We start from the raw sequence: 55,353 nt of genomic DNA on the forward strand, positions 1-55,353 counted from the left end.
CTCAACCAGGCGAAACAGCTGGGCGACATCCTGGTGGTGGCACTGAACAGTGATGATTCGGTGCGCCGGCTCAAGGGCCCCGGCAGGCCCATCAACACCATGGCGGACCGTGCAGCCGTGGTGGCGGCCCTGAGCTGCGTGGACTATGTGACAGTGTTCGATACCCCCACGGCCACCCCGCTGATCCGCCGGCTCCGGCCCGAAGTCTATGCCAAGGGCGGGGACTACACGCCGGAAATGCTGGAGGAGACCCCGGCGGTGGAAGAGTACGGCGGCCGGATCGCCATCCTTGATTACGTGGCTGAACGGTCCACCACCGCCGTGGTGAAACGGATCCGCGACGGTGAAGGCGCAGTGCCTAGCAACTAAGGTTGAAGCATGACTGAAGCGTGGCACGGGTAATGGCAAAACGCGGAAGGTCAGGGGGCCGGAACAGCATCCGTGCGGTTGCAGGCGTGGTGGAGGTGCCTGCGGGCTCCCGCCAGAGTGGTCCGGTGGAGGGTGTCTACTACATCGATACCGGTGACTGCGAGCTGGTGGCGGACCAGGACAACTCCACGGGCTGGCTCCTGAAGATCAACGGGGTCATGAGCTCGCACATCGACCTCGCCGATCCCCTGTTTTTGGACTTCGAGTACATGCGGTGGATGGCGGCGCTCATTGAATCCCGCTGGCCGCCGTCGGACGCATCGTCGGCAAAGCTGCGCGGGCTGCACCTGGGCGGCGGCGCCTGCTCCATGGCCCGCTACTTCGCCGCAGCCTACCCGGACGCCCGCCAGGTGGTGGTGGAACTGGACGGCAAGCTCGCGGAGCATGTCCGCAACTGGTTCGACCTTCCCAAGGCGCCTTTGCTCCGGATCCGGGTAGGGGAGGCCCGCGCCGTGACGGAGACCCTGACGGCCGGCACCCGGGACTTCATCATCCGCGACGTCTTCGCCGGCGCCCACACCCCGCGCCCGCTGACCACCGCCGAATTCAATGCGCACGTCAAACGGGTCCTGGCCCCGGGCGGCCTGTACGTGGCCAACTCCGGCGATGCCCCCGACCTCCGGAATGCGCGGGAGGACGCGGCCACCATTGCGGCAGCCTTCCGGCACACGGTGATCATTGCCGACCCCGCCATGCTGAAGGGCCGGCGCTACGGAAACATGGTGATGGCCGGCAGCGACTCGCCCATCGTGGACGACCCACAGCTGCGGCGCAGGCTCCTGGGCGGAGCCGTCCCGGCCCACCTCTGGGACGACGCCCAGGTCCGGGCGTTCGCCGCCGGAGCGGCAGTCCGCCACGACCCGCCGGCGCCCCCGGAAGCCTAAGCCCGGCCCAGGAGCGCTTCGCGGTAATCCGCCATCCGTTCCCGGAGGGCCTGCACCACCGCGGCAACCGCGGGCCGGCGCAGCGAATCCGGGCGCAGGACCAGCCAGTAGGGGAGCAGTTCGCCGATCTCGTCGGGCAGCAGCCGGACCAGGTCATCGTGCAGGTCCGCCATGAAGCACGGCAGGAACCCGACCCCCGCCCCGGCCCGGGTTGCCTCCACGTGCACGAACACGTTGGTGGAGGTGAGGCCGTCGCGCATGGCCGGAACCAGCCGCCGCGGCGCGTCAAGGTCATCCACCTGCAGCATTGAATCCACGAAATACACCAGCGGGTGCCCGTTGAGTTCAGCCACGGTGGCCGGTGTCCCGTGCTCCGCCAGGTAGGCGCGGGACGCGTACATTCCCAGCCGGTATTCACCCAGCCGGATGGCCTCCGCCCGGTGCACCTGCGGCTCGCCTACCACCACCTCGATGTCCAGGCCGGACCGCTGCTGCAGGGCACGGCGCGTCATGGTCACCACTTCCACGCTGAGGCCCGGATGGTCCCGGCGCAGGCGCGCCACCGCTGGGGCTGCAATGTAGGCGCTGAAGCCATCGGTGGCGGTCATGCGTACGACGCCGGTAATCGGGTCGGGTGCCTGGCCTGCCGGTCCCAGCGTGCCCAGCACCGCTTCCACCTGTTCCGCTGCCCGCACGGCCCGTTCGCCGAGCTCCGTCAGTTCCCAGCCGCCTGCTGCCCGGGACAATACCCGGCCGCCGAGCGCTTTCTCAAGGGCGGCGATCCTGCGGGACACCGTGGTGTGGTTCAAGCCCAGGGCCTGGGCCGCCGTCGTGAACCTGGCCGAGCGGGACACTGCCAGGAGGACCAGCAGGTCATCGGGGTTCGCATTCATATCTGCAATTGTGCACACGTTTCGTGCCGCTTTGGGCATTGAAGCGCCTGGTTTGTGCAGCAATACTCATCTGAGTCACTTGTGCTGGAGATCACAGCGCGTGTCAATGTGGACACTAGGAGAAACCATGAGCGTAGAGCAGCGCCCCGCCAACGAGGCCGGGCATGCACCCAAAGGATCAGGACTGAAGAAGATCGTCGCGGCCTCCATGGTGGGGACGGTGGTGGAGTGGTACGAGTTCTTCCTCTACGCCACCGCCGCCACCCTGGTCTTCGGCAAGTACTTCTTCCCCGCCACCGGAAACGAGCTCGACGGGATCATCCAGGCCTTCCTCACCTACGCCGTGGGCTTCATTGCACGCCCGCTGGGCGGCATCGTGTTCGGCCAGATCGGTGACAAGCTGGGCCGCAAGCCCACGCTGCAGCTCACCATCGTGATCATCGGCGTCTCCACGTTCCTGATGGGCTGCCTCCCCGGCTTCGCCGACATCGGGTACCTGGCCCCCGCACTGCTGGTGGCCCTGCGGTTCATCCAGGGCTTCGCGCTGGGCGGCGAATGGGGCGGAGCAGTCCTCCTCGTGGCAGAACACAGCCCCAACAAGACCCGCGCCTTCTGGTCCAGCTGGCCCCAGGCCGCCGTCCCGGTGGGCAACCTGCTGGCCACCCTGGTGCTGTACATCATGTCCACCACCCTCAGCAGCGAGGCCTTCCTTGGCTGGGGCTGGCGCGTGGCCTTCTGGCTCTCGGCCGTGATCGTCTTCGTGGGCTACTACATCCGTACCCACGTCAGTGAATCCCCCATCTTCCTCGAAGCCAAGGAACTGGTGGAAAAGGAACAGGCCGTCAGCTACGGCGTGTTCGAGGTGGTCCGCAAGTACCCCAAGGGCATCTTCCAGGCCATGGGCCTCCGGTTCGCGGAGAACATCATGTACTACCTGGTGGTCAGCTTCGCGATTGTCTACCTCAAGAGCGTGCACAAGTACGACACGTCATCACTGCTGCTGGCACTGCTGATCGCGCACGTCATCCACTTCGCCATCATCCCGCAGTACGGCCGCCTGGCGGACCGGATCGGCCGCAAGCCGGTCTACCTCGCCGGAGCCATCCTGGGTGCCACCTGGCCGTTCTTCGCCTTCCCCATGTTCGACACCCGGAACGCCGTGGTGATTGTCCTTGCCGTGACCATCGGACTGTGCCTGCACGGCCTTATGTACGCCGGCCAGCCGGCCATCATGGCCGAGATGTTCCCCACCCGCATGCGGTACTCCGGAGCCTCCCTGGGTTCCCAGGTCACGTCCATCTTCGCCGGCTCCCTGGCGCCGCTGCTGGCCACCCAGTGGCTCAAGGACACCGGCTCATGGGTGCCCACCGCCATCTACCTGGTGGTGGCCTGCGCCATCACAACCGTGGCCGTCCTGAGCCTGAAGGAAACCAAGGGCATTGCCCTGGAAGACGTGGACAAGGAAGACGCCGCCCGCGAGGGACTGCTCAGCCCCACGCATGGCTGACCTGGCCACCATTGGACCGATGGAACCCGCTGGACTGCGTAGGCGCACAAAAGGAGAACTGCAATGGAGGACACGTTGAATGGACGCAAGGCGCTGGTCACCGGCGGTGCCAGCGGAATCGGGGCGGCGTGCGTGCGCGCACTTGCCGCGCGGGGAGCGAAAGTGGTGGTGGCCGACGTCGACGCCGCCGCGGCGGCGACGCTCGCCGATGAGGTGGGCGGCACCGCGTGGGGCGTGGACCTGCTGGACGTTGACGCCCTGGCCACCCTCAGCCTGGACTGCGACATCCTGGTGAACAATGCCGGTATCCAGCGCATCAGCCCCATCGAGGACTTTGAGCCGGCAGATTTCCGCCGGCTCATCACCCTCATGCTGGAGGCGCCCTTCCTGCTGATCCGGGCGGCGCTGCCACACATGTACGCGAACAACTTCGGCCGCATCATCAACCTCTCGTCGGTGCACGGGATCCGGGCCTCCCCGTTCAAGAGCGCCTACGTTTCCGCCAAGCATGGCCTGGAAGGGCTGAGCAAGGTGACGGCGCTGGAAGGCGGGGCTCACGGGGTCACGTCCAACTGCATCAACCCCGGCTACGTGCGCACGCCCCTGGTGGAGTCGCAGATCGCCGACCAGGCCAAGGTTCACGGCATCCCCGAATCCGAGGTCCTGGCCAAGGTGATGCTCACCGAGGCGGCCATCAAGCGCCTGGTGGAGCCGGAAGAAGTGGCGTCCCTGGTGGCCTGGCTGGCTTCCGCGGACGCCGGAATGGTCACCGGCGCCAGCTACACCATGGATGGGGGCTGGTCCGCGCGGTAGCACCCGTCCGGCCCCGCGCCTCCTATTCCAGGGGTTTGACCAGCCGGTGGTCGAAGAAGAAGACGCCGTAGGTCGTCTTCACCCCCACCGAACGCCGGTCCCGCCACACGACGACCCCTTCGCGCCTGCCGCTGAAGGGGTCGTCGCCTATGACGGTGTCACCCACCCGGTAAGGGGACCGCGGACTGAAGGCCTCCAGCATCAGTCCCAGGACCTGTCCCAGCGCTTCACCCACGCTGACGGGCTGGCCCAGGCGGGAAAAATCCTGTGCGTAGTCGTCCCTGGCCATGTGACCAACTCCTCCAGGCGGCAGCCTGCCGCCCGCTAACGGTGCTGGTTGGCCGAACGCTCCCAGCGGAGGATGGTCCTCCCATTCCGGCCGCCACCGTACGCCCACGCTAGGCGCTAATCACATCAGCAACATCAGTAACAGGTACTCAAGTTCTGAGGGGGGCATTACCTGCCCAGGCCGGCTCCGTTGATGATGTCCTCGGCGTTGTCGAATGCCCACGCAACCAAAGGCACCAGGAGAGCGCTCAATTCGTAGCCCCGCTCCGTGAGGCTGTAATCCACGCGGGGCGGAATGACCGGCTGGGCGTTCCTGCTGACCAGGCCATCACGCTCCAGGGTCTTCAATGTCTGGGCCAGCATCTTCTCGCTGATTCCCTCGGCCCGCCGCCGCAATTCACTCCAGCGCTGCTCACCCTCGGACAGGGAAAGCAGGATCAGGACTCCCCATTTGCTGGTGATGTGGTCCAGCAGGGTCCGGCTGGGGCACCCGGCGGGGAACACGCCGTCGGCAAAGGCCTGCGGGAGGGGCGACGCGTGAGGTGCTGTTTCCATGCCTTCAGCTTACCCAAAGCCTGGTACCTAACTCTTGGGTTAGTACCTTACTTCAAAGTGCGTACTCTCTGTTGGGAAGTTCTGCCGACTGGCCATGGTTGTGCCCTCTGACAGAGAAAAACCCCCGAAAGGAACCACCGTGAGCATTGTTGTTACAGGCGCCACCGGACAGTTGGGCCGCCACGTTCTTGAAGCCCTCCTGGAGAGGGGCGTACCCGCCGCGGATATCGTGGCCGCCGGCCGGTCGGTGGAGAAGCTCGCAGACCTTTCCGCGCGCGGGGTACGCGTGCAGCACATGGACTATGCCGACCCTGGTTCCGTGGCCGAAGCACTCAAGGGCGCCCGGCGGGTGCTGCTGATTTCCGGCAGCGAAGTGGGCCGGCGGGTGGAACAGCACCGCACCGTGATCAACGCCGCAAAGGCCGAAGGCGTGGAGCTGCTGGCCTACACCAGCATCGCCAATGCGGACACCACGGGCATGCTGCTGGCGGATGAGCACAAGGCCACGGAGGCGCTGCTGCGCGAATCCGGCGTCCCCTTCGTCCTGCTGCGCAACGGCTGGTACCTGGAGAACTACACGGAACAGCTGCCGGGCACCCTGGCCCAGGGAGCGCACGCGGGCAGTGCCGGAGCGGGCAAGGTCAGCGGGGCCGCACGGGCCGACTACGCCCACGCCGCAGCAGCGGTCCTGGTGGCCGATGGCCAGGCCGGCAAGGTCTACGAGCTGGGCGGCGACGAGGCCTTCAGCATGGCGGACCTGGCGTCCGAGATCACCGCAGCCACCGGAAAACCCGTCCGCTACAACAACCTGCCCACCGAGGATTACGTTGGCCTGCTCACCGGTGTGGGTGTTCCCGAGGCTTTTGCCGGGATCCTGGCTGATTCGGACCTGGGCATTGCGCGCGGCGATCTCCTGGTCAGCACCGGCGACCTGCGCAGGCTGATCGGGCGCCCGACGACGTCCCTCGGCCAGGCGGTACGGGCCGCCGCTGCTGCGGGCTAGGGGAGCGCAGGCCTGACGGGGCAGTGGGCTGACAGGGCAGTGGCCTGACAGGCGCCGGTCTTACAGAGCAGAACATGGAAGTGCCCGGTCCGTTCGGGGACCGGGCACTTCTTGCTTCAGTACTGCTGCCAGGGCAGGTGCAGTCCTAGGTTTTGGATCCGGTTAGGGCCAGCGTTCCGCCGAGGCCGATCATCATTGCCCCGCCGACCGCCTCCACCGCGGGGACGCGCCGCGGTGAGCGGACGAACCACAGCCGCGCCCACCCCGCCGCGATCGCCCACACGCTGTCCGAGACCAACGCGATCAGCAGGAAGACAGCACCCAGCAGTGCAAGCTGGAACGGAATGTTGCCGGCAGGGTAGTCCACGAACTGGGGCAGGATCGCCACGAAGAACACCACCGACTTCGGGTTCGTGGCGCCCACCACCGCCCCCTGGCGCACCAACGTCCACGGAGTGGAGGCCGGCGGCGGCGCAAGCCGCCGGGAACCGTGCCCCCGGCGGACAATGGTCCGGATCCCCAGGAAAACCAGGTAAGCGGCACCTGCCAGCTTCACGATGCTGAAAAGAAGCACGGACTCGGCCACCACCACACCCACGCCAAGGGCCACGGCGATGACCTGGACCAACTGGCCCGTGGCATTTCCCAGGACGGTGAGGACGCCGCCGCGCCACCCCAGCGCGAGGGAACGTCCAATGACGAACAGCACGCTGGGGCCCGGGACGGCGATCAGGATTACGGACGCCAGGGCGAATGCCACCAGGTTGGACATTGGAACCATGGCTGATTGTAGCTCCGGTACGGGCGTCCGCAGCCGGCTGTTTCCGGCTTAGCTGCCCGTGCCTGCCCCGACCACCGGCAGCGGCGAGGTCTCGTCCTCAAGGTGGGCCCGGCGTCGGCCGTCACCCTTGATCCACAGGCGGTAGGCCATCACCAGCAGTCCCAGCCATGCCGCGCCCACGTACAGGGCGATCCGGGTGTCCTCGAACGCGCCCAGGATGGCGATCACCAGCACCATGAAAGCGATGGTCAGGACGGAGGCGGCGGGCCACCACGGCGACGGGAATTCCGACGCCGGCAGGCCCCCGCGGGCGATTTCCCGCTTCATTGCAACATGGGACGCGAGGATCATCACCCAGACCCAAACGGTGGCGAAGGTGGCAATCGAGGCAATCACCAGGAACACGTCCTCAGGAATAACGGCATTGAGGACCACTCCCACCAGGAGGATTCCCGCCATCATGACCACGGTCATCCACGGGACGCCGTGCCGGGAGACCTTGCCGAAGGCGGCCGGCGCGTGGCCCTGGCTGGAAAGCCCGAAGAGGATGCGTCCGGCGCCGAAGATATCGCTGTTGATGGCTGAAAGCGCGGCCGTGATCACCACGGCGTTCAGGATGTGCGGTGCTGCCGGGATGCCCAGGCCGCTGAAGATCTGCACGAACGGGCTGCCACTGGTGCCCACCTGGTCCCACGGGAAGAGGCTCATCAGGACTCCGAGCGTGAGGACGTAGAACAGCAGCACGCGCACGGGCACAGTGTTCACGGCCTTTGGGATGACCTTTTTGGGGTCAGCCGCCTCGCCGGCCGTGATGCCCAGGGTCTCGATGCCGCCGAACGCGAACATCACCACGGCGAACGATGCCAGGAGGCCTTCGAAGCCGTTGGGGAACAATCCGCCATGGTCAACGAGGTTGCCCAGTCCCGGAGCCACGGCAGTGCCGTCGCCCTGGAAGCCGAACACGATCAGTGCAGCACCGCCCGCGATCATGGCGATGATGGCCGCCACCTTGATCAGCGAGAACCAGAACTCAAGTTCGCCGAAGACCTTAACGCTGAGCAGGTTCAGCGCGGCGAGGAAGCAGATGACGGCCAGGATCCAGATCCAGCGGTCCACCTGCGGGAACCAGAAGCCCATATAGATGCTGAAGGCCGTGACGTCGGCGATCGCCACGATGGCCATCTCGAAAACGTACGTCCAGCCGGTCACGAAGCCGGCGAGGGGGCCGAGGTACCGGCTCGCGTACTGGCTGAAGGAACCCGATACCGGGTGCCGCACGGCCATTTCGCCCAAGGCGCGCATCACCATGAACACGGCTGCGCCGCCGATGATGTAGGCCAGCAGAACTGCCGGCCCGGCTTTCTGGATGGCGGAGGCTGAGCCATAGAAGAGGCCGGTGCCGATCGCCGAGCCCAGCGCCATGAAGCGGATGTGCCGGACGTTCAGCCCGCGGTTGAGGACATGCCCCACGCCGGCAGTTGGCTTGTGCGTTTCCGCCGCGGTTTCGGTCCGGGTTGGGGTTGGAGCTGGTTGCATGCAAATACCTTCTCGTCATTGGGAGGGGAGCCGCTAACCAGCAGACCATTTTCGCAGGCACCGTGATGAGGCTCACGGCGGGTTGCTGTCTTTCATTTCAGACTGTTCGCGGCGCTCTTTCGCTGCGGATATCATTTGGCGCTGCGCATCTTCCTTTTCGCGCCGGATATTCAGGGCGCGAAAAGGGATATGCGTGTCGATAAGGCGTACGACGGAGCGAATGTCCGGTATTCCAGACACGGTGAGTCCGAACGGGGTTCCAGTGCCACCTCAAGGGGCGCAAGCTTAAGTACGGGATACCGGACAGAGCTAGCCAGAAAGACCCTTCCAGCCGATGAGCACTGCACTAAGCGCCGAAACAGGGGGCGCCGGGAACCAGGCGCCCCGGGCATCCGTCAAGGCAACGTCAAAAGTTCCTGCCGCAGAAAACACCCTGCGCATCCTCAAGCTGTTGGCTTCGCGGCGTGGCCCCATGGCGGCGTCGCAGATCGCGTCCAGCCTGGACCTGCCCCGCTCCAGCGTCTACCACCTGCTGGGGGTGATGGAGGCCAATGGCTTCGTCCTCCATTTGCACGAGGAACAGCGCTACGGGCTGGGCATCAGCGCTTTCGAGCTCAGCTCCGCGTACTCGCGCCAGGAGCCGCTGTCCCGGTTGGGCCGCCCACTGCTTGCCTCGCTGGTGGACGCGATTGGCGAGAGCGCCCACCTCGCCGTCCTGCACGGCCGCGACGTCCTGTACATCGTGGAGGAGCGGGCCAAGAACCGCCCGTCCCTGGTCACCGACGTCGGTGTCAGGCTTCCCAGCCACCTCACTGCCAGCGGCCGGGCCATCCTTGCCGCCCTGCCCAAATCCCAGGTGCGCGCCCTGTACCCCAACGCTGCTGCCTTCACTGCGCGGCACGAGGTGGAGGGGGCCATCATGAAGTACTCCGCCCTGTCCTCGCACCTGGACCAGGTCCGCCAGCGGGGCTACGCCACCGAACACGGCGAGGTGACCCCTGGCTTCGGCTCCATTGCCGCCGCGGTCACCGACCATTTGGGGTGGCCTACCGCGGCCGTCGCGGTCACCTTCCTGGAGGACAAACTGCCTGCTGACGAGTGGCCGGTACTGGCGGCCCGGGTGCAGAAAGTAGCCGACGAACTCTCGGTCCGCATCCACGGCCGCCCGGTCAAATGAGCGCAGCCAAACAACTGACGGCGCTGGTCTGAAATACCGGACAGCACCCCGCTAAAACCGCTGTGAAGCCCGTCCTCAAAGGGCTTTAGTTGATACAGAACTTCTTCGAAACCTCAGACACTAAGAAAAGGAGCCCATCATGGCACCCGCCGATTTCACCACCGGGGCCCGCCCGGTCAAAGCAGCCCGCGGCACCGAGCTCACCGCCAAGTCCTGGCAGACCGAAGCGCCGCTGCGCATGCTGATGAACAACCTGGATCCCGAGGTCGCCGAGCGCCCGGACGACCTGGTGGTCTACGGCGGCACTGGCCGCGCCGTCCGCTCCTGGGCAGCGTTCGATGCCATCACCCGCACCCTGGAGACCATGGAAAAGGACGAGACCCTGCTGGTCCAGTCCGGAAAGCCGGTGGGCGTCTTCCGTACCAACGAGTGGGCCCCGCGCGTGCTGCTGGCCAACTCCAACCTCGTCGGCGACTGGGCAACCTGGCCCGAATTCCGCCGGCTCGAGGCCGAGGGCCTCATGATGTACGGCCAGATGACGGCCGGTTCATGGATCTACATCGGCACCCAGGGCATCCTGCAGGGCACCTTCGAGACCTTTGCCGCGATCGCCCGCAAACTCACAGGGGACGAAAACGGCACGCTCGCCGGCACGCTGACCCTCACCGGCGGCTGCGGCGGCATGGGCGGCGCCCAGCCGCTCGCCGTCACCCTGAACGAGGGCGCCTGCCTGATTGTCGACGTCGACGAAACCCGCCTGCGCAGGCGGGCCGGCAAACGCTACCTGGACGAGGTGGAAACCGACCTCGACGCCGCCATCGCCAAGGTGCTCAAGGCCAAGGAGGAACGCCGCGGCTGGTCCGTGGGCTACGTGGGCAACGCCGCCGAAGTCTTCCCCGAGATCCTGCGCCGCCACAAGGCCGGCGAACTCACCGTGGACATCGTCACCGACCAGACCTCCGCCCACGATCCCCTGTCCTACCTGCCCGAAGGCATTTCCGTGGACGAGTGGCACCGCGAGGCAGAGGCTGATCCTGAAGGGTTCACCAAGAAGGCCCAGGCATCCATGGCCCGGCACGTCCAGGCCATGGTGGAATTCCAGGACGCCGGCGCCGAGGTGTTCGACTACGGCAACTCCATCCGCGACGAAGCCCGCAAGGGTGGTTACGCCCGGGCCTTCGAGTTCCCCGGCTTCGTCCCCGCCTACATCCGGCCCCTGTTCTGCGAAGGGCTTGGCCCGTTCCGCTGGGTCGCCCTGTCCGGTGACCCGGAAGACATCCGGGTGACGGACGAAGCCATCAAGGAGCTCTTCCCGGAGAACAAGCACCTGCACCGCTGGATTGACGCCGCCCAGGAACGGGTCGAGTTCGAGGGCCTGCCGGCGCGCATCTGCTGGCTCGGCTACGGTGAACGCGCCAAGGCCGGCCTGCTCTTCAACCAGCTCGTCAAGGACGGCAAGGTCAAGGCTCCCATCGTGATCGGGCGCGACCACCTGGATTCGGGCTCCGTCGCCTCCCCGTACCGCGAAACGGAGGCCATGGCGGACGGCTCCGATGCCATCGCCGACTGGCCAATGCTGAACGCCCTGCTCAACACTGCCTCCGGCGCCACCTGGGTGTCCCTGCACCACGGCGGCGGTGTGGGCATCGGCCGCTCCATCCACGCCGGGCAGGTTTCCGTCGCCGACGGCACCGACCTCGCCGCGCAGAAACTCGAGCGCCTCCTCACCAACGACCCCGGCATGGGCGTCATCCGCCACGCCGACGCCGGCTACGAACGCGCCCTCGACGTCGCCAGGGAACGCGGCGTCCGCATCCCCATGAATGAAGGCAAGTAGAAAATGACTGTTACGACACACGAACCGCTGACCGTCACCCTCGGGTCCGTCGGCGTCACGCCCGGGGATCTGCTCGCCGTCGCACGCCACGGCGCGAAGGTGACCATCGCGCCGGACGCCCTGGAAACCGTCGCCAAGGTGCGCGCCCACATCGATGACCTCGCCGCCAGCGACGTCCCCGCCTACGGCATCTCCACCGGGTTCGGTGCCCTGGCCAACCGCCACATCCCGAATGAACTGCGCACCCAGCTGCAGAAGTCCCTCATCCGGAGCCACGCTGCGGGCATGGGGCCGGCCGTGGAGCGGGAAGTGGTCCGCGGCATCATGTTCCTGCGCGCCAAGACCCTCGCCTCCGGCCGCACCGGCGTCCGCCCCGTGGTCCTGCAGACCATGGTGGACGTCCTCAACGCCGGCATCACCCCCGTGGTCCGCGAGTTCGGCTCGCTGGGCTGCTCCGGTGACCTGGCGCCACTGTCCCACTGCGCCCTGGTCCTGATGGGCGAAGGGGAAGCGGAAGGGCCCGACGGCGTGACTTACGGCGGGCGGGGAGAGCGGCCTGTCGCTGAGCTGCTGGCAGAACACGGCATCGAGCCCGTCACCCTCGCCGAAAAGGAGGGCCTGGCCCTGGTCAACGGCACCGAGGGCATGCTGGGCATGCTCCTGATGGCCATCGCCGATCTTCGCCAATTGCTGTCGACGGCGGACATCACCGCCGCCCTCAGCGTCGAGGCGCTGCTGGGCACCGACCAGGTATTCCTGCCCGAACTGCACGCCGCGCTGCGGCCCCACCCGGGCCAGGCGGCAAGCGCGGACAACATGCTCCGCGTGCTGTCGGACTCTCCCATCGTGGCGTCGCACCGGGTGGGGGACTCCCGGGTGCAGGACGCCTACTCGCTGCGCTGCGCCCCCCAGGTTGCCGGTGCCGTCCGGGACACCGTTGACCACGCCGAATTGGTGGCCACCCGGGAGCTGGCGGCAGCCATCGACAACCCCGTGGTCCTTCCCGACGGGCGTGTGAGCTCCAACGGCAACTTCCACGGCGCGCCTGTGGCATACGTCCTGGACTACCTGGCCATCGCCGTCGCCGACCTCAGCTCCATCGCTGAACGCCGGACCGACCGCATGCTGGATCCTGCCCGGTCGCATGGCCTGCCCGCCTTCCTCGCCGCTGACCCCGGCGTGGACTCCGGGCTGATGATCGCCCAGTACACCCAGGCCGGCCTGGTTTCGGACAACAAGCGGCTTGCCGTTCCGGCCTCCGTGGACTCGATTCCGAGCTCCGCCATGCAGGAGGACCATGTCTCCATGGGCTGGCATGCGGCACGCAAGCTGCGCAAGGCGGTGGAAAACCTCCGCCGCGTCCTGGCCATCGAACTGGTGACCTCGGCGCGGGCGCTGGACATCCGCTCGCAGCTCTCGGGCGGGGTCCTGACGCCGGGGCCCGCGGGTACCGCTGTCGTGGCCGCGCTCCGCGGGGTGGTGGAGGGGCCGGGGACGGACCGGTTCCTGTCGCCGGAACTGGAAGCGGCTGACCGCCTGGTCGCCTCAGGTGACGTGCTCCGGGCAGCCGAATCCGCCGTCGGGCCGCTCGCCTGATACCGAAGAATCTTCAGCGCCTACTGACCGTCCGTCCGAAAGGTGGAATTTCCGGCGCCACGGCCCACCGTGGCGCCGGGAGTGTAGTAGAACTGAAGATGTAGTGAAAGTCACATCAAAGAAGCTGTGGCAGCAGAACGATACAAAGGGGTAGAAGTTCAAATGAAAGCACGTGGGGCAGTCCTGTCCAGGCGCAATGCCCATTCCGCCGCGGTATCCAACTGGAAGGCCCTCAAGGCCGGGGACCGCGTCGAGATCATCAAGCATGCGCATGTGGTGGCAGCCGGGGAGGTGGAAGAGGTGTCCCAAAGCGGCAACGTCCTTTGGCTGGTTCCGGCCGGTCCGTCAGGCCCCGCGGAGAAGCAGCTTTTCCTGAAGTCCGACGGCGTGGAGGTCCGCCGCGGCTAGCAGTCCCGCAAGCAGCAATAAAAAATCCCCGCACTGCCGTATGGCGTGCGGGGATTTTTTGTAGGCGTGGTCAGACCGCGAAGGACTCGTACGTTTCGCCGAAAGGTACTGATGCGTCCAGGGCTACCGTGTAGCTTCCCGGGTGCAGCCTGGTGACGCGGATGCCGCACTCGGCATCCTTCGCTGCCACCCCAATCAGTTCGGCCACCGCCTCTTCCAGTCCTGCGTGGACCTCGCTGGCGCTGGAGAACTCCAGGCTGATGGACCGCAAAGCAGGTCCTTCGGTGGGCTTGGCGGCGGTGGGGATCCGCTCCAATGTGGCTGTAGTCATGTACTGCACTTTCTGTGTTTCGTGCCAAGATGGCTCAACCATTCTACCGACTGCTCCGGTTAGATGTCAGATGACTGTCCTTTCGGGCGCTGGATGTGCAGTCACAATGGCGTCCGTTCGCGGGATCGCAGCGAATCAACGACCATGGATCTCGGGGCCCGGGGGCCCTGGAAGCACCCGATCGATACGGCTTGAGGAGAATTCGGTATGAAGATCATGCGCCTGGGCGAAAGCGGCAGCGAGCAGCCTGCGGTCCTGGTTTCCCCGGCGGACGGCATCGACCGGTATTTCAGCCTGTTGCCCCTTACCGCCGACGTGGACGGGGAGTTCCTTGCCGGGGGCGGACTGGACAGGGTGCGGGATGCACTGGAGGCCGGGGAACTGCCGGTTTTGGCGGGCGCCGCTGCGCTTCGGGTTGGTTCCCCCGTGGCCCGGCCCGGTTCGGTGGTGGGCATCGGGATGAACTACGCCGCCCATGCCGCCGAATCGGGTGCCGAACCGCCAACGGTTCCCGTCGTCTTCCTCAAGCCCAGCAACACCGTCACCGGACCCTGCGACCCCGCCCCGCTTCCGCCGCACTCCACCCAATATGACTGGGAAGTGGAACTGGGCATCGTGATCGGCAGCGAAGCCAGCTACCTCGGGTCCGTCGAAGAGGCGTCCAAGTGCATTGCCGGCTATGTGACCGCCAACGACTTCTCCGAGCGGGAATACCAGTTGCCGGGAGCGGCGGGGCAATGGACCAAGGGGAAATCCCTTCCCGGGTCCACGCCCCTGGGCCCCTGGCTGGTTCCGGCGGGGGAGATCGACGGCGGCAACCTGCGGCTGCGCAGTTGGGTGAATGGTGAGCCGCGCCAGGATTCGTCGTCGGCGGAGCTCATCTTTGATGCGCCCACACTGGTCCACCACTGCAGCCAGTACATGCGGCTTGAACCGGGTGACGTGATCCTGACCGGGACGCCGCAGGGTGTGGCCCTCAGCGGCCGTTTCCCCTACCTCCAGCCGGGCGACGTGGTGGAGGTAGAGGTGGACGGCCTGGGCCGCCAGCGCCAGGAGTTGTTCCGGGCACGGGCGGCCGTCAGAGCCTAGGGTTACTGGCCCGCTTTTACCGCCAGGACCGGGCAGTCCGCCTCCAGCAGGATGCGCTGGGATGTGCTGCCCATGATCAGCTTGCCCACCGGGGTGCGGCGGCGCAGGCCGATCACGATCAGTTCGGCGTTGTGCTCCTCCGCGGCGTCCAGCACCTCGGCCGCGGCATCATGGCCGCGGACGGGCCGCTTGATCAGGTACTCGATGCCCTGGCCGGCCAGCCGCTTCTCGATGTCCTGGATGTCGCCGTCCTGCGCAAAGCGGTTGTCCACCGGTGCTTCGCCCTTTGAGGAGTTGATCAGCACCAGGGTGCTGTTGCTCTTCCTGGCCTCGGTGATGGCCTGGGTGAGGGCGGCTTCGCCCTCGGGGGTGGGGACGTATCCCACAACGACGGTCATGGAGTCTCCTTTTCTGCTCGATGCGGGTAGTGGGATCTGGCGACGGGGCGGGCCTGCTCAGTCGCTGTAGTCAGCTGCGCCCGAATTGGCGGGAACCAGCGGCCTGCGGTCCGGACGGCTGCGCCGGTACAGCTTGTAGGCAAAGGGCCAGAGCAGGATGAGGCCAATGATGACATAGATCCCGACGGCGATCGGCTCGCTGAAGAGCCCTGCCGGGTCACCCGCGCTCAGCTGCAGGGTCTTGCGGAGCTGCCCTTCGATCCGCGGACCCAGGATCACGCCGAGGATCAGCGGCAGGACGGGAAGCCCGAAGCGCCGCATCATGAAGCCCAGTGCGCCCAGGACCAGCAGGATCACCAGGTCGAACGCCTGCAGGTTCACCGAGTAGGCGCCCAGCGTGGCGAAGAACAGGATGCCGGCATACAGGTAGGGGCGGGGCAGCTGCAGGAGTTTCGCCCACATCGGTGCCAGCGGGAGGTTAATCAGCAGGAGCAGCAGGTTGCCAATGAAGAGGCTGGCGATCAGCGCCCACACAAGGGGCCCTTGGCTTTCGAAAAGCTGCGGGCCCGGCTGGATGCCGTAGCTGGTGAAGGCGGCGAGCATGACGGCGGCGGTGGCGTTGGTGGGCAGGCCCAGTGCCAGCATGGGGGTCAGGGTGCCGGCGGCCGCCGCGTTGTTGGCTGCTTCCGGACCGGCAACGCCCTCGATGGCACCCTTGCCGAACTCTTCGGGGTGTTTGCTGAGGCGCTTTTCCGTGACATAGGAGAGGAAGGTTGGGATCTCGGCGCCGCCTGCCGGCAGTGCGCCGAACGGGAAGCCAAAGGCGGTCCCCCGCAGCCAGGGCTTCCAGGAGCGCTTCCAGTCGGACTTGCCCATCCAGGGCTGGCCCACGGGAATGGCATGCAGGGGGGTACGGCGCAGGTGCGCGGCCACCCAGAGGGCCTCTCCCACGGCGAAGATGGCCACGGCCACCACCACGATGTCCAGGCCGTCCGCCAGGAGCGGCTGGCCGAAGGTGAGGCGGCGCTGGCCGGTCACGGAGTCCATGCCCACAAGACCAATGGCCAGGCCCAGGCCCAGGGAAGCAAAGCCGCGCAAGCGCGACGAACCGAGTACGGCCGTGACCGCCAACAGCGCCAAGACCATGATGGCGAAGTAGCTGGGTGCACCAAGGCTCACTGCGAACTTCACCACGATCGGCGCGCAGACGGCCAGCAGCGCCGTGCCGATGGTGCCGGCGACGAACGAGCCGATGGCCGCCGTCGCAAGCGCCTGCGCCGCCCTGCCCGCCTTGGCCATCTTGTTGCCCTCGATGGCGGTGACCACGGAGGACGATTCGCCGGGAGTGTTGAGGAGGATCGAGGTGGTGGAACCGCCGTACATGCCGCCGTAGTAGATGCCGGCGAACATGATGAAGGCGCTGGTGGGTTCCAGGGCATAGGTGACGGGGAGCAGCAGGGCAACGGTCATGGCCGGGCCCAGGCCGGGGAGGACACCGACGGCGGTGCCCAGGACGACGCCGATGACGGCGTACAGGAAATTCATGGGGGTCAGGGCGGTGGCGAAGCCGTCCATCAGGGAGGACCAGACGTCCATTTAGAGGATTCCTTCCAGGAGGCCGGCCGGCAGCGCGATGCCCAGGCCGAGGTAGAAGCCGTAGAAGGTCAACAGGGACAGGGCCACGGAGATCGCGCCGTCCCGGACGTAGCGGCGGCTGCCGAGGGCCAGGACGCTGCCCCAGAACAGGACGGTTCCGGAGATCACCCAGCCGGCCCAGTCGATCAGCAGGATGTTCAGGATGAAGGCGCCGGCCAGCGGCAGGACGGTCTTCCAGTCGGCGGGGTGCGTGAGGTCGACGTCCTCGCCGCCCTCAGCCTCGCCCTTGCCGCCGCGCAGGACGTTGACGGCCAGCAGCACGGCGCAGACCACCAGCATTCCGGCCACGATGAACGGAACGGTTTTGGGACCCACCGGGTCGGACTTCGAATACGGGGTTACCAGGCCGTTGGCATCCAGGAAGACCAGGACGCCGGCCGCCCCGAGCAGGAGTGCAACTCCCAGCTCGGAGCGGCCTTTGAGGCCTGTGGTCAGGGAGGTCACGCCAACCCAAGCTTGGTGAGGACGTCCGCCACCCGCTTGTCCTGCTCGGTGAGGAAGGTCTTGAACTGGTCACCGGTGATGAAGGCATCGGTCCAGCTGTGGGTCTTCAGCGCTTCCTTCCAGCCGGCCGTGCCGTGCATCTTTTCCAGGGCTGCGATCAGGGATGCCTTGTCCTTGTCGCTGATTCCCGGAGGGGCCACGACGCCGCGCCAGTTGGTGAACACCAGGTCGATGTTGGATTCCTTGAGCGTGGGTGCGTCCACGCCGTCCAGGCGCTTCTCGCCGCTGGTGGCCAGGACCCGGACCTCGCCGGATTCGATCTGCTTCAGGTACTCGCCGGCGCCGGAAGCGGCGAAGCCCAGCTTGTTGCCCAGGATTGCGGGCAGGAGGTCGCCGCCGCCGTCGTAGGCAACGTAGTTGACCTTGGTGGCGTCGATGCCCACGGCCCCGGCCAGCTGCATGGGCAGCAGGTGGTCCGGGCCGCCGGGGGAGGAGCCGCCGCCCACGGCGATGGAACCGGGATCGGCTTTCCAGGCCTTCACCAGGTCATCGATGGTCTTGTACGGGGAGTCCTTGCTGACCATGATGGCGCCGGGCTCTTCGATCAGCCGGGCCAGCGGGGTGGTGTCGGTCAGCTTGGACTCGGACTTGTTGGTGTAGCTGGCGCCGACAACGCCCAGGCCCATGAGCATGGCAAGATCGCCGTTGCCCTTCTCGTTGACCACGCGGGCCAGGCCCACCGTGCCGCCGGCCCCTGCGAGGTTGAAGACCTCGGTGTTGGTGGAGATCTTCTCGTCGTCGAGGACCTTCGCGGCGGCGCGGGCGGTGGTGTCGTAACCGCCGCCGGGGGTGTTGGGGACCATGATCTGCAGGCCGGTGATGGGTCCGGCGGCGGCGCCGGAGCTTTCCGAACCGGTGGAGCTCTTGCTGGTGGCACCGCAACCGGTGGCCATCAGGGCGATGCCGGCGGCAACGGCGGCAATTCGCAATGCGCGGATCTGGCGCATGTGTTCCTCTTCTCTCGAACAAATCTGACCGGCATCGGCTGCCTTGCGGTTCCGATGCCTTGTGGTTCCGATGCTAGGGGCGGCCGTGACGCCGATCACTCTTGTGTACGCAGAGAAAGTTGTGTTCATTGCGTTCACGTTTCCAAACCCCCACAACGGCCCGGCCGCGGGCTTTGGGATATAGTTCCCGGTACCAACCCCGGCCCTGGGCCCGCGCTGCTGCGCGCATAAGGGGCCAGCCAAACCCGCCGGACAACTCCCGGCCCAACCAGCAACTCCAGGAAGACCATTGTGACTCGACGACGAGGAATGTCCCTCGCGGGGCAGTACCTTCTGCTGCAGTTGCTCATTGTCCTGGCCGTCCTGGTGGGCGTGGTGGCCATCTCCCTGGCCCAGTCCGCGGCCGCCTTCGAACGGATCGAAGGCAGGCGTGCCCTGTCGGCCGCGGAAGCCCTGGGCGGCAACCCCGTGGTGCGCGAACTCCTCCCGGACGCCGAACCGCGCGGCGGGGCCGTCTTGCCGTCGGTGGCGGAATCCGTCCGGATCGTCTCGGGCTCCTCCCGGGTCGCGCTCGCGAAACTGGACCGCACCGTGGTGGCGTCCTCGGACCCCAGCCTGCTGGGCGAGCCGCTGGAGCTCGGCGCCAGCCGGGTGATGGAAGGCAGGGCCTGGACCGGAGTGGTGGGCGGCACGCCGGCCCCGCTCCTCTCCGCCCACGTCCCGGTCCTGGACGATACCGGCCGCATGATCGGGATCGCCTCCATCAGCCGCAACTATCCCACCGTGCTCGAGCGGCTGGGCGACGCCGTCCCCAACCTCCTCACGTACCTGGGCGTCGCCAGCGTCCTGGGCATTGCCGGCTCCTTGCTGCTCTCGCGGCGGGTCAAACGGCAGACTCTCGGCATGGAACCCAGCGAAATCACCAGCCTGGTGGAGAACCGCGAAGCCATGCTGCACGGCCTCAAGGAGGGTGTGGTTGCGCTGGACCTGCACGATCGGATCACGGTGGCCAACCACAGCGCCCGCGCCCTGCTCGGACTCCCGCCCGACTGCGTGGGCAAACGCGTGGCGGGCCTCGCCGTCGAACCCGCCCTCAAGGAAGTCCTCACCCGGGACCAGCCCGGGCCGGACCAGCTGGTGCTGGTGGGGGACCGGCTGGTGGTGATGAACCGGGTGCCCATCCAGTCCCGCGGCCGGGTCATCGGCTCGGTCACAACCCTTCGCGACCGCACGGAACTCTCCGAACTGGAGCAGGAACTCGGCACCACCCGCACTGCCACGGACACCCTGCGGGCCCAGGCGCACGAGTTCGCCAACCAGCTGCACGTCATTTCCGGCCTGATCCAGATCGGCGAGTACGACTCCGTGGTCCAGTTCGTCAACGGTGCCACCGTGGACCGGACCCGGCTCAATGACGAAGTGACCGGCCGGATCAAGGATCCCGCGCTCGCTGCCCTGCTGATCGCCAAGTCCAGCCTCGCCACCGAACGGGGCGTGGCCCTGCAGCTGCACCCCGACTCCGTGCTGGACCCCGTTGATGACGAGTTGTCCCGGGACCTCACCACCGTGGTGGGGAACCTGGTGGACAACGCGTTCGACGCCGTCACCGGGCTTCCGCAGGGAGCCGTCACGGTGCGGGTGGAGGGCAAGGCAGGGAAAGGCGTCGTGGTGACGGTGCGGGACAATGGTCCCGGCGTTCCCGGCAGCTCCACGGACCACATCTTCCGCCAGGGCTTCACTACCAAGGAACCGGGCCCGGCCGGCAGCCGCGGTTTCGGGCTGGCGCTGTCCCGGGTGGTGTGCCGCCGCAGTGGCGGGGACCTGGCGGTGGCCAACGATAATGGGGCTGTCTTTACCGCCGTGCTGAAACGAGGGAGTACCCAGCCATGATCAAGGTCCTGATCGTCGATGACGACTTCATGGTGGCCAAGGTGCATGCCGGCTTCATCCAGCGCACGCCGGGCTTCGCCGTGGTGGGTGCGGCACACACCGGGGCCCAGGCCGTGGCGGAAACCGAACGGCTCCAGCCGGACCTGGTGCTGCTGGACATCCACCTTCCGGACATCAACGGCCTTGACCTGATGCAGCGCCTGCGAGCGGTGGCACCGGAGCTGGACGTGCTGGTCATCAGTGCCGCACGGGAGGTGGAGACCGTGCGGAAGGCGCTCCGGGGCGGCATTGTCCATTACCTGATCAAGCCTTTTTCGCAGACGGACCTGCAGGAGCGGCTGGAGCACTACCGCAATGCCTACCAAGGCCTTGACGCGTCCAAGGACGTGGCCGAGCAGTCGGACGTCAACCGGGTGTTCGGCCTGGACCGCGCCGAACGTCCGCTCCCCAAGGGCTGCAGCATCGAGACCCTGAAGCTGGTGGAGGCGGCATTGAACGCTGCCGCCGGTGACGTGTCAGCCGCAGAAGTGGCCCAGGAACTGGGCACTTCCCGCGTCAGCGCCCGCCGCTACCTGGAATACCTGCACGACGAAGGCACCCTTGAGGTGCGGCTCAAGTACGGCGTGGGACGGCCGGAGCGCCGGTACGTCCTGAAGGGAGCCTGATTCCGGGCTGCGGCGTCTTTCAGCGCAGCAGCGTGTCCACCAGCCGCGCTGCGGTTTTGGCGGTCCGGCCGTCGATATCGAAGGCCGGGTTCAGCTCCGCAACGTCCAGGTGCAGGAGCTTCCCGCTCCGCGCCACCTGCCGGCACACGGCGGCAATAACAGGCAGCGGCACGCCATAGGCCGCGGGCGCGCTCACCCCGGGCGCCACGGCCGCGGGCAGCACATCCAGGTCGATGGTCAGGTACAGCACGTCGATGTCCGCCAGGAAGGCGTCCACGAAGTCCCGCACCCTCTCTGCGTCGCAGTCCTCGTCCAGCACGTACCGAACGCCCAGCGTCCGGGCGGTGTCGAACAGGACCCGGGTGTTGTTCGGCTCCGAGATGCCCACGACGGCGTAGCGGAATTCCCGCCCGGCGTCCGCTTCCGCATGGGCCATCTGCAGGAACGGGGTCCCGGAACTGGGCACCGGCTCGTCGCGGAGGTCGAAGTGGGCGTCAAGGTTCAGGACACCAAGCCGCTGCCCGTTGCGGACCGCCGACGAGGCGCTGACGCCGAGGTAGCTCGCGTAGGCGGTTTCGTGGCCGCCGCCCAGGACAACGGTCTGGTGGCCGGCGTCCAGCAGGGCCGCCACTGCGCGGCCAAGCCGTTCCTGCCCGGCTTCCAGGTCTTCCCCCGGCACCGCCACGTCGCCGAGGTCAGCCACCGTCCGGTCGAGGTGGAAAGCGAGCGGGCCCAGCGCCTTCCGCAAGGCTGCGGGGGCGGCGGACGCTCCGGTGCGCCCCTTGTTCCGGCGCACGCCCTCGTCGCTGGCGAAGCCCAGCAGGGCCACGGGCCTGCCGGTCGCCGTACCCCCCGTACCCGCCCTACCCATCCCGTCCCCCGCACCCGCCGTGGTGCTGTCCATCGCGTCAACTGCCTGCCACCATCGGCGGTGGCCGGGACCGTCGCCGTCGAACCTCCCGGTCCAGGGCTGGGGCGGGACATCGACGGCGGGGAGCTGGAGGGACATGACTCAAGCTCACCGCATGCGGGGCACGAAAACCAGCAACGCCGCCGTCGTCCTGTCCGGGATCCAAGAACCCCCTAACTCCAGGACCCGGCTTCCAGGTACCCGGACTTCTTACTGCGCCGGGGATATGCCGGGTGCAGGGGTTATGGTGAGAGCAGTCCGCCCCATCGAAGCGTGGCGTGTCCGCTTCCGGATCCACGCAACCATTCCAGGCTGGAGAGCCTTCCCCATGTTCGAAGCCCCAGACATCCTCTTTGCCGCGGCAGGCATCGCCGTCTTCATCGCCGCGGTCCTGCCCAAGCTGCTGCGCGACATGCCGCTGTCCATGCCCATGGTTTTCCTTGGTGCCGGGATGGGGGCGTTCGCGCTGATTCCATCGCTGCCGGACCCCAACCCGGTGGAGCACGGCGATTTTGTCATGCACCTTGCGGAGGTCTGCGTGATCATTTCGCTGATGGGCGCCGGACTGGCCCTGGACCGGCCGGTGGGACGCAAGCGCTGGTCCACCACGTGGCGGCTCCTGGGCATCGCCATGCCGTTGTGCATCCTGGGGTTGACGCTGCTGGGCATGTGGTTCCTGGGCCTGGGGCTGGGCGCGGCCCTGCTGGTGGCCGCCAGCCTCGCCCCCACGGACCCGGTCCTCGCGTCCGAAGTCCAGGTGGGCGAGCCCGCGGACCAGGATGGCCATACCGACAAGGAGGATGAGGTCCGGTTCGGACTCACCTCGGAAGCCGGGCTGAACGACGGGCTGGCTTTCCCGTTCGTGTACCTGGCCATTGCCATCAGCGTCGCCGGGGCAAGCCCAACTGCCTGGTTTGGCGAATGGTTCGGGCTGGACGTGCTGTGGCGGCTGGCCATCGGGCTGCTGGTGGGCTTCCTCACCGGCAAGCTGCTGGCAAGGGTCTTCTTCTCCGCCCATGCGGAGAGCTTCAGGCTGTCCAACCACTCCGAGGGGTTCGTGGCCCTGGCGGCGACGTTCCTGGCCTATGGGCTGACGCAGATGGTGGCGGGCTACGGATTCATCGCGGTCTTCGTCTGCGCCGTGACCATCCGCGCAGCTGAACGCACCCACGGCTACCACCGGGTGCTGCACTCCTACGTGGAGCAGCTGGAACGGCTCCTGACGGTGGTGATCCTGGTCCTGCTCGGCGGTGCAATCGCCCGTGGGCTGCTTGAAGGGATTGGCCTGGTGGAAGTGCTGGTGGCGTTGGCATTCCTGCTGGTGGTCCGGCCGCTTGCCGGCTGGCTGGGCCTGCTGGGCGGCAAGACCGGGCCGCGGGAACGCGTGGCGCTCTCCTTCTTTGGCATCCGCGGCATCGGGTCGCTGTACTACCTGGCCTTTGCGCTGGGCGAAGGCCACTTCACGGACCAGGCACACTGGCTCTGGTCCTTCATCGGGCTGGTGGTGGCGCTGTCCATCGTGATCCATGGCGCCACCACCTCGCCCCTCATGAACCGGCTGGACCGGCTGCGCGAAAGGAAGGCGCTGGCGGTGTCCGGCGACGAGGGACTCGCGCCGAACACCCCTGTGTAGCTACATGCCCAGTGCGGCCTCGATGGGCCCGATGGCGAAGAACAGTGCGAACGCCGCGGCCACGGCCCACATCAGCGGGTGGATGTCCTTGACCCGTCCCTGGACGGTGCGGATCAGGACGTACGCGATGAAGCCTGCGCCCAGGCCGTTGGCGATGGAGTAGGTGAACGGCATCAGGGTGAACGTCAGGAACGCCGGGATGGCGATGCCCCAGTCCTGCCAGTCGATCTTGCCCACCTGGGACACCATCATGAAGCCCACCACTACCAGCGCCGGGGCTACTGCCTCGAACGGCACCAGGTTGATCAGCGGGGTGAAGAACATGGCCACCAGGAACAGCAGGCCGGTGACCACCGAGGCGATACCGGTGCGGGCGCCTTCGCCGATGCCGGCGCCGGCCTCGACATAGATCTGGTTGGAGGAGACGGAAGCGCCGCCGCCGATGATGGCGCCGAGTGCGTCCACCTGGAGCACGCGGTCGACGTCGGGAATGTTGCCGTGCTCGTCCACCGTTCCGGCCTCGTTGGCCAGGCCCACCATGGTGCCCATGGCGTCGAAGAAGATGCTGAGCAGGATTACGAAGGCCAGCAGGGTGGCGGCCACGAAGCCGAGGTGTTCGAAGGCGCCGAAGGGATTGGCCTTGCCGATCAGGGACAGGTCAGGGGCGGCCCAGCCGGAGAACGCCGGCGCCACCAGGGACCAGCCCTGGGGGTTGAAGTTCTTGCCGTCGAAGCTGGGTCCGATGTGCAGGGTTGTCTCAAGGATCACGGACAGCACGGTGGAGGTGATGATGCCGATCAGGATGGCGCCCTTGATCTTGCGCACCACAAGGGCGATGGTCAGGATCAGGCCGAAAACGAACACGGCCGTGGGCCAGCCCAGCAGCTTGCCTTCGAAGCCAAGGCCAACGGGCACCGTGGTGCCTGCAACGTCCGGAATGCGCCGCACGAATCCGGCGTTGACCAGCCCGATCAGGGCGATGAACAGGCCGATGCCCACCACGATTGCCGTCTTGAGGCCGTCCGGCACGGCCTTGAAGACGGCGGTCCGGAAGCCGGTGAGGACCAGGATCAGCATGGTGACGCCGGAGAGGACCACCAGGCCCATCATGTCCGGCCAGCTGAGTTCCGGGTTTGTGGCCACGGTGACGGCCACGAAGGCATTCACGCCGAGGCCGGTGGCCAGCGCGAAGGGGTGCCGGCCCCAGGCGCCCATCAGGATGGTCAGGATGCCTGCCACGAACGCGGTCACGGCGGCCACGGCGGTGAAGCCCAGTGTGGTGCCGTTCGAGTCCGGACCGGACAGGATCAGCGGGTTCAGCACCACGATGTAGCTCATGGCGAAGAAGGTGGCGAACCCGCCGCGGATCTCGCGGGAAAGGTTGGAACCGCGCTCGGTGACCCTGAAATACCGGTCCAGGGCAGAGCCTTGCTTAAGCATTAGTCCTCCGGGGAAGTGTGTGGGGATACCTGCATCCTAAGGGGGCGGCAGGGAATGGGCCGGCAAATGCGCCTAGTCTGTAAGGAAGCCAACACAAGGAGCAGCCCAAACATGCGCCACGTCCGCCGCCGACTGCTGGGCTTTGTGCCCGGTTTCTTCGTCCTCTCCGTTGTCCTCGCCGCCGCGATGCTGGGCCTGGCGGGCCCGGCCAGCGCCCATGATGCCGCAGAGTCCACCAGCCCGGCCCAGGGTGCGGCGCTGCCGGCGCCGCCCGGCGAGGTTTCGGTGACCTTCAGCAACAAGCCGCTGGGCATCGGCTCGTCGTTCTCGGTCAAGGACGCCGGCGGTACCGAATGGGCTGAGGGGTCCGTGCAGATCGTGGACAACGTGGCCACCCAAAAGCTTCGGCCAGGCGGCCCCGCGGGGAAGTACACCGTGGCATGGCGCGTGGTCAGTTCGGACTCGCACCCCATTGAGGGCACATTCACTTTCACCGCGGCCACAGGCGACCCGTCCGCAACGGCGGGCCCGGCCAGTCCGACGGCGGCGGGTGCAGTTCCGGGAATGGGTACAGCACAGCCCGGGGTTACGGAGGAGCCGTCCGTGCCTGCCAATGCCGGCGAGCCCTTCCAGTGGAGCATCGTGATTTTTGCGGCCGTTGCCGTGGGGCTGCTGGTGGCCCTCGGCGTCCTGGCCCGGCGCCGGCTCACAGGCGACGGGGATGACGGGGACGGCATGGATGCCGGGGAGGACGGCCGGGGGTAGCCCGGCCCGGGGGTGCCGGCCGGCTCCGGCCTGGCGGCGGGCAGGGCTGTCAGCAGGTCAGCACCGCAAAGCTGCCCGTTGCCGGGAAGGCGCCGCCGGACGGGTGGCCACTGCCCGGATTGACCTTGGCGGAGATGGCCTGGCCCACCGTCTTGGCCTGGCGCAGTACTTCCTTGGGCGACGGCGTGATCAGCTCACCCACTCCCACCAGGTAGATGCCAATGGCCCGCATGGCCGCTGCCACGTTCCGGCCTACGGCGATCCCGAAGTCGTTGAGCATGCGCCGCAGCTGGCTGTGGGCGCACCTGGTCAGGACGATGTGGTCGGCCACCAGGACGCCGGTGGGGGTGTGCACCTGCCATTGCGGAGCGGCGCCGTGCCCGGGTCCCTGGAGCATGGTCAGCTGGACCGCGCGGGTTGTGTTCCGGACGTCCACGCTGTGGCTTGTGGCGTAATTGCGCAAATGGCGCAGGATCTCGTTGCGTTCCCGGAGGGTGTCGCTGTCCGCCGCATCGCAGCGCTGCAGCGATGACGTGTTTGCGGGTTGCCCGGCGCCGAGGATGTCCAGCCCGTCCACCACAATGGAGGCCACGCGGTGGCGGCGCAGTTCTGCGGCCACGGCAAGCCCGGACAGGCCCGTGCCAATGATGACAGTGGTGGTCTGTTCGGTCTGGGCATCCCCAGGCATGCTTGACACTACAGTTTCCCTCCTTCGAAGCTTTCGGCAGGTGCCGGCGTCCTCGCCGGCCCGCGTCCCGTTACCCCCAAGTACGGCCGCAGCGCATGGCCCGGGACAGTGCGCGCAGGAAGTTGCGGTTGGCGTCCCGGACCAACAATGTCCTGAAGACTACAGAACAAATGCGGCCGTGGATAGCCCAACGAGGAAAACGTTTCTGATGACATGAAGGCGCTTTCCCAGCCGCTCGGGATGGCCTGTGGATAACCCGGCCTACCCGCCCCTGAACAGGCTTGCTAAGCCTTGGGGGACGGAGAATAGTGGGAATCGGGAACGGGCCTTTTCCTGCCGGTGCCGCTGGGGGCCGGGATGCACGGGGAGTGGTCCGTTTTCTGGCAGAATAGCCGCAACATCAGGCGTATCGCGAGGAGGCGGCCCCCATGGGCTCACGAGAGTTGCACCCGGACCAGGCCCGGGACGGTGGTGGTGCGTCACCCGCTCCCCACGGCATCGTGGTGGGCGTGGACGGTTCGGACCATGGCCAGTGCGCCTTGGTGTGGGCCGCGCGGGAAGCCCAGCGCCGCCGTCGTCCGCTCCATATCGTCACCGCCTATTCCGTGCCGATCTTCGCCGCGTCCGGACTGGACGGAGGCTATGCCACGGTGGACGATTCCGTCATCCGTGAAGGTGCCGAGGCCATCGCCAAGCAGGCTGTTGAAAAGGTTTCCGCTTACGACATTGATGTCAGTTCCTCCGTAGAGAACGGCGACGCAGCAGGAGTCCTGCTGGAAATCTCCGAAACCGCGGAACTCCTGGTGGTGGGCACCCGCGGCCGCGGCGGCTTCGTGGGCCGCCTCCTGGGATCGGTCAGCAGTGCCCTGCCTGCCCATGCAAAATGCCCCACCGTGACGGTCCCCTTGTTCTGTTCGGACCGGCTCGGTGAAACCACCGAGGACCGCCGCGTCAAGGCGGAGCAGGCCAAGTCTGGCCACCGGCTGGTGGAGAACGTGGTGGTGGTCGGCGTCGATGGCTCCGAGCAGGCACGCGTTGCCGTCCTCGAAGCAGCCGACCAGGCCGAACGGCTGGGTGCCTCGCTCCGCGTGATCTGTGCCGTCCCCCAGTACAGCGGTTCCCTGGCCTGGGTTCCCGCACCCATGGACCGGAAGGCATTGTTTGACGATATCCGGGTCACCCTGGAGGCCGGCATGGCGTGGCTCCGCAGCCACTACCCGCACCTGCGGGCTGGCTACGAGCTGAAGGACGGTTCGCCGGTGGACGTGCTCGTGGAGGAAAGCCGGCACGTGGAACTGGTGGTGGTGGGTACCCGCGGCCGCGGGGGCTTCACCGGAATGCTTCTGGGCTCAACGTCCGATGGTGTCCTGCACCATGCAAAGGGCCCGGTCATGGTGGTCCCGGACCGGGAAGACCCCCGCCTGGCGGACCGTGCGCGGTTCGGTCCGATCCTCGGCGACGCCGCCTAGCCGGCACCGGACAAACAGCAAGGCATCCCCGGAATACCGCCGCTCGGATAAGGCATCTGGGACATGGAGCAGCCAGGGCTGTCAAAAGTCGGCACCAGCACGGACGCCGGGCTGGTGCTGGACCTGCGCCGGCTCGACGCCGGAATGCTGGGCTTGGCGGGTGGCAAGGCAGCCAACCTTGGAGAGCTGTTGTCCGCAGGGTTGCCGGTCCCGGAGGGTTTCTGCCTCACTACCGCTGCATACCGGCAGGCAACCGGCGCCCCCGACTCCCTGCCTCCCGCGCTGGCCGGGGTTTATGCCACCCTGGGGGACGCCGCCCGGTCCGGCGTTACGGAACCGCATGACGTGGCAGGGCTGGCTGAAACAGCCCGTGCCGCGATCCTGGCACTTCCGCTTCCGGCGGCGGTTTCCCGCGAGGTGGAACAGGCGTACGCGGCCCTGGGACCCGATGTTCCGGTAGCGGTCAGGTCCTCGGCCACCGCAGAAGACCTGCCATTCGCCAGCTTCGCCGGGCAGCAGGACACCTACCTCAACGTCGTCGGAGTGCCTGCCCTGCTTGAGGCCGTCCGCAACTGCTGGGCGTCGCTGTGGACGGACCGGGCAACCGCATACCGGGCAAGCCTGGGGATCGATCCGGCCGGCGTTGCGCTCGCGGTGGTGGTCCAGCGGATGGTGGACGCGGACGCCGCCGGCGTCATGTTCACGGCGAACCCCCTGACCGGCCGCAGGCGGCAGATCGTTATCGATGCCAGTCCCGGCCTGGGCGAGGCCGTCGTCTCAGGCGCCGTCAATCCGGACCACTTCGTGGTGGACGCCCTGACCGGAAGGGTCCTGGAACGGAAACTGGGAGATAAGGGCGTGGCGGTACGCCCCCTTCCCGGTGGCGGGACGCAGACCCTGAAGGTTCCCGCAACCAGCAATGCAGCCTGCCTGACGGACAGCCAACTGGCTGGACTGGCGCGCCTTGGCCTGGAGGCCGAGGATCATTTCGGCGCCCCGCAGGACACCGAGTGGGCCATCGACCGTACCGGGGCCCTGTGGCTCACCCAGTCCAGGCCGATCACCACCCTCTACCCCGTCCCGGAGAGCAACGGTGCCGCGGGCAGGGTCCCCCAGGGCAGCCCCGCCGCAAGCGGTACCAGGGCGTATCTCTGTTTCAGCCTGGCCCAGGGGCTTACCCGCCCGCTGACGCCCATGGGCCTTGCGGCGCTGCGGCTCGTCGCCTCCTCCATCGCCCAGGCTGCAGGCTTCCCTGTTCCGGACCCCCGTGGCGGACCGTCGCCCTATGCCGAGGCCGGGCAGCGGATCTACGTCGACTTCACCACTCCCATCCGCAGCACCGTGGGCCGGCGCCTTGTACCCCGCGTCTTCGACATCATGGAGGCCCGGACAGCAACGGTCATGCGGCAACTGTTCGACGATCCCGCCTTTTCGGTGACCACGAGGACGCCTTTCGGGCTGCTGCATCACATCGTTCCCGTCGCAGCCCGCGCCAAGGTTCCTGCCACGCTTCTCCGGGCGCTGGTCCGGCCCCGGGCAGCGCTCCGGCGGCTGGACCGCTTCACGCGCGACTTCGAGGCATCCCTGGGCTCCGAAGACGGTGCCGGCGCGCCGGCACGCCTTGACCACGCCGAATCCCTCCTTGGGCAGCGCCTGTTCCCGATTGTTCCGGCAATTCTTCCCCTTCCCGCCCTGGGGTTCGCCATGCTCGGCGTTGCGGGAAGACTGCTGGGTGGCAATGCCTGGGCTGAGCTGCAGCCCGTGATCCGTGGCCTGCCCAACAACATCACCACCGAAATGGACCTGGAGCTGTGGCACCTTGCCAAGGAAATCCGGGAAGACGTTCAATCACGAACCGAACTCATGGCCGGCGATCCCACCGTCCTGGCAGCCGCGTTCCAGGCCGGACAGCTGCCCGCACGCCTCGATGCGGGCCTCACCCGGTTCCTGGACGAGTACGGCCACCGGGCAGTGGGCGAAATCGACGTTGGCCTGCCGCGATGGTCCGAAGAGCCGGCACACATCCTGGGCATCCTCGCCAATTACCTCAGGCTCGAGGACCCGGCCCTGGCGCCTGACGCACAGTTCAGCAAGGCCGTGGAGGACGCGGAAACGCAGGTGGACCGGCTCGTTGCCCGCGCCGCCGCCCGCGGCAGGATCCGGGGAAGGCTGGTGCGTGCCGCGCTGCACAGGGCACGGCTGTTCGCCGGCCTGCGCGAGCTGCCAAAGTACCAGCTGGTGACCGGCCTCGGGGAAGTCCGCCGGCAACTGCTGCTGGTGGGCGGGGAGCTGGCCCGGGCGGCCGTCATCGAACAGCAGGACGACGTGTTCTTCCTGGACCTGGTTGAAACCAGGCAGGCCTTGTCCGTGGACGCCGACGGCGGAGCGCCCGTCCAGGACTTTCGCGCACTCGTGGCCGGCCGCCGCGAGGATTACGCCCAGGAGCTCAGGCGCCGGCATATTCCCCGGGTTCTGCTCTCGGATGGAACCGAACCCGAAGCGGTGCGCACCGCCGTCGGCGTCACCATGGAAGGAATGCTGACAGGCAGCGCAGCCTCGGCAGGAACAGTGACCGCTGCCGCGCGCGTCATCCTGGATCCCGTGGGAGCCCGGCTTGAGCCGGGCGAAATCCTGGTTGCCCCTTCCACGGACCCCGGCTGGACGCCGCTGTTCCTCACTGCGGGCGGGCTGGTGATGGAAATGGGCGGAGCCAATTCCCACGGCGCAGTTGTGGCCAGGGAGTACGGGATACCTGCGGTGGTCGGAGTCGCGGACGCTACCGGGCTGATCAGGACCGGCCAACAAATAACGGTCGACGGCGGTGCGGGCACCGTAGTGCCGGAACGGCCCGGCCGGCAGCAGGATGGGGGCGCTGCGGGTGACACCGATCCACCTGCACCGGCGTAGTCTTTACCTATGGGCTCCAACACGCTGGATTCCAGCGGACCGTCGCAACGAAACAGCACAATGAACCGCCGGGCATGGCTGCGGTGGCTGCCCGCCGTCGCGGCTCCGCTGGCGATCGCTGCGGGCGCCTTGGCCGGCTCCCTTCCGGCCGGTGCCAGCAAACCACTTCCGGCCAAGACGCCGGCGCAGGTCCTGGAGTTGGCGGCAAGCCACCAGGTGCACACGTTCTCAGGGACAGTGGAGCAGTCCGCCGACCTGGGGCTTCCGGAGCTGCCCGCCACCGGGAAGCCATCCGGTCCCGCGGCCGCGGGGAGTGCCGCATCCGTGATTGAGCTGCTGTCCGGCAAGCACACCGCGCGCGTCTACCTGGACGGCAAGGACAACGCCCGCGTGCAGGTGATGGACCAACTGGCTGAACGTGACGCGGTCCGCCACGGCAGCGACGTCTGGTTCTATTCGTCGAAGGACAACACAGCCGCACACTTGACCCTGCCGGAGCATGCCCAGGATCCATCCCGGGCGAAGGACCATCAGTGGGCAGGTGGGATGCCGACGCCAGGCGACCTGGCACAACGCTTCCTGTCCAAGGTTGAACCGACCACGGCCGTTTCGGTGGGGCCGGACGTTTCCGTCGCAGGACGGGCTGCCTACAACCTGCTGATTGAGCCGCGCACCGACGCGACCCTGGTGGGTAAGGTGGCCATCGCCGTCGACGGTGAAAACGGCATGCCCCTGTCCGTGCAGGTGACCGCACGCGGAGCGGACACCCCGGCGTTCCGTTCCGGGTTCACCAGCCTTTCGCTGGAGGCTCCTGACCAGTCCGTCTTCACCTTTACCCCGCCTCCGGGCAGCACGGTCAAGGAACTTCCCGTTCCGGACAAGCGCCATGAGCCTGCAGACATGCACAGCCCCGACGGCATGCATCCCGGTGCCACTAAGGACGTTTCCGTAACCGGCGCCGGATGGGAGACCGTGGTGGGCACGGCGCGTGGGTCTGCTGCCGCTGCCGAGTCGCTGCTGCAGGACCCGCTGCTGTCCCAGGCCGCCGTTGCCGTCCCCGGCGGCCGGCTGCTCTCCACCGCCCTGCTCAACGTCCTGGTCACGGACGACGGCCGGATCTTCGCAGGAATGGTGCCACCGGAGCGGCTGCAGGCCGCAGCAGCAGCAGCCCAATAAGTGTTGGGTGGACGGGGGAGTGTTGGCCGGACGGGGGCCGGCACGGTGAGCGCGGGGTTGGCGATCGAGACCCGGGGACTCAGCAAGCACTTTGGCCGGCAGGCCGCCGTCGACAGCGTGGACCTGGCCGTCCCGCACGGGAGTGTCTTCGGCTTCCTGGGGCCCAACGGCTCCGGCAAGACCACCACCATCCGGATGCTGCTCGGCCTGGCGGCCGCATCCGCGGGGACGGTTCACCTGCTGGGCCAGGAGATGCCCGGCAAGCTCCATGATGTGTTGCCGCGCGTGGGCGCCCTGGTGGAAGGCCCCGCCTTCTACCCTTTTCTGTCCGGCGCCGCCAACCTGCACCGGCTCGACGCCGCGGGCCCGCACACCGTGCCCGCCACACGCAAAGCGAGGGTGCAGCGGGCGCTGGAGCGCGTGGGCCTGGAGCACGCCGCCGGCAAACGGGTGCACGCGTACTCCCTGGGCATGAAGCAGCGGCTGGGCATCGCCAACGCCTTGCTGTCGCCACGGGACCTGCTGGTACTGGACGAACCCACCAACGGGCTGGACCCGCAGGGGACGCGGGAAGTCCGGAACCTGGTGCGGTCGCTGGCGCATGAGGGCACCACCGTTTTCGTGTCCAGCCACCTGCTGGCCGAGGTGGACCAGATGTGCACCCACGCTGCCGTCATGAGCGCAGGAAAGCTCGTGGCACAGGGGCCCCTGGCTGAGCTGCGGCAGGCTGGCAGCACCCGGCTCCGGCTGGTAACGCCCGACGGCGGTGCGGCCCGGCAGGTCCTGGCGCGGCTGGGGCTGGTACCGGAACCTGGACACGCTGAACCCCGACCCGCTGAACCCCGACAAGCTGAACCCCGACCCGCTGAACCCCGACCCACTGAACCCCGACAAGCTGAACCCGGACCCGCTGAACCCCGACCCGCTCAACCCGCGCGGGCGCGGCCGGACGGCGAGACGATCGTTGCGGCCATGGCGGATGGTGCCCAGCCGCCCGCGGTGCTTCCCGAGGACGTCGTGGCGCACCTGGTCCAGGCCGGCGTCCGGGTCCGGGGATTCGCCGTCGAGCGTGAAAGCCTTGAGGACCGCTTTGTTGCCCTCACGGGGGAAGGATTCGACGTTGCCCAGTAGTGTTCCCGCGGATCTACCGGAGGCTGCCGGAACAGCCCGGCCGGCCGCAGTGCCGCGCAGTTCCGGGCTGTCCCTGTTGGGGTCGGAGCTCAAGGTCCTGTTCGGGCGCCGGCGGACCTGGGCGCTGCTCCTGGCGCTCGCTGCCATTCCGGTCCTGATTGCCGTTGCCCTGAAGGTCTCTTCCGCGGTCCCGCCCGGGCGGGGACCCGCCTTCCTTGACCGGATCACCCAGAACGGCCTGTTTGTGGCCTTCACCGCCATGCTGGTTTCCGTGCCGCTGTTCATGCCGCTCGCGGTAGGTGTGGTGGCGGGGGATACGATCGCCGGGGAGGCGAACCTGGGCACCCTCCGGTACCTGTTGGTGGCACCGGCCGGGCGGGTCAGACTCCTCCTGGTCAAGTACGCGGGCGCGCTGGCCTTCTGCATCGTGGCCCCGTTGACCGTCGGTCTTGCCGGCGCTGCCATTGGCGCGGCACTTTTCCCGGTGGGTCCCGTGACACTGTTGTCCGGCGGGGTGGTCCAGCCGTCCGAAGCTGCCCTGCGCATCGTGCTGATCGCTGCCTACCTGGCGGTGTCACTCGCCGGCCTTTCGGCGATCGGGCTTTTCCTGTCCACGCTGACAGTGGTGCCGGTGGGAGCGATGGCCGCCACCGTGGTCGTCTCGGTGGTCTCGCAGGTCCTTGACCAGCTTCCGCAGCTGGAGTGGCTGCACCCCTGGCTCTTTAGCCACTACTGGCTTGGTTTCGGTGACATGTTGCGCCAGCCGTTAGTGTGGGATTCCTTTGCCAGCAATGCGCTCCTGCAGGCCGGGTATATGGCAGTGTTCGGTGCGCTCGCCTATGGCCGGTTCGTCACCAAGGACATCCTGAGCTGAGGCAGTCAAGCAATCTATCCGTGGAAGTCAACCGCACAATTCAACCGCACAATTCATCCGTGCCGCCTAGTAGCGGGCCGCGTAGGGATAGAGGTCCATGCCCACCATGGAGCTGATGGTGGAAACGGTAATGCCTTCCTGCGGGTTGAGTGCCTGCACCACCTGGCCGTTCCCGAGGTAGATGGCCACGTGGTAGAAGTTCGGTGCCGAACCCCAGACCAGCAGGTCGCCGCGGCGGGCCTGCGAAATGGGGACGTGGACCGGCGCGGCGGCATATTGCTGTGAAGCTGTGCGGGGAAGGTACTTGCCAGCTGCGGCGAAGGCGTTCTGCACCAGCCCGGAGCAGTCAAAGCCGTAGGGACCGGTACCGCCCCACTGGTAGAAGTACGGCGCGCCCACCTTTCCCAAAGCGACGGTGATGGCTGCCTCGTAGGTGCCCGAGCCGGTGGCAGGGGCAGGGGCAGGCGCCGGTGCAGGCGCGGGAGCCGGTGCCGGTGCAGCGGGTGCGGGTGCTGGTGCGGCAGGGGCGGGTGCGGGGGCAACCGGAGCAGGAACGGGGGCGGGTGCAGCCGGGGCAGGCGCAGGAGCGGCGGGGGCGGGAGCAGCCGGGGCAGGCGCTGCCGGGGCCAGTTCCTGCCCGCGGCTGTTCTGGTTCGCTGCCTGATTCTGTGCTGCCTGGTTTTGGGCGGCGTTGTCCTGCGCAGCTTTTTCCTGGGCGGCCTTGTCTGCGGCGGCGGACAGGGCGGCAAGCCGCGCCTCTTCACGCTGCCGTTCCAGGGCATCCACGCGGGCCGATTCAAGGGCCACAGTGGTGTTGCGGAGCTGCGCCAACTGGTCCACCAGGATGGTCCGCTGCGCTTTCGCGTCGGCCACGGCCTTGGCCTGCGCGGCATTGGCCTGTTCCGCCTGGGACTTCCGTTGTTCAGCGGTCTTCGCTGCGTCGTCTGCGGCTTTGGTGGCGTCGTCGGCAGCTGCCGTCAGGGACCGGTAGGCGGTGGCCGCGGTGTCCGCCGCTTCGAAGGCCCGGCTGCGGCTGGCCGAGAGGGCCTCGAGCGTGGCTGCCTGCTGCAGGCTCTCACTGCCGCTGGCAATGGTTCCGAGGGTCGGGTTCAGGCCGCCGTTGCGGTACAGGTCCCCGGCAAGCTGCCCAACCTGCTTCCGGGTCTTGTCCTGCTGTTCGCGGGCGGACGAGGCTTTGGCTGATGCAACGGATGCCGCTTCGGTCCTTTGCTGCAGCTCCACCAGTGCCTCGCTGTACGAGTTGTTGGCCTGCATGGCCACGGCAAAGGCTGCCTGCTGGGCTGCGGACGCGTCGGCAAGGATGCGCTCGATGGCGCCGACCTGGTCCGCCGTGGCGGCCTCACTGGCCTTAGCCGCGGCAATGTCCTCCGGCGAAGGGATGTCAGGCGACGCCGGAACGGCCAGTGGAGCGGACGGCGCCGGTACAGCGGTTGCCGGCGTTGCCGCGGATGCAAAAAGGACGACGGCGGCGCACAGCACGGCCGTCCTGCGGCCGGATCCGGATAAAGCCATCTGCAGAGACCTCGCAACGTTAAGGCCGGGAGTGAGGTTCTGGATGCGGCACGACGATGCCCCTCAGCTGCCCCCAGCAGTCCGAGGTTACGTGACCCCCTGCACATTAGCAACAGCAGTCACATCAATAACATAAACCACAACAGTGTCATTAGGGGCGGTTTTTGTCCGGTGTGTCGTGGTCGGCCGGGGTCAGGCGTGCTGGTGCGCCTCATGCTCGGAGTGGCTGGCAGGTTCCAGCTGGAAGGTGCAGTGGTCGGTATCGAAGTGGGAGCCCAGGCAGGTGATGAGCTTGTCCAGCAACTGGTCGGCGCCGCGGGCATTGAGCACTCCGTCCTCCACCACAACGTGGGCCGAGAAGACGGGGACGCCGGACGTGATGGTCCAAATGTGGATGTCATGCACATCCGTCACACCGGCCACCGAAAGGATGTGCTCGCGGATCATCTGCACCTCCACCCCTTTGGGACTGGCTTCCAGGAGGACGTCCACCACATCGCGCAGCAGGCTCCACGCCCGCGGCAGGATCATCAGCGCGATCAGGACGGAGGCAATGGTGTCCGCCGCCTGGAAGCCGGTCAGCATGATCACTGCGGCGGCGATGATGACGGCCACGGAACCAAGGAGGTCGCCAAGGACTTCCAGGTAGGCGCCGCGGATGTTCAGGCTCTCATCCTGTGCCGTGCGCAGGATCACGAGCGACACCAGGTTGGCCACCGCACCGAGGACGGCCGCAAAAAGCATGATGTCCGTCTGCACTTCCGGCGGGGCACCGAACCGGCGGAGCGCCTCCGTGAAGATGACCACGGAGATCACGATCAGGATCAGCGCATTGGCGAGGGCGGCCAGGACCTCAGCGCGCTGGTAGCCGTACGTCCGCTGGTTGCTCGCCGGGCGGCCCGCAATCCAGGAGGCCAGGAGCGCGATGGTGACACCTGCCGCGTCCGAGAGCATATGTCCCGCATCGGCGAGAAGGGACAGCGATCCGGACAGCACAGCCCCGATGATCTGGATGACCACCACGCCAAGCGTGATTCCCAGGACGGCCACAAGGCGTTTCCGGTGCCGCCCCGTGGCGGTGATCCCATGGCTGTGGTCGTGTCCCATGCTTACAAGGCTAGCCCCAGCCCAGCTCATGCAGCCGGTCATCGGAAATCCCGAAGTGGTGGGCGATCTCATGCACCACAGTTACGGCCACCTCGTGGATCACATCGTCCCTGGAACCGCAGATCTCCAGGATGGGTTCGCGGAAAATGGTGATCCGGTCCGGCAGCGAACCGGCGTCCCACCAGGAATCGCGTTCCGTCAGCGGAACCCCTTCGTACAGTCCCAGCAGCACGGTGTCCGGATCTTCCCCCGGCCCCGGCACGTAGTCGTCGTCGATGAAGACGGCCACGTTGTCCATGGCCCGGGCCAGCCTGTCCGGAATGCTGTCCAGGGCATCCTGGACGGCTGCCTCGAACTCGTCAGGGGACATGGTGAATTCCGGCGGTTCGTGCGGGCCGTCGGGAATGATGGGCAGTCCCGGCGGAAGGCTGGCTGGCATACCCCGACTCTAGCGCCGAAGCGGCCGCGGGCCGCCGTGGACCCGGCTCCGCCGCCGGGTGAGCCCCACCCCCACCAGGCATACCAGCCCACCCACCAGTCCCAACGCCGAGGGGATTTCACCAAGCAGCAGCCAGGAGATGAAGACCGTGGTGCCGGGGACCAGGTATGTGGTGGCGGCCAGCTTCCCGGCGTCCACCAGTGACAATGCGTACGCCCAGGTGGTGAAGGCGATGGCGGTGGGGAACACCCCCAGATACACCAGCCCCAGCGTGGCCTGCGGCGGAGCCGCCTGCACCTCGGACACCAACTGCCCGGCGAACGGCAGGCTGCACACTGCCCCCACCACGATGCCAAACCAGGTTGCCTGCGCCGCCGGGAACTTCCGCACCACCGGCTTCTGGATGATGACGCTGACTGCGGCGAGCACCGCGGCAAGGAGGCAAAGCGCCACCCCGGCCAGTTCCGCCGTCGAACTTTCCCCCGTCCGTGGCTGTCCGGAGCCGAGGGCGATCAATGCGACGCCGGCGAAAGCCACGGTGCTGCCGATGAGCAGCCAGCGCGGGAAGCCTTCCTTGAGGAAGATGCCGGCCATGATGGCCACCAGGATGGGGTTGACGTTGATCAGCAGGGCGCTGGTGCCGGCATCAAGGATGTGCTCGGCGGCGTTCAGCGCCACGTTGTAGCCACCAAACCACATCACGCCATAGGCGAGGATGGGCAGCCATTCCCGTCCCCGCGGCAGCATCCGGCTCCTGAGCAGTTGCGGCACCACCAGGAAGGCCAGCACGACGGCGGCAATCGCCAGCCTGCCCAGGGTCAGCGGGCCGGGGGAGAAGTGGGGGCCGATGGCCCGGATGCCCACGAACGCCGAGGCCCACAGGACCACCGTGACCACCATGGCCGCCACGCCGAGGGCCTTCACGGGCTTTCCTGCTGCAGTGGCGGACGCCAGGGGTTCATGGGCGGGGCTGGTTGGCGGCATGGGACAAATGTACGGCCGGAACGGACGCCGGGCTGGCGGAAATCGGCCATGTCGGCAGCGGTGGTAACCGTGCCTGCGCCTTCCAGGGCCTACTTCGAACCGGCCCAGGCCAGCAGTTTGTCCGCCGGCCAGGTGGTGATGATCCGCTCGGCAGGCACGTTGTTGCGGGCGGCCCGCTCGGCACCGTACTGCAGGAAATCCAGCTGCCCTGGTGCGTGCGCGTCGCTGTCGATCGAGAACAGGCAGCCTGCATCCAGCGCCAACTGGATCAGCGCATCGGGCGGGTCCTGCCGTTCCGGTCGGGAATTGATCTCGACGGCCACGTTATGCTCCGCGCAAGCGGCGAACACTTCCGCGGCGTCGAATTCCGACGGCGGCCGGGTTCCGCGGGTGCCCTCCACCAGCCGCCCGGTGCAGTGGCCCAGGACGTTGGTGTGCGGGTCCTGGATGCCGCCGAGCATCCGGGCGGTCATGGTCTTCCTGTCCGCGCGCAGCTTCGAATGAACGCTCGCCACCACAATGTCCAGGCGGTCCAGCAGCCCAGGCTCCTGGTCCAGCTGGCCGGACTCCAGGATGTCCACTTCGATCCCGGTCAGCAGCCGGGTGTTCCCGCCGTTGCTGTTGATCGCTGCCACCACGTCCAGCTGGTCCAGCAGGCGCCCGGCCGACAGCCCGTTGGCGATGGTGAGGTTGGGGGAGTGGTCGGTCAATGCCAGGTACTCCCGGCCCAGCACCTCCGCTGCCGCCACCATCAGCTCAATGGGGGAGCCGCCGTCGGACCATTCGCTGTGGCTGTGCAGGTCGCCCCTCAATGCCCCACGGATTTCCGTCCCACCGGAGGCCAGCGGCTGGGCGCCCTTCTCCCGGAGGTCGGCCAGGTAGTCGGGAACCTCGCCGTCCACCGCCTGCCGGATCACCGCGTAGGTCCGGTCGCCGATGCCCTTCATGGACTTGAGCCGGCCGGTCCGGGCCCGGGTGGCTACTTCCTCAGGGCCAAGGGGGCCGATGGCCGCCGCCGCTTTGCGGAAGGCCTGGACCTTGAAGGTGGCGGCGCGTCCGCGCTCCAGCCAGAAAGCAATCTCATTGAGCGCTGCGACGGCATCCATCCGTCCATCTTGACCCGTGCGGCGGCGCAACGGCGCGGTTTTTCGCCGATTTTGGATAATTCCTGCGGAGGCCCTATAGTTTTAGAGTCCAGTTCGGAGAAACGCAAAGGACAAAGACGGAAAGCCTCGCTTGACGCCTTTTATTTTGTTCCGAACGGGTTCTGGCCCCCATCGTCTAGCGGCCTAGGACACCGCCCTTTCACGGCGGCGGCACGGGTTCGAATCCCGTTGGGGGTACGCAAGGAACTGGTCAAACAGGCTAAAAAAGTCTGGTAGGCTGGAAGCCTTGAAAAAAGCGGTAGAAATACTGCGAAAGCAAGAAACGCAAGGCCCTGTAGCGCAGTTGGTTAGCGCGCCGCCCTGTCACGGCGGAGGTCGCGGGTTCAAGTCCCGTCAGGGTCGCTCTGATTGTTGGAAGAAATTCCGGCTGTCATGGTGACTAGTCACCTAGGCTCTGTAGCTCAGTTGGTAGAGCGTTCGACTGAAAATCGAAAGGTCACCGGATCGACGCCGGTCGGAGCCACCACTGGGAAGCATCAGTTCTTCGGAACTGGTGCTTTTCTTCATTTAACCGCCATTGGCCAGCCGCTCTTCAAGTGCGTTCCGTGCCCTTGTCCAGGTGGATGGCCCCGGAGCAACTGTCCGGCGCCCGCCTCACCTCCGGCGCACCAACCGCGGCATTGGCACGCAAAATCGAAACCGACACCCTTGGTCGCCTGCGCAGCCCACATTTGCGTATCGATACGGAATATGGGCGGCGCCGGCGAATGTGCGCGTCATGCTCAGGTGGGCCGGCCTTTAGGGATCGTGCGTGCCCGGCGCCACCAGGACGAGCGGACTGCGGCGGCGTGGCCTGCGCAACAAATCGCTTGTCTTGCCAGGAAAAAATCGCGCCGCCCTGAAACATTTGATTATAGCCAAACCGATGTGGCACGCGCGCGCGTTGGCTTGCGTAAGCGCTTGCACCCTACTCGGCGGTAGCCGTTTTTGGGCTGTGAAACAGGGTTTGAACTGCATCCGGCGCCCGTTCTAGCGTGGAGCGCGGCGGAGGGAAAGCATGCTTTCCATCGGCCGCAGGGCCCCACCCAGGTCCTGATCCCCCCAGCACAACGGCGTCCCCGGCGACGCCTGAGGTGTTACCGGGCCGCGGTTGTTTTCGGGGTCATGGGCACATGCCCGTCTTCCACGAACAGTTACAACTCCGCGAGAAGAGCAAGAAATGCACAAGCACCCCCAACACCGGCTGCTGCGGTGGCGCCCTGCCGCCGCAGCACTGGCCGCAGCCGTTGCTGCCTCGGCCTTCCTGGCCGTCCCCTCTGCCCAAGCCAACGAGCCGTCGGACCCGCCGACGGTCGGGCAGCTGCCGGCCCCCACTCCCGGTTTCGCCCTCCCCACCGAGCACACGCAGGAGGCCTTCGACCCGGCGTCGGACTTCACCTCCAAGTGGACCCGCGCAGACGCCAAGCAGATCATGGCGCAGAGCGATCCCACGGTGGCTCCCGGCCAGAACTCCATGAGTCCCGACGTCACCATGCCGGAGATCCCCCAGGATTTCCCCGCCATGAATGACGACGTCTGGGTCTGGGACACCTGGTCCCTGACGGATGAAAACGCCAACCAGATCAGCTACAAGGGCTGGGACGTCATCTTCTCCCTTGTTGCCGACCGCCACGCCGGCTACGGCTTCGACCAGCGCCACTGGAACGCCCGGATCGGCTACTTCTTCCGCAAGACCAACGCCGACCCCGCCAAGGACAAGTGGAACTACGGTGGCCACCTTTTCCTGGACAACACCTCCATCGGCAACACCGAATGGTCCGGCTCCACCCGCCTCATGCAGGGCGACCACGTCAACGTCTTCTACACCGCCACCACCTTCCACGACGTGGCCGAGCGGAACGCGGGTGGCGGCGGGATCGCTCCTGACGCCGCCATCGCCAAGGCCCTGGGCAACATCCACGCTGACAAGAACGGCGTCAGCTTCGACGGCTTCGAGCACACCAAGCTGCTGGAACCGGACGGAAAGATGTACCAGACCAAGGCGCAGAACCCGGGCTTCGCGTTCCGGGACCCGTACACGTTCGCCGACCCCGCCCACCCGGGAAAGACCTTCATGGTCTTCGAAGGCAACACCGCCGGCACCCGCGGCGATTACCAGTGCAAGGGTGAGGACCTCGGCTACCAGCCGGGCGACCCCCAGGCAGAAAGCGTCGGCGACGTTCAGAACAGCGGCGCAAACTACCAGACCGCCAATGTGGGCCTGGCTGTAGCCGACAACAAGGACCTCACCAAGTGGTCCTTCCTGCCGCCGATCCTTTCGGCCAACTGCGTCAACGACCAGACGGAACGTCCGCAGATCTTCATCCAGAATGAAAACGGCAAGAACAAGTACTACCTGTACACGATCAGCCACCAGTTCACCTACGCGGCCGGCATGCGCGGCCCCGACGGCGTCTACGGCTTTGTTGGTGACGGCGTGCGCTCGGACTACCAGCCGGTGAACAACAGCGGCCTGGCCCTCGGTTCACCCACCGACCTCAACCTGCCGGCCAACAACCCAAGCGGTACCATCTCCGGGCAGCAGAACGGTCGCCAGTTCCAGGCATACTCGCACTACGTGCAGCCTGGCGGACTCGTGCAGTCGTTCATCGACAACGTCAACGGCGTGCGTGGCGGATCGCTGTCACCCACTGTCAAGATCAACTTCAGGAACGGCGTGACCCAGGTGGACCGCAGCTTCGGCCAGAACGGCCTCGGCCCGTTCGGCTACCTGCCCACCAACGTCAGGGTTGGCGGCGAAGGCCTCTACAAGTAGGACAGCCTGCACACCTGAATAGACCGCGGCTTTTGCCGCACCGCCGCTGACACAGGCGGCACCGCTCAGGCGGGAATGTCCTTGGGGGCGTTCCCGCCTGGGTTCTTTAAGCCCAGGCCGGTCGGCGGGCCGCAGAGTTTCCAGCGCATGTGCCGCACCCTGGGGATAGGGTGGAAACAACAGAAGGGGGAGTGCCTGATGGAATACCAGAACCCACAACCCGTGGTGCCAAACCGTCCTTCCGGAAGCCCGGCTCCGGGGCCCGGCCGGACGATAATTTCCGAGACTGCCGTGGCAAAGGTGGCGGGAATTGCCGCGCGGGCGGTTCCCGGGGTCTACTCCCTGGGTTCGGGCCCGTCCCGTGCCTTGGGCGCGATCCGCGACGCCGTCGGAAGTTCTGACCACGCTGCGGGCGTCCACGCGGAAGTGGGCGAAACGCAGGTAGCTGTTGATATCACCCTGGTGGCAAGCTACGGCACACCGCTGCATGCATTGGCCAATAATGTCCGCGCCGCCGTGTACCGCGCAGTTGAGGAACTGGTGGGGCTGCAGGTCATCGAGGTGAACGTCGAGATCGCGGATGTCTACGTTCCGCCGCCGGTCAAAACAACCGCGCCGTCTGCTCCCGAACGGGAGGCGCTGCTGTGAGCCTCACGATTGCCGGCACCGCCATCGGCGCCTTCGTGGCGTTCATGTCCCTGCAGTTCGGACTGTGGGGTTTCCTCGTCTCCCTGCTCTTCATGGCAATCGGAGCGCTCCTGGGCCGTGCCGCCGAAGGGAAGCTGGACCTGCGCGGGGTGTTCGATGCCATCACCGGCCGGCGCTCGTCCTCATGAGCTCGCCCGCGCCCGTTGTGCGTGGGCAGGCGCTCAGCGGCCATAACCGGATCAGCACCCAGGCCTTGACCAGCCTCGCCAAGGCTGCTGCGGCCCAGGCGTTGGGCGTCGACGCCCAGGACGTGCGGGCGGACTGGACGGACGACGACGGCCTGCTGGCTTTGTCCCTCGTCACCCCTATCGGCGTCCCGCCGTTGCAGTCCGTGGTGGCCAACCCTGCACGGGTGGACGCACTCGGCGGGTCCATCTGGGACCGCGCCGTCAGGGCCAAGGAAAGCATCCTGGCAACGGTCTCGGAATTGAGCGGTTCCCGGCTGAGCCGCGTGGACATCCGGATCAGCGGGGCAAGGATCAGTACAGAAGGGCGGGTACGGTGAGCAGCAGTGTGGAAAGCCGCCCGGTGAACAGCGGACCGCGCAGAAGCAACGGACCGGACATGCGCAGGGTGGTGTACCGCGAGACCCATTCCCCGCGGGCGGTGGTGTCGGTTGTTGCCGCCGCCCTTGTGCTTGTGCTGGCCGCTTACGGCGTCCTCGAATCGGGAGTGCACGCCGTGGGCCAGCCCGCGTGGCTGATTGAGCCCCAGGTGGCGGCGCAGCGCATCGTGGATCTTCCCGCCGGAACCTCGCCGCTGCTGCTTGCCGCGATCGGCGGCGTGCTCGCCATGGTGGGGCTGATCTTCCTCCTCAGCGGCATCCTCCCGGGAAAGCGCGCCCGCCATCTGCTGGCCGGCGGACGGGAGGAAGGGCTTCCGGCGGTGGTGGTGGACGACGAAGTCATCGCCTCCTCCCTCGCCCGCCGGGCACGGCTGGCCGCCAACGTCACGCCTGAACAGGTCATGGTGATTGTCTCCCGGCGGCAGGTTCTGGTGAACGTACGGCCCACCTCCGGTGTACCTGTGGAGCAGGACAGGGTGCTTGAAGCCGTCCGCGACGAGCTGGACCAGATGCTGCTGGAACCGGCGCCTGTTCCCCGCGTCAATGTCACTCCTTCGGGGGTGATCGGAGCGTGAACAGCACACCGGCGCTGCTCAACCGCATCCTGCTCACCCTGCTGGGCCTGATCCTCCTGGGGGCGGGCGTCCTGCTGTTGCTGCTGGCGGCCGTTCCTCCGGTTGCCTCCTGGTGGCACTCCTGGTCCGCCGGGTTGTGGAGCGGCATCAACCGGCTCTTTGACGCCACCCGGTTCCCCGGCCGGCCGGAAAGCTGGCTGTGGATTGTGGTGGCACTGGCGCTGCTGGCATTGATGGGCCTCATGGTTGCCTGGATTGCCCAGCAAGGAAAGGGCCGGTCAAACCTTCTGGCCGCCGAATACGATCCCGGCGACACGCCCGGCGACGTCCGGATCGGCGGCGGGGTGGCGGAACAAGCGCTGCGGCACGCCCTCGAGGGACGGCCGGACCTGGCCGGTGCCACCGTCACCACCTACGACGTCAAGGGCTCTCCCGCGTTGAAGGTGCGTCTCCTGCCGCGCCAGGGCGTGGCACCGCACCTGCTGGCAGTGGAGGTCGCCGGGCTGCTTGACGCGATGGAAGCTGTGGTGGGCAAGGAAATTCCTGTCCTTATCCACATCGGGGCGGGCGCGCGGACCCGCTTCAGCCGGGCCGAGCGGGTCCGCTGAACCCATTGCCAACCGTAGGCTGCCGCGCCCGCGGTGCCGCTGCGCCAGTTGCGCAGCGGCACCTGCCCCGCTTCATCCTTTGCAGCTATATCCGTTGCAGGTACACGGTGCAGTCCACAGGAACCTCTGTCATCCCGGTCCAGTCGTCGGCCGGTTCGGGACCGCTGGAGAGCACTACGGCATAGCCTTCGGGCACGGGGGCCGAGGCGAAGCCCATGTTGGACAGGACCACCACCTCCCCGTTCCGGAACGCCAACAGTCCACTGTCCGGTGCGTGTTCGTCCGTCCACTCCACGCTGCCGCTGCCCAGGTGCCGGGCTGACCTGAATGCAAGGGCGGCACGGTAAAGCTCCAGCGTTGAGCCCTCCTCGCCGTCTTGCTGATCGGCGGCCAGGGGGCCGAAGCTTTCCGGCTGGGGGAGCCAGGGCTCGGGAGCTTCCCCTGACAGTGCTCCGGAGAAACCGAAGCCGGGTTGATCCCCTGCCCACGGCAGCGGGACGCGGCAACCGTCCCGGCCGATCTCGGCACCGTCGGTCCGGAAGAAGGTAGGGTCCTGCCTGGCCGAGTCGGGGAGGGTGGTGTGCTCCGGGAGGCCCAGCTCCTCGCCCTGGTAGAGGTATGCCGAGCCCGGAAGCGCCAGCGCGACCAGTGAGGCGGCCCGGGCCCGGGCAAGTCCCAGGGCTGCGTCGGGCTGTTCGTCTGCGGCGCCGATGCCCTTGGGGAAAGTAGTGGGATCTTTGAGCCCAAACCGGGTGCTGTGCCGCAGGGTGTCGTGGTTGCTGAGGACCCACGTGCACGGAGCACCCACGGATGCTGCCGCTGCCAGGGATGCGTCGATGGCGTCGGCCATGCGTTCGGCGTCCCAGCCGGCCAACAGGAAATCGAAGTTGAAGGCCTGCTGCATCTCATCGGGCCGGACATACCGTGCCAGGCGCTCGGCAGGTTCCACCCAGGCCTCGGCCACCATCATCCGGTCACCGCCGTATTCGGCCAGGACCCGGTTCCAGTCCCGGTAGATGGCATGGACCCCGTCCTGGTCGAAGAACGGCGACGGCGGGTACATCGGGGAGACGGCCCGGTGCGGTTCCTCGGCATCGGTGTGGGCATGCGGGGCGTCGCCCGGCAGGTGGCTTTCCAGGCGCGGAGCGGAGGTTCCTTCCACCATCGCCGCCACCCCATCCCAGTCCGGAAGACCCGCTTCCTTTACCAGGCCGTGGGCAACATCCACCCGGAAGCCGTCCGCGCCGCGGTCCAGCCAGAAACGCAGCACCGAACGCATTTCCTCCTGCACTTCCGGGTTGTCCCAGTTCAGGTCCGGCTGCTTGGTGTCGAAGAGGTGCAGGTACCACTGTCCGGGTGACCCGTCGGCTTCGGCCACTCGGCTCCAGGCCGGGCCGCCGAAGACGGACTTCCAGTTGTTGGGCGCCCGTCCGCCATCCCCGGACCCCGGCACCTCATCCTTGCCGTCCCGGAAGATGTACCGGTCCCTTTCCGGGCTTCCCGGCTCCGCCGCCAGCGCTTCCCGAAACCACGCATGCTCATCGGAGGTGTGGTTGGGAACCAGGTCCACGATCACCTTCAGTCCGCGGCGGTGAGCTTCCTGCAACATGGCGTCGAAGTCGGCCAGCGACCCGAAAAGCGGGTCCACTTGCCGGTAGTCCGCTACGTCATAACCGCCGTCGGCCTGCGGCGACTTGTAGAACGGGGACAGCCAGATGGCATCCACTCCCAGCCCTTCAAGATAGGGGAGCCGGTCCAGGACACCGCGAAGGTCGCCCATGCCGTCGCCGTTGCCGTCGGCAAACGACCGGGGATAGATCTGGTAGACAACGGCGTCTGTCCACCAGGACGGCATTTGGCGGGGCGCCGGAACGGTTGGGTCGGGCATTTGGTTCCCCTCTGATAACTTTTTGATGTAAACGCTTGCATTCCCGACAGTCACCTTACTAGTGTGATGGTCACCACATCAACCTCACCTAGCAAGCGCACTGTCGACTTACTTGTCACTCAGCGAGGAGCTTCAAGCCAATGAAAACCCCGAGATTCCTGCTTCCGGCGGCCACTGCCGGCATCCTGGCCCTTACGTTGTCCGCCTGCGGCGGCGGAGGTGGAGGGGGTACCACGGGCGGCGGTGGAGGCAGTGACGCTGACGCCAACCTGGATGCCCGCGGCCCGATCACCTTCGTCCAGGGCAAGGACAACAACAATGTGATCCGTCCCCTCATCGATAAGTGGAATGCGGCCCACAAGGATGAGCAGGTCACCTTCAAGGAACAGACCGACCAGGCAGACCAGCAGCACGACGACCTCGTCCAGCACTTCCAGGCCAAGCAGTCCGACTACGATGTCACCGACGTGGACGTCGTCTGGACGGCAGAGTTTGCCGCCAAGGGCTGGCTGCAGCCGCTGAAGGACAAGATGGCGGTTGACACGAGTGCCATGCTTCCGGCCACCGTGAACAGTGCCACGTACAAGGGCACTCTTTACGCTGCACCGCGCACTTCCGACGGCGGCATCCTCTTCTACCGCAAGGACCTGGTACCCAATCCGCCCAAGACCTGGGACGAGATGATGGGCATGTGCTCCATCGCCAAGCAGAACAACATCGGCTGCTACGCGGGACAGTTCAGCAAGTATGAAGGCCTCACGGTCAACGCGGCCGAAGCCATCAACTCCGCCGGCGGCTCAGTCCTGGACAAGGACGGCAAGCCCAGCCTGAACACCGCTGAAGCCAAGGCCGGCCTGGGGAACCTCGCCAAGGCCTACGCGGACGGCAACATCCCCAAGGAAGCAATCACCTATAAGGAAGAGGACAGCCGCCAGGCGTTCCAGAGCGGCAAGCTCCTGTTCCTGCGCAACTGGCCCTACGTTTACAGCCTCATGAGCACTGAAGGCTCGTCGGCTGTGAAGGACAAGTTCGGCATGGCTGCCCTTCCGGGCAAGAGCGGCCCCGGTGCATCATCACTGGGTGGCCACAACACCGCAATCAGCGTGTACTCCAAGCACAAGGCCACTGCACTGGACTTCGTGAAGTTCCTGACCTCGGCCGAGAGCGAGAAGTTCTACGCTACGCAGGGCTCGCTGGCTCCGGTCCTTGGATCGCTGTACACCGACCAGGAACTTGTAGCCAAGCTGCCCTACCTGCCGGTCCTGAAGACGTCCATCGAGAACGCCGTGCCGCGTCCCGTGACGCCGTTCTACCCGGCCGTGACAAAGGCAATCCAAGACAACGCATACTCCGCAATTAAGGGAGAAAAGCCCGTGGAAACCGCACTTTCTGACATGCAGAAGTCCATCGAATCCGCCGGTGCGGGATCGTAGTTCTGCCATGGCAACCGAACTAGGCCCGACGCCGGTCAAAGCACCGGCGTCGGGCGGTACCCCCGTCCATCACGCGCCCAAGGGTGTGGGGGAGGACAACAGGATCGCCAGCCAAGGACGCTGGGCATCCTGGCTGCTCGCTCCCACCATCCTTGCCTTGGGCATTGTCATTGTTTACCCCATCATCAGCGCCATCGTCATGTCCTTCCAGAAGGACGCCGGCCTTGACCCAGCCACCGGCCTGTTCACCGCGGGTGGCCCGGCAGGCATCCAGAACTATGTGAACTGGCTCGCGCAGCAGTGTTCGGCGCCGACAGGCGGAACAGTCGCCTGCCCGCCTGGCACCCTGGGCGGCCAGTTCTGGTCCGCCACCGCCACAACATTTTTCTTCACCGTCGTCACGGTCGCGTTCGAAACGGTGCTTGGTTTCTGGATGGCCATGATCATGGCCCGCGAATTCCGCGGCCGCAGCCTGGTCCGCGCAGCTGTCCTGGTGCCGTGGGCCATCCCCACCGCCGTGACGGCCAAGCTCTGGTTCTTCATCTTCGCCTTCGAGGGCATCGCCAACAAGCTGTTCAACACCACCATCCTGTGGACGGGCAGCGAGTGGCCGGCCAAGTGGGCTGTGGTCATCGCTGACGTCTGGAAGACCACGCCGTTCATGGCTTTGCTGATCCTGGCAGGCCTGCAGATGATCCCGGCTGAAGTGTATGAGGCCGCAAAGGTGGATGGAACCACTGCATGGCAGCGGTTCCGGCTGATCACCCTGCCGCTGGTCAAGCCGGCGCTCATGGTGGCGATCCTGTTCCGTACCCTGGATGCACTGCGCATGTTTGACCTGCCCTACATCCTCACCGGCGGCGCCAACAACACCACCACCTTGTCCATCCTGGTCATTAACCAGATCAGGCAAGGCTTCAACTCGGCAGCCGCACTGTCCACCATCACCTTCATCATCATCTTCCTTGTGGCCTTCATCTTTGTCCGCTTCCTCGGGGCAAACGTCGTTGAACAGAGCGGCGCCACAGGAAAGGGGAAGAAATGACCACGGCAACGGCAGACGCCTCGGCGCTGCGGGCAAGGCAGGACAAGGGCCGCAAGGCTGCGCAAAACCGGGAAAAGTGGGCGCAGGGCAGGACCTACATCAGCGCGGCCATCGTGCTGCTCTGGTGCCTGGCGCCGGCCTACTGGATGGTGGTGACCGCCTTCCGCGAGGTCGGGTTCACCTACGACACGTCGATCCTTCCCACGCACGTGACCCTGGACAACTTCAGGACCGCCTTTGATACGTCATTCGGCAACAGGTTCGGCCAGGCGCTGCTCAACAGTGTGTTCATTGGTGGCGTGGTGACGCTCGTGTCCCTGCTCATCGGCGTGTTCGCCGCCTACGCGCTGGCCCGGTTGAACTTCCGGGGCAAGTTCCTGGTGCTCGGCTTCATCCTGGGAGCTTCCATGTTCCCCGGTGTTGCCCTGATCACCCCGCTCTTCCAGCTGTTCACCAACATTGGCTGGATGGGCACGTACCAGGCGCTGATCATCCCGAACATCTCCTTCGTGCTCCCGCTGACGGTCTACACCATGACCTCGTTCTTCCGGGAAATGCCTTGGGAGTTGGAAGAATCGGCGCGCGTTGACGGCTGTACCCAGGGACAGGCCTTCCGCAAGGTCATCATGCCCCTGGCAGCGCCGGCAATCTTCACCACGGCGATCCTGGCCTTCATTTCCTCGTGGAATGAGTTCCTGATCGCCAGCCAGCTGTCCAGCGACGCAACCCAGCCGGTGACGGTGGCCATTGCCAACTTCGCCGGTGCACAGCCCAACCAGATCCCGTACACGGCCATCATGGCCGCGGGCACCATCGTCACCATCCCGCTGGTGATCCTGGTGCTGGTGTTCCAGCGCAAGATCGTCGCCGGCCTTACGGCTGGTGCGGTCAAGTGACGCCCAACGGTTCCCGCCCCCGCACTCCGGGGGCGGGAAACCGCAGCCGTATGGTCCGTTCGGGCGAAGACTTCGACATCATTATCGGCTTCCTCGCATTTTGGGCCCTTGTCCTCCTGGTGGTAACCGTGTGGATGGAAGTCACAGCCCAACCGGCCCTCGGCTGGGCCCTGGGCCTGCTGGCAACACTGCTGGCGCTGTATGGAATGGTTCGCCTGCGCCGAAAGCTGCCGGCCCGCAGGTAAGGGAGCCCATGCGTCGGTTCCCCGCCATAGTTATCAATGCCTCGCCGTGGAATGCGAAAATACAGGGCGGGCGTAACGCAGGGCCTTTCGGCCCTACGCCGAAAAGGAGTTAAAGAGGGGACACGGTGGCACGGACAACGGAAAGGTCCCAGCGGGGCGGCCATAACGGCGTCAGCATCGAGGACGTGGCGGCAGCCGCCGGAGTCTCAACAGCAACTGTCTCCCGGGCTGTACGCGGCCTGCCCCGGGTCTCGCCGGCCACCCGGGAAAAAATCCTGGAGGTGGCCGGAAACCTGGGCTACGTTGCATCGTCCTCCGCCTCCGGCCTGGCCACGGGCCGGACCAAGACCATCGGTGTCCTGGCCCCGTTCGTCAGCCGCTGGTTCTTCTCCAAAGCAATTGAGGGCGCGGACCGCGAGCTGCATGCCCGGCACTACAACCTCTCCCTGTTCAACCTCGGCGGCCACGGCAGCAACCGTGAGCGGCTCTTCAGCAAGACCATGGTCTACAAGCAGATCGACGCCCTGCTGGTTCTATGTATGGCGCTCAGCCACGAAGAGATCGAGCACCTGCAGAAGATCGACATTCCGCTGGTAGTGGTGGGTGGCCACGTGGAGGAATGCCCCTACATCGGCATCGACGACTACGCCGCCGCCTCAACAGCCGTCCGGCACCTGATCGACCTGGGCCACCGGGATATTGCCCTGCTGCATGGCGACGACGAAACCGACCTGAACTTCGACGTCCCCCGGGTGCGCATCCTGGCGTTCAAGGACGTGATGGCCGCGGCCGGCCTGCCCACCCGGCCGGAATGGGACGAATGGGGGGACTTCACGGTCCGCAGCGGACAGGAAGCCTTCCGCCGCCTGTGGTCCCGTCCCGGACAGAAGCCCACGGCAATTTTCTGCGCCTCGGACGAGATGGCCATGGGAGTCATCTTCGAGGCCAACCGCCTGGGCGTCAACGTCCCCGGCGAACTGTCGGTGGTGGGCATTGACAACCATGATTTCGCCGATGCCATGGGCCTGACCACGGTTGGGCAGCGCCCCGACGAGCAGGCCGAGCTGGCCACCAAGATGCTCCTGGACGAACTGGACGGCGAGATCGGATCCGTCCACTCAGCCGTCGCGCCCCATGAACTCATCATCCGGCGCACCACAGCGCCCCCCAGGAACTGACGCGTCAGGACGCGCGGGCCAGCTGCCGGATGGGGATCCAGCGGGACGCGAGCCTGCGGTAGGCGGCCGCAGCCCCGGTCATGTCACCCTCCGCCAGGCACTCGATGCCCAGCCGGATATCCATGGGGGATTCGTCCGGGTAGACCTTGTCTGCCACGGCGCCGTAGTCCAGTTCCACCATGGAGTTGACGTGGAACAGTTCAAGCCACTCCGTCAGCTGCGCCAGGTCGTCAAGCATGTCCAGGTCCGGGGCGGCGAGGGCCAGGTTGGCCACCGCGTAGCGGGCCCGTTCCAGGGCATCGGTGATGGGCGCCCAGACCCGAACGGTGAGGATGCGCCCAGCGGCCTCCACCACATCCTTGCGGTCCGACTCCATGAACAGCGAGAACCAGCTGAACGGGATTCCCCAGGTTGACGCCCGCGTATGTACCCGGATGGATCCGTCCCGGGACTTCACCTGGTCGATCCGTTCCTGGTGCCGGTCACGCTGCTCCTCCGGGATCAGCAGCTCGGCCAGGGGGCCATGGATTCCCTCCATCAAGGCGTTGGCCGCCAGTCCGGCGCGCAGGACAAGCTGGCTGGGGCAGTACAGGAGGACGGGCTCGGCGTCGGCGTCAGCACCGTCGTCGGGCGCTCCACCCTCCGGGGCCGGCACGGTGGTGACGCGCACCAGGTCCGTGCGCCCCGTGGGGAAGGGGTCCCCGCCGGAGCGGGTGATACGGCCCAGCGAGGCCAGCAGTTCAGCGTTTTCGACGGCGGCACGCGGGACCGCCCGGGCCCCCGCGGCCTTGATGGCCGGACGCTGGTCCTCCGGAAAGGCTTCCAGGGGTTCGTAGACGCGCAGGGTTGAGGAAAATGGCAGGCCGGCCTGGCCCCGATAGAGGTTTCCCGTCATTACGGTCTCCTTGAATGGGTCCAGGATGCAGTCATCAGTCCGCCAGTTCCACCAGCACGGGAGCGTGGTCCGAAGCGCCCTTGCCCTTGCGTTCCTCGCGGTCGATCGAGGCCCCGGTGACGCGCGCGGCCAGGGCGGGGGAGGCCAGGATGAAGTCGATCCGCATGCCCTCCTTCTTGGGGAACCGCAGCTGGGTGTAGTCCCAGTAGGTGTAGACGCCGGGGCCCGGCGTGTAGGGGCGCACCACATCGGCGTAGCCGGCAGCTTCGAACGCGTGGAACGCCTCCCGTTCTGGCGGGCTGACGTGAGTTGCGCGGTTCCGGATGAACAGGTCGATGTCCCAGACGTCGTCATCAAAGGGCGCGATGTTCCAGTCACCCATCAGGGCCACCTGTGCCTGGGGGTTGTCCGTGACCAGGGCCTGGGCGTGCGTCTTGAGGCTTTCCAGCCACTTGAGCTTGTACGGCATGTGCTCGTCGTCCAGCGAACGGCCGTTGGGGACGTAAAGGCTCCAGACCCGGATGCCGCCGCAGGTGGCAGCCATGGCGCGGGCTTCCTGCACGGGATCCTTGCCCGCCTTGCCGAACGAGGGCTGGTCCAGGAACGTCCGCTCCACGTCTTCAAGCCCCACCCGGGAGGCAATGGCTACGCCGTTCCACTGGTTCACCCCGAAGTGGGCCACCTCGTAGCCCATCCGTTCAAAGAGCTCCCAGGGGAAGTTATCGTCCTTGCACTTGGTCTCCTGGATGGCCAGGACGTCGCAGTCGCTGCGCTGGAGCCAGGCTTCAACACGGTCGGCGCGGGCACGGAGCGAATTCACATTCCAGGTAGCTATCTTCACGGTTCCTAACTTACCTTGGCAGCCGCAGGGCGGGTAAAGCCTTGGCCGTCCCCGCGTCCGCGATCCGCCGTGGTTGGTTCCGGGCGTGAAGGGGCGGGTATATTCGCAACAGAATGACCTGGATCACTCATCCGGCCACCATGCGAAGGAGCACCCAGCCGATGACCGCAGCCAAGGACAGCACAACGGACAACGCGGCAGGGGACGGAAGCGCGGACGTACTCTTTGAGCGCCGCGGCCGGCTGGGCGTGATCACCCTCAACCGGCCCCGGGCCGTCAACGCACTTACCGCGGGAATGGTGGGGCTGCTCCTGCGGCAGCTCACCGCATGGGCAGGGGACGACGGCGTGGCCACCGTCCTGGTCCAGGGCGCCGGGGAGCGGGGCCTGTGCGCGGGCGGGGACATCGTGGCCATATACCGGGACATGCTGCACGGCGGGAACGGGACGGCCCACTTCTGGCAGACCGAGTACCGCCTGAACTCGCTGATTGCCCGGTACCCCAAACCGTACGTCGCCCTCATGGACGGCCTGGTCCTGGGCGGCGGGGTGGGCATCTCCGCGCACGGGGACGTCCGGGTGGTCACCGAGCGGACCAGGATGGGGATGCCGGAGACCACCATTGGCTTCGCGCCCGACGTCGGCGGGACCTTCCTGCTTTCACACGCACCAGGCGAGGCGGGAACCCACGCGGCGCTTACGGGAGCACACCTGGCAGCCGGGGATGCCCTGTTCCTGGGCCTTGCCGACCACTACGTTCCGTCGAACGCGCTGCCGCGCCTCGTGGCTGCGCTGGAGAAAGAAAGCCCGGAAGACGCCGTCGCCCGTTATGCCGGGCAGCCCCCTGCCTCCATGCTGGCCGGGCAGCGGGAATGGATCGACTCCTGCTACGCCCCGGACGATGCTGGAGAGATTGTCCGGCGCCTCCGGGCGTGGACCGGGCCCGGACGCGACGATGCCGCGGAAGCCGCCGCCACGATCGAAGCCAAGTCACCCACCTCGGTCACGGTCACCTTGGCGTCGCTGCGCCGCGCGGCCGGCCTGACCCTGGATGAGGCCCTGGCCCAGGAGTACCGGGCCGGGATCCGCTTCCTGGCCGCACCGGACTTCCGCGAAGGAATCCGCGCCCAGGTAGTGGACAAGGACAGGAACCCGCAGTGGAAACCTGCCACGCTGGCCGAGGTGCTTCCCGCCCAGGTGGAGGGGTTCTTCCAGCCCCTGGACGGCGGGGAACTGGACCTCCATGTCCCGCCTGAGCTGCACCCCCGGCTTGAACCGCACTCCAACCCCGACCTGCAGATGAAGGAGACGGACCATGCCTGACAAGAGCGGTGTGGCCTTCCTGGGCCTTGGACACATGGGGCGTCCCATGGCCCTGAACCTGGTCCGCGCCGGTTACCGGGTTGCTGGTTTCGACGTGGTCCCTGAAGCCCTGCAGTCGGCCCGTGCACAGGGCATACCGGTGGCAGGGAGCGCCGTGGAGGCGCTGGCCGGTGCCGACGTTGTCCTCACCATGTTCCCCAGCGGCCGCCACGTCCTGGACGCCTACGTGGGCGGTGCAGACGGACCCGGGCTGCTGGCAGAGGCGCCGGCCGGGACGATGTTCCTGGACTGTTCCACCATCAACGTCGACGAGGCCAGGGACGCCGCCCGCCTGGCCATCGAAGCAGGCCACCGCTCCGTTGACGCCCCCGTTTCCGGTGGCGTGGTGGGGGCCGAAGCAGGCACCCTGACCTTCATGGCCGGCGGCGACGGGGCTGACTTTGAGGCGGTGCGGCCGCTCCTGGAGGTCATGGGCAAGCGGGTGGTGCACTGCGGCGGACACGGAGCCGGCCAGGCGGCCAAGATCTGCAACAACCTCATCCTGGGCGTCTCGATGATTGCGGTCAGCGAGGCCTTCGTGCTCGGCGAAAAGCTGGGCCTGACCCACCAGGCCTTGTTCGACGTCGCTTCCGCCGCGTCCGGCCAGTGCTGGGCGCTGACCACCAATTGTCCGGTGCCCGGACCGGTTCCCACCAGCCCCGCCAACAGGGACTACCAGCCGGGCTTTGCCGCAGCGCTCATGGCCAAGGACCTCAACCTCGCCGTCAACGCCCTGGACAGCACAGGGGTGGCGGGACAGATGGGAGCGCTCGCCGCCCGGATCTACGATAGGTTTGCCGCGGAAGGCGGCGCGGGCCGCGACTTCTCGGCCATCATCACCGACATCCGCGACGCCTCCGGGCAGCATGCAGCGAGGCAGCAAGAGCCGGCGGCGGGGGAGAACACCGGCACGGAAATGCCGGGCCGGCCAGGGACCACAACAGCACACGA

Annotated in this window: 53 protein-coding genes and 3 tRNA genes (2 of these 56 cut by a window edge); 35 read left to right on the top strand and 21 right to left on the bottom strand. The window is 66.9% G+C overall.

All coding sequences use genetic code 11. The features are described from left to right. Positions 1-369: the 3' end of a D-glycero-beta-D-manno-heptose 1-phosphate adenylyltransferase gene (rfaE2, locus tag LDO14_RS02485; RefSeq protein WP_223993611.1), read on the top strand. It extends 1,164 nt beyond the left edge of the window; only the last 369 of its 1,533 coding nucleotides appear in the window; its start codon lies beyond the left edge, outside the window; it ends in the stop codon at positions 367-369. A gap of 32 nt (positions 370-401) precedes the next feature. After that, positions 402-1,313 carry a fused MFS/spermidine synthase gene (locus LDO14_RS02490; protein WP_018772201.1) on the top strand — a complete coding sequence of 304 codons (912 nt, stop codon included), beginning with the start codon at positions 402-404 and terminating at the stop codon, positions 1,311-1,313. Here the strand turns inward: LDO14_RS02490 and LDO14_RS02495 are convergent. After that, on the bottom strand, positions 1,310-2,206 hold the full coding sequence (locus LDO14_RS02495) for a LysR family transcriptional regulator (RefSeq protein WP_018772202.1): 897 nt from the start codon (positions 2,204-2,206) through the stop codon (positions 1,310-1,312). The two genes, LDO14_RS02490 and LDO14_RS02495, sit on opposite strands and share 4 nt — an antisense overlap. A 127-nt stretch (positions 2,207-2,333) precedes the next feature. On the opposite strand from LDO14_RS02495, the gene LDO14_RS02500 reads away from it, so the two are divergent. Both LDO14_RS02500 and LDO14_RS02505 read left to right on the top strand, forming a co-directional pair. Then, a complete protein-coding gene (locus tag LDO14_RS02500) occupies positions 2,334-3,713 on the top strand; it encodes an MFS transporter (RefSeq protein WP_018772203.1) in 1,380 nt (459 codons plus the stop codon). A 63-nt stretch (positions 3,714-3,776) separates the two neighbouring features. Next, positions 3,777-4,526, top strand: a complete 750-nt coding sequence (locus tag LDO14_RS02505; RefSeq protein WP_018772204.1) for a 3-hydroxybutyrate dehydrogenase — start codon at positions 3,777-3,779, stop codon at positions 4,524-4,526. 22 nt (positions 4,527-4,548) lie between these two features. Here LDO14_RS02505 and LDO14_RS02510 read toward each other — a convergent pair whose 3' ends face one another. Then, a complete protein-coding gene (locus LDO14_RS02510; protein WP_018772205.1) occupies positions 4,549-4,815 on the bottom strand; it encodes a hypothetical protein in 267 nt (88 codons plus the stop codon). A 167-nt stretch (positions 4,816-4,982) separates the two neighbouring features. Next, the gene (locus LDO14_RS02515) at positions 4,983-5,369 is read right to left on the bottom strand and encodes a helix-turn-helix domain-containing protein (RefSeq protein WP_223993613.1); all 387 of its coding nucleotides are present in this window, start codon (positions 5,367-5,369) and stop codon (positions 4,983-4,985) included. Between the two features lie 139 nt (positions 5,370-5,508). Between LDO14_RS02515 and LDO14_RS02520 the strand changes: the two genes are divergently transcribed. Next, positions 5,509-6,372 carry an SDR family oxidoreductase gene (locus tag LDO14_RS02520; RefSeq protein WP_276573328.1) on the top strand — a complete coding sequence of 288 codons (864 nt, stop codon included), beginning with the start codon at positions 5,509-5,511 and terminating at the stop codon, positions 6,370-6,372. A 145-nt stretch (positions 6,373-6,517) separates the two neighbouring features. On the opposite strand, the gene LDO14_RS02525 is transcribed toward LDO14_RS02520, so the two are convergent. Together LDO14_RS02525 and LDO14_RS02530 are read right to left on the bottom strand one after the other, a co-directional pair. Further along, positions 6,518-7,153 (bottom strand): LysE family translocator, encoded by a 636-nt coding sequence (locus tag LDO14_RS02525; RefSeq protein WP_026266143.1) that lies wholly within the window; start codon positions 7,151-7,153, stop codon positions 6,518-6,520. 48 nt (positions 7,154-7,201) lie between these two features. Next, positions 7,202-8,689 carry an amino acid permease gene (locus LDO14_RS02530; RefSeq protein ID WP_223993617.1) on the bottom strand — a complete coding sequence of 496 codons (1,488 nt, stop codon included), beginning with the start codon at positions 8,687-8,689 and terminating at the stop codon, positions 7,202-7,204. A gap of 334 nt (positions 8,690-9,023) precedes the next feature. Between LDO14_RS02530 and LDO14_RS02535 the strand changes: the two genes are divergently transcribed. The 4 genes from LDO14_RS02535 to LDO14_RS02550 all read left to right on the top strand — a co-directional run bounded on the left by LDO14_RS02535 (position 9,024) and on the right by LDO14_RS02550 (position 13,707). Further along, the gene (locus LDO14_RS02535; protein WP_018771733.1) at positions 9,024-9,866 is read left to right on the top strand and encodes an IclR family transcriptional regulator; all 843 of its coding nucleotides are present in this window, start codon (positions 9,024-9,026) and stop codon (positions 9,864-9,866) included. 139 nt (positions 9,867-10,005) lie between these two features. Next, positions 10,006-11,703 (top strand): urocanate hydratase, encoded by a 1,698-nt coding sequence (hutU, locus tag LDO14_RS02540; RefSeq protein ID WP_223993619.1) that lies wholly within the window; start codon positions 10,006-10,008, stop codon positions 11,701-11,703. Between the two features lie 3 nt (positions 11,704-11,706). Continuing rightward, positions 11,707-13,299, top strand: a complete 1,593-nt coding sequence (gene hutH, locus LDO14_RS02545; RefSeq protein ID WP_056392285.1) for a histidine ammonia-lyase — start codon at positions 11,707-11,709, stop codon at positions 13,297-13,299. A gap of 162 nt (positions 13,300-13,461) precedes the next feature. Beyond that, positions 13,462-13,707: a hypothetical protein gene (locus tag LDO14_RS02550; protein ID WP_018771730.1), complete on the top strand. Its 246-nt coding sequence runs from the start codon at positions 13,462-13,464 to the stop codon at positions 13,705-13,707. A 70-nt stretch (positions 13,708-13,777) separates the two neighbouring features. On the opposite strand, the gene LDO14_RS02555 is transcribed toward LDO14_RS02550, so the two are convergent. Beyond that, positions 13,778-14,038, bottom strand: coding sequence for a hypothetical protein (locus LDO14_RS02555; protein ID WP_144601200.1), 261 nt, complete (start codon positions 14,036-14,038; stop codon positions 13,778-13,780). 207 nt (positions 14,039-14,245) lie between these two features. Here LDO14_RS02555 and LDO14_RS02560 point away from each other — a divergent pair, with 207 nt between their 5' ends. Then, a complete protein-coding gene (locus LDO14_RS02560; RefSeq protein WP_223993621.1) occupies positions 14,246-15,127 on the top strand; it encodes a fumarylacetoacetate hydrolase family protein in 882 nt (293 codons plus the stop codon). A gap of 2 nt (positions 15,128-15,129) precedes the next feature. Here LDO14_RS02560 and LDO14_RS02565 read toward each other — a convergent pair whose 3' ends face one another. The 4 genes from LDO14_RS02565 to LDO14_RS02580 are packed head-to-tail and all read right to left on the bottom strand — an operon-like array spanning position 15,130 to position 18,632. Continuing rightward, positions 15,130-15,525, bottom strand: a complete 396-nt coding sequence (locus LDO14_RS02565) for a universal stress protein (protein ID WP_018771727.1) — start codon at positions 15,523-15,525, stop codon at positions 15,130-15,132. Positions 15,526-15,582: 57 nt separating this feature from the next. Next, entirely contained in the window at positions 15,583-17,121 is a 1,539-nt protein-coding gene (locus LDO14_RS02570; RefSeq protein ID WP_018771726.1) for a tripartite tricarboxylate transporter permease, read from the bottom strand. Beyond that, on the bottom strand, positions 17,122-17,625 hold the full coding sequence (locus LDO14_RS02575; protein ID WP_018771725.1) for a tripartite tricarboxylate transporter TctB family protein: 504 nt from the start codon (positions 17,623-17,625) through the stop codon (positions 17,122-17,124). Continuing rightward, complete coding sequence (locus LDO14_RS02580; protein WP_018771724.1) at positions 17,622-18,632, bottom strand: tripartite tricarboxylate transporter substrate-binding protein; 1,011 nt, start codon at positions 18,630-18,632, stop codon at positions 17,622-17,624. Before LDO14_RS02580 ends, LDO14_RS02575 begins: the two co-directional genes overlap by 4 nt. Before the next feature lie 309 nt (positions 18,633-18,941). Here LDO14_RS02580 and LDO14_RS02585 point away from each other — a divergent pair, with 309 nt between their 5' ends. Together LDO14_RS02585 and LDO14_RS02590 are read left to right on the top strand one after the other, a co-directional pair. Next, entirely contained in the window at positions 18,942-20,522 is a 1,581-nt protein-coding gene (locus LDO14_RS02585) for a sensor histidine kinase (RefSeq protein ID WP_223995091.1), read from the top strand. Beyond that, on the top strand, positions 20,519-21,187 hold the full coding sequence (locus LDO14_RS02590; protein ID WP_018771722.1) for a response regulator: 669 nt from the start codon (positions 20,519-20,521) through the stop codon (positions 21,185-21,187). Before LDO14_RS02585 ends, LDO14_RS02590 begins: the two co-directional genes overlap by 4 nt. Before the next feature lie 19 nt (positions 21,188-21,206). On the opposite strand, the gene hutG is transcribed toward LDO14_RS02590, so the two are convergent. Continuing rightward, entirely contained in the window at positions 21,207-22,196 is a 990-nt protein-coding gene (gene hutG / locus LDO14_RS02595) for a formimidoylglutamase (RefSeq protein ID WP_223993623.1), read from the bottom strand. Positions 22,197-22,425: 229 nt separating this feature from the next. Between hutG and LDO14_RS02600 the strand changes: the two genes are divergently transcribed. Then, a complete protein-coding gene (locus LDO14_RS02600; protein WP_223993628.1) occupies positions 22,426-23,730 on the top strand; it encodes a cation:proton antiporter in 1,305 nt (434 codons plus the stop codon). Here LDO14_RS02600 and LDO14_RS02605 read toward each other — a convergent pair whose 3' ends face one another. Then, the gene (locus LDO14_RS02605) at positions 23,731-25,170 is read right to left on the bottom strand and encodes an NCS2 family permease (RefSeq protein WP_056392274.1); all 1,440 of its coding nucleotides are present in this window, start codon (positions 25,168-25,170) and stop codon (positions 23,731-23,733) included. It lies immediately after the preceding gene. Between the two features lie 111 nt (positions 25,171-25,281). Between LDO14_RS02605 and LDO14_RS02610 the strand changes: the two genes are divergently transcribed. Next, positions 25,282-25,935, top strand: coding sequence for a copper resistance CopC family protein (locus tag LDO14_RS02610; RefSeq protein WP_018771718.1), 654 nt, complete (start codon positions 25,282-25,284; stop codon positions 25,933-25,935). A 49-nt stretch (positions 25,936-25,984) separates the two neighbouring features. Here the strand turns inward: LDO14_RS02610 and LDO14_RS02615 are convergent, their stop codons facing one another. Then, positions 25,985-26,623, bottom strand: coding sequence for an NAD(P)-binding protein (locus LDO14_RS02615; protein WP_223995093.1), 639 nt, complete (start codon positions 26,621-26,623; stop codon positions 25,985-25,987). A gap of 428 nt (positions 26,624-27,051) precedes the next feature. Here LDO14_RS02615 and LDO14_RS02620 point away from each other — a divergent pair, with 428 nt between their 5' ends. From LDO14_RS02620 to LDO14_RS02640, 5 genes are all read left to right on the top strand, one after another. Next, positions 27,052-28,092 (top strand): universal stress protein, encoded by a 1,041-nt coding sequence (locus tag LDO14_RS02620; RefSeq protein ID WP_223993630.1) that lies wholly within the window; start codon positions 27,052-27,054, stop codon positions 28,090-28,092. A 63-nt stretch (positions 28,093-28,155) separates the two neighbouring features. Next, positions 28,156-30,999: a PEP/pyruvate-binding domain-containing protein gene (locus tag LDO14_RS02625; protein WP_223993632.1), complete on the top strand. Its 2,844-nt coding sequence runs from the start codon at positions 28,156-28,158 to the stop codon at positions 30,997-30,999. Between the two features lie 60 nt (positions 31,000-31,059). After that, the gene (locus tag LDO14_RS02630) at positions 31,060-32,175 is read left to right on the top strand and encodes a hypothetical protein (RefSeq protein ID WP_223995095.1); all 1,116 of its coding nucleotides are present in this window, start codon (positions 31,060-31,062) and stop codon (positions 32,173-32,175) included. Between the two features lie 45 nt (positions 32,176-32,220). Next, on the top strand, positions 32,221-33,306 hold the full coding sequence (locus LDO14_RS02635) for an ATP-binding cassette domain-containing protein (RefSeq protein ID WP_223993638.1): 1,086 nt from the start codon (positions 32,221-32,223) through the stop codon (positions 33,304-33,306). After that, positions 33,296-34,180: an ABC transporter permease gene (locus tag LDO14_RS02640; protein WP_223993641.1), complete on the top strand. Its 885-nt coding sequence runs from the start codon at positions 33,296-33,298 to the stop codon at positions 34,178-34,180. The genes LDO14_RS02635 and LDO14_RS02640 overlap by 11 nt, the downstream gene beginning before the upstream one ends. Before the next feature lie 66 nt (positions 34,181-34,246). Here LDO14_RS02640 and LDO14_RS02645 read toward each other — a convergent pair whose 3' ends face one another. The 5 genes from LDO14_RS02645 to LDO14_RS02665 form a co-directional block, all read right to left on the bottom strand. After that, the gene (locus tag LDO14_RS02645; protein ID WP_223993643.1) at positions 34,247-35,713 is read right to left on the bottom strand and encodes a C40 family peptidase; all 1,467 of its coding nucleotides are present in this window, start codon (positions 35,711-35,713) and stop codon (positions 34,247-34,249) included. Between the two features lie 192 nt (positions 35,714-35,905). Further along, complete coding sequence (locus LDO14_RS02650) at positions 35,906-36,820, bottom strand: cation diffusion facilitator family transporter (protein ID WP_223993645.1); 915 nt, start codon at positions 36,818-36,820, stop codon at positions 35,906-35,908. Between the two features lie 10 nt (positions 36,821-36,830). Beyond that, a complete protein-coding gene (locus LDO14_RS02655) occupies positions 36,831-37,259 on the bottom strand; it encodes a metallopeptidase family protein (protein WP_018771709.1) in 429 nt (142 codons plus the stop codon). A gap of 9 nt (positions 37,260-37,268) precedes the next feature. Further along, positions 37,269-38,243 carry a DMT family transporter gene (locus LDO14_RS02660; protein ID WP_223993646.1) on the bottom strand — a complete coding sequence of 325 codons (975 nt, stop codon included), beginning with the start codon at positions 38,241-38,243 and terminating at the stop codon, positions 37,269-37,271. 89 nt (positions 38,244-38,332) lie between these two features. After that, positions 38,333-39,349, bottom strand: coding sequence for a PHP domain-containing protein (locus LDO14_RS02665; RefSeq protein ID WP_223993648.1), 1,017 nt, complete (start codon positions 39,347-39,349; stop codon positions 38,333-38,335). A gap of 164 nt (positions 39,350-39,513) precedes the next feature. On the opposite strand from LDO14_RS02665, the gene LDO14_RS02670 reads away from it, so the two are divergent. The 9 genes from LDO14_RS02670 to LDO14_RS02710 all read left to right on the top strand — a co-directional run bounded on the left by LDO14_RS02670 (position 39,514) and on the right by LDO14_RS02710 (position 44,620). Further along, positions 39,514-39,586, top strand: a tRNA-Glu gene (locus tag LDO14_RS02670). A gap of 91 nt (positions 39,587-39,677) precedes the next feature. Continuing rightward, positions 39,678-39,751: transfer RNA gene (locus tag LDO14_RS02675), tRNA-Asp, on the top strand. Positions 39,752-39,799: 48 nt separating this feature from the next. Then, positions 39,800-39,875: transfer RNA gene (locus tag LDO14_RS02680), tRNA-Phe, on the top strand. 693 nt (positions 39,876-40,568) lie between these two features. Then, the gene (locus LDO14_RS02685; protein ID WP_018771706.1) at positions 40,569-42,164 is read left to right on the top strand and encodes a glycoside hydrolase family 68 protein; all 1,596 of its coding nucleotides are present in this window, start codon (positions 40,569-40,571) and stop codon (positions 42,162-42,164) included. A 198-nt stretch (positions 42,165-42,362) separates the two neighbouring features. After that, complete coding sequence (locus LDO14_RS02690) at positions 42,363-42,812, top strand: Asp23/Gls24 family envelope stress response protein (RefSeq protein ID WP_026266136.1); 450 nt, start codon at positions 42,363-42,365, stop codon at positions 42,810-42,812. Then, positions 42,809-43,000 carry a membrane protein gene (locus LDO14_RS02695; RefSeq protein ID WP_018771704.1) on the top strand — a complete coding sequence of 64 codons (192 nt, stop codon included), beginning with the start codon at positions 42,809-42,811 and terminating at the stop codon, positions 42,998-43,000. Before LDO14_RS02690 ends, LDO14_RS02695 begins: the two co-directional genes overlap by 4 nt. Continuing rightward, positions 42,997-43,377 (top strand): hypothetical protein, encoded by a 381-nt coding sequence (locus LDO14_RS02700; RefSeq protein WP_018771703.1) that lies wholly within the window; start codon positions 42,997-42,999, stop codon positions 43,375-43,377. The genes LDO14_RS02695 and LDO14_RS02700 overlap by 4 nt, the downstream gene beginning before the upstream one ends. Continuing rightward, entirely contained in the window at positions 43,374-44,012 is a 639-nt protein-coding gene (locus tag LDO14_RS02705; RefSeq protein ID WP_223993650.1) for a hypothetical protein, read from the top strand. The genes LDO14_RS02700 and LDO14_RS02705 overlap by 4 nt, the downstream gene beginning before the upstream one ends. Further along, complete coding sequence (locus tag LDO14_RS02710; RefSeq protein ID WP_223993652.1) at positions 44,009-44,620, top strand: hypothetical protein; 612 nt, start codon at positions 44,009-44,011, stop codon at positions 44,618-44,620. Before LDO14_RS02705 ends, LDO14_RS02710 begins: the two co-directional genes overlap by 4 nt. Positions 44,621-44,705: 85 nt before the next feature. On the opposite strand, the gene LDO14_RS02715 is transcribed toward LDO14_RS02710, so the two are convergent. Continuing rightward, positions 44,706-46,508, bottom strand: a complete 1,803-nt coding sequence (locus tag LDO14_RS02715) for a glycoside hydrolase family 13 protein (protein ID WP_223993654.1) — start codon at positions 46,506-46,508, stop codon at positions 44,706-44,708. Positions 46,509-46,648: 140 nt separating this feature from the next. Here LDO14_RS02715 and LDO14_RS02720 point away from each other — a divergent pair, with 140 nt between their 5' ends. From LDO14_RS02720 to LDO14_RS02740, 5 genes are all read left to right on the top strand, one after another. After that, positions 46,649-47,941 (top strand): ABC transporter substrate-binding protein, encoded by a 1,293-nt coding sequence (locus tag LDO14_RS02720; RefSeq protein WP_018771699.1) that lies wholly within the window; start codon positions 46,649-46,651, stop codon positions 47,939-47,941. A gap of 7 nt (positions 47,942-47,948) precedes the next feature. Next, positions 47,949-48,986 carry a sugar ABC transporter permease gene (locus LDO14_RS02725; RefSeq protein ID WP_223993656.1) on the top strand — a complete coding sequence of 346 codons (1,038 nt, stop codon included), beginning with the start codon at positions 47,949-47,951 and terminating at the stop codon, positions 48,984-48,986. Continuing rightward, entirely contained in the window at positions 48,983-49,882 is a 900-nt protein-coding gene (locus LDO14_RS02730; protein WP_018771697.1) for a carbohydrate ABC transporter permease, read from the top strand. Before LDO14_RS02725 ends, LDO14_RS02730 begins: the two co-directional genes overlap by 4 nt. Further along, positions 49,879-50,127: a hypothetical protein gene (locus tag LDO14_RS02735; protein ID WP_026266133.1), complete on the top strand. Its 249-nt coding sequence runs from the start codon at positions 49,879-49,881 to the stop codon at positions 50,125-50,127. The genes LDO14_RS02730 and LDO14_RS02735 overlap by 4 nt, the downstream gene beginning before the upstream one ends. Positions 50,128-50,252: 125 nt before the next feature. Next, a complete protein-coding gene (locus tag LDO14_RS02740; protein ID WP_018771695.1) occupies positions 50,253-51,305 on the top strand; it encodes a LacI family DNA-binding transcriptional regulator in 1,053 nt (350 codons plus the stop codon). A gap of 4 nt (positions 51,306-51,309) precedes the next feature. Here the strand turns inward: LDO14_RS02740 and LDO14_RS02745 are convergent, their stop codons facing one another. Together LDO14_RS02745 and LDO14_RS02750 are read right to left on the bottom strand one after the other, a co-directional pair. Beyond that, on the bottom strand, positions 51,310-52,200 hold the full coding sequence (locus tag LDO14_RS02745) for a hypothetical protein (protein ID WP_223993658.1): 891 nt from the start codon (positions 52,198-52,200) through the stop codon (positions 51,310-51,312). 34 nt (positions 52,201-52,234) lie between these two features. After that, entirely contained in the window at positions 52,235-53,041 is an 807-nt protein-coding gene (locus tag LDO14_RS02750; protein WP_026266132.1) for an exodeoxyribonuclease III, read from the bottom strand. A gap of 161 nt (positions 53,042-53,202) precedes the next feature. On the opposite strand from LDO14_RS02750, the gene LDO14_RS02755 reads away from it, so the two are divergent. Continuing rightward, entirely contained in the window at positions 53,203-54,363 is a 1,161-nt protein-coding gene (locus LDO14_RS02755; protein WP_223993659.1) for an enoyl-CoA hydratase/isomerase family protein, read from the top strand. Beyond that, a protein-coding gene (mmsB, locus tag LDO14_RS02760) for a 3-hydroxyisobutyrate dehydrogenase (RefSeq protein ID WP_223993661.1) crosses the window boundary here: on the top strand, positions 54,356-55,353 show its 5' portion. The gene runs 19 nt beyond the window's last position; 998 of the gene's 1,017 nt are visible here — the first part of the coding sequence; the start codon lies at positions 54,356-54,358; its stop codon lies beyond the right edge, outside the window. Before LDO14_RS02755 ends, mmsB begins: the two co-directional genes overlap by 8 nt.

The sequence above is a fragment of the Arthrobacter sp. NicSoilB11 genome (assembly GCF_019977375.1).
Lineage (GTDB): Bacteria > Actinomycetota > Actinomycetes > Actinomycetales > Micrococcaceae > Arthrobacter.

Bases quoted from the DNA above. Each gene is read 5' to 3' on its own strand.
- LDO14_RS02490 (WP_018772201.1), top strand. From the start codon at position 402: ATGGCAAAACGCGGAAGGTCAGGGGGCCGGAACAGCATCCGTGCGGTT.
- LDO14_RS02495 (WP_018772202.1), bottom strand. From the start codon at position 2,206: ATGAATGCGAACCCCGATGACCTGCTGGTCCTCCTGGCAGTGTCCCGC.
- LDO14_RS02500 (WP_018772203.1), top strand. From the start codon at position 2,334: ATGAGCGTAGAGCAGCGCCCCGCCAACGAGGCCGGGCATGCACCCAAA.
- LDO14_RS02505 (WP_018772204.1), top strand. From the start codon at position 3,777: ATGGAGGACACGTTGAATGGACGCAAGGCGCTGGTCACCGGCGGTGCC.
- LDO14_RS02510 (WP_018772205.1), bottom strand. From the start codon at position 4,815: ATGGCCAGGGACGACTACGCACAGGATTTTTCCCGCCTGGGCCAGCCC.
- LDO14_RS02515 (WP_223993613.1), bottom strand. From the start codon at position 5,369: ATGGAAACAGCACCTCACGCGTCGCCCCTCCCGCAGGCCTTTGCCGAC.
- LDO14_RS02525 (WP_026266143.1), bottom strand. From the start codon at position 7,153: ATGGTTCCAATGTCCAACCTGGTGGCATTCGCCCTGGCGTCCGTAATC.
- LDO14_RS02530 (WP_223993617.1), bottom strand. From the start codon at position 8,689: ATGCAACCAGCTCCAACCCCAACCCGGACCGAAACCGCGGCGGAAACG.
- LDO14_RS02535 (WP_018771733.1), top strand. From the start codon at position 9,024: ATGAGCACTGCACTAAGCGCCGAAACAGGGGGCGCCGGGAACCAGGCG.
- hutU (WP_223993619.1), top strand. From the start codon at position 10,006: ATGGCACCCGCCGATTTCACCACCGGGGCCCGCCCGGTCAAAGCAGCC.
- hutH (WP_056392285.1), top strand. From the start codon at position 11,707: ATGACTGTTACGACACACGAACCGCTGACCGTCACCCTCGGGTCCGTC.
- LDO14_RS02550 (WP_018771730.1), top strand. From the start codon at position 13,462: ATGAAAGCACGTGGGGCAGTCCTGTCCAGGCGCAATGCCCATTCCGCC.
- LDO14_RS02555 (WP_144601200.1), bottom strand. From the start codon at position 14,038: ATGACTACAGCCACATTGGAGCGGATCCCCACCGCCGCCAAGCCCACC.
- LDO14_RS02560 (WP_223993621.1), top strand. From the start codon at position 14,246: ATGAAGATCATGCGCCTGGGCGAAAGCGGCAGCGAGCAGCCTGCGGTC.
- LDO14_RS02565 (WP_018771727.1), bottom strand. From the start codon at position 15,525: ATGACCGTCGTTGTGGGATACGTCCCCACCCCCGAGGGCGAAGCCGCC.
- LDO14_RS02570 (WP_018771726.1), bottom strand. From the start codon at position 17,121: ATGGACGTCTGGTCCTCCCTGATGGACGGCTTCGCCACCGCCCTGACC.
- LDO14_RS02580 (WP_018771724.1), bottom strand. From the start codon at position 18,632: ATGCGCCAGATCCGCGCATTGCGAATTGCCGCCGTTGCCGCCGGCATC.
- LDO14_RS02585 (WP_223995091.1), top strand. From the start codon at position 18,942: ATGTCCCTCGCGGGGCAGTACCTTCTGCTGCAGTTGCTCATTGTCCTG.
- LDO14_RS02590 (WP_018771722.1), top strand. From the start codon at position 20,519: ATGATCAAGGTCCTGATCGTCGATGACGACTTCATGGTGGCCAAGGTG.
- hutG (WP_223993623.1), bottom strand. From the start codon at position 22,196: ATGTCCCTCCAGCTCCCCGCCGTCGATGTCCCGCCCCAGCCCTGGACC.
- LDO14_RS02600 (WP_223993628.1), top strand. From the start codon at position 22,426: ATGTTCGAAGCCCCAGACATCCTCTTTGCCGCGGCAGGCATCGCCGTC.
- LDO14_RS02605 (WP_056392274.1), bottom strand. From the start codon at position 25,170: ATGCTTAAGCAAGGCTCTGCCCTGGACCGGTATTTCAGGGTCACCGAG.
- LDO14_RS02610 (WP_018771718.1), top strand. From the start codon at position 25,282: ATGCGCCACGTCCGCCGCCGACTGCTGGGCTTTGTGCCCGGTTTCTTC.
- LDO14_RS02615 (WP_223995093.1), bottom strand. From the start codon at position 26,623: ATGCCTGGGGATGCCCAGACCGAACAGACCACCACTGTCATCATTGGC.
- LDO14_RS02620 (WP_223993630.1), top strand. From the start codon at position 27,052: ATGGGCTCACGAGAGTTGCACCCGGACCAGGCCCGGGACGGTGGTGGT.
- LDO14_RS02625 (WP_223993632.1), top strand. From the start codon at position 28,156: ATGGAGCAGCCAGGGCTGTCAAAAGTCGGCACCAGCACGGACGCCGGG.
- LDO14_RS02630 (WP_223995095.1), top strand. From the start codon at position 31,060: ATGAACCGCCGGGCATGGCTGCGGTGGCTGCCCGCCGTCGCGGCTCCG.
- LDO14_RS02645 (WP_223993643.1), bottom strand. From the start codon at position 35,713: ATGGCTTTATCCGGATCCGGCCGCAGGACGGCCGTGCTGTGCGCCGCC.
- LDO14_RS02650 (WP_223993645.1), bottom strand. From the start codon at position 36,820: ATGGGACACGACCACAGCCATGGGATCACCGCCACGGGGCGGCACCGG.
- LDO14_RS02655 (WP_018771709.1), bottom strand. From the start codon at position 37,259: ATGCCAGCCAGCCTTCCGCCGGGACTGCCCATCATTCCCGACGGCCCG.
- LDO14_RS02660 (WP_223993646.1), bottom strand. From the start codon at position 38,243: ATGCCGCCAACCAGCCCCGCCCATGAACCCCTGGCGTCCGCCACTGCA.
- LDO14_RS02665 (WP_223993648.1), bottom strand. From the start codon at position 39,349: ATGGATGCCGTCGCAGCGCTCAATGAGATTGCTTTCTGGCTGGAGCGC.
- LDO14_RS02685 (WP_018771706.1), top strand. From the start codon at position 40,569: ATGCACAAGCACCCCCAACACCGGCTGCTGCGGTGGCGCCCTGCCGCC.
- LDO14_RS02690 (WP_026266136.1), top strand. From the start codon at position 42,363: ATGGAATACCAGAACCCACAACCCGTGGTGCCAAACCGTCCTTCCGGA.
- LDO14_RS02700 (WP_018771703.1), top strand. From the start codon at position 42,997: ATGAGCTCGCCCGCGCCCGTTGTGCGTGGGCAGGCGCTCAGCGGCCAT.
- LDO14_RS02715 (WP_223993654.1), bottom strand. From the start codon at position 46,508: ATGCCCGACCCAACCGTTCCGGCGCCCCGCCAAATGCCGTCCTGGTGG.
- LDO14_RS02720 (WP_018771699.1), top strand. From the start codon at position 46,649: ATGAAAACCCCGAGATTCCTGCTTCCGGCGGCCACTGCCGGCATCCTG.
- LDO14_RS02725 (WP_223993656.1), top strand. From the start codon at position 47,949: ATGGCAACCGAACTAGGCCCGACGCCGGTCAAAGCACCGGCGTCGGGC.
- LDO14_RS02730 (WP_018771697.1), top strand. From the start codon at position 48,983: ATGACCACGGCAACGGCAGACGCCTCGGCGCTGCGGGCAAGGCAGGAC.
- LDO14_RS02745 (WP_223993658.1), bottom strand. From the start codon at position 52,200: ATGACGGGAAACCTCTATCGGGGCCAGGCCGGCCTGCCATTTTCCTCA.
- LDO14_RS02755 (WP_223993659.1), top strand. From the start codon at position 53,203: ATGACCGCAGCCAAGGACAGCACAACGGACAACGCGGCAGGGGACGGA.